59 protein-coding genes and 2 pseudogenes are annotated in these 48659 nt (G+C 41.9%); 56 read left to right on the top strand and 5 right to left on the bottom strand.

The window, feature by feature from the left end; genetic code table 11:
• Positions 1–188 precede the first annotated feature (188 nt).
• A complete protein-coding gene (locus tag P5Y91_RS09305) occupies positions 189–1106 on the bottom strand; it encodes a helix-turn-helix domain-containing protein (RefSeq protein WP_049472646.1) in 918 nt (305 codons plus the stop codon).
• 211 nt (positions 1107–1317) lie between these two features.
• On the opposite strand from P5Y91_RS09305, the gene P5Y91_RS09300 reads away from it, so the two are divergent.
• From P5Y91_RS09300 to P5Y91_RS09270, 7 genes and pseudogenes are all read left to right on the top strand, one after another.
• The gene (locus P5Y91_RS09300) at positions 1318–1920 is read left to right on the top strand and encodes a hypothetical protein (RefSeq protein ID WP_277839329.1); all 603 of its coding nucleotides are present in this window, start codon (positions 1318–1320) and stop codon (positions 1918–1920) included.
• Positions 1921–2485: 565 nt separating this feature from the next.
• The gene (locus P5Y91_RS09295; protein ID WP_003009465.1) at positions 2486–2767 is read left to right on the top strand and encodes an autorepressor SdpR family transcription factor; all 282 of its coding nucleotides are present in this window, start codon (positions 2486–2488) and stop codon (positions 2765–2767) included.
• On the top strand, positions 2754–3389 hold the full coding sequence (locus P5Y91_RS09290) for an SdpI family protein (protein ID WP_155168340.1): 636 nt from the start codon (positions 2754–2756) through the stop codon (positions 3387–3389). Before P5Y91_RS09295 ends, P5Y91_RS09290 begins: the two co-directional genes overlap by 14 nt.
• A gap of 303 nt (positions 3390–3692) precedes the next feature.
• A pseudogene (locus P5Y91_RS09285) lies at positions 3693–4001 on the top strand (type IIL restriction-modification enzyme MmeI); the annotation flags it as partial.
• A 158-nt stretch (positions 4002–4159) separates the two neighbouring features.
• The gene (locus P5Y91_RS09280; RefSeq protein WP_003010129.1) at positions 4160–5146 is read left to right on the top strand and encodes an ABC transporter ATP-binding protein; all 987 of its coding nucleotides are present in this window, start codon (positions 4160–4162) and stop codon (positions 5144–5146) included.
• Positions 5143–5937, top strand: coding sequence for an ABC transporter permease (locus tag P5Y91_RS09275; protein ID WP_003013825.1), 795 nt, complete (start codon positions 5143–5145; stop codon positions 5935–5937). The genes P5Y91_RS09280 and P5Y91_RS09275 overlap by 4 nt, the downstream gene beginning before the upstream one ends.
• Before the next feature lies 1 nt (position 5938).
• On the top strand, positions 5939–6724 hold the full coding sequence (locus P5Y91_RS09270; protein ID WP_003013947.1) for an ABC transporter permease: 786 nt from the start codon (positions 5939–5941) through the stop codon (positions 6722–6724).
• A gap of 479 nt (positions 6725–7203) precedes the next feature.
• Here P5Y91_RS09270 and rpmG read toward each other — a convergent pair whose 3' ends face one another.
• A complete protein-coding gene (rpmG, locus tag P5Y91_RS09265) occupies positions 7204–7353 on the bottom strand; it encodes a 50S ribosomal protein L33 (protein WP_001265622.1) in 150 nt (49 codons plus the stop codon).
• Between the two features lie 15 nt (positions 7354–7368).
• Positions 7369–7551, bottom strand: coding sequence for a 50S ribosomal protein L32 (gene rpmF / locus P5Y91_RS09260; RefSeq protein ID WP_003009516.1), 183 nt, complete (start codon positions 7549–7551; stop codon positions 7369–7371).
• A gap of 214 nt (positions 7552–7765) precedes the next feature.
• On the opposite strand from rpmF, the gene ilvD reads away from it, so the two are divergent.
• A complete protein-coding gene (gene ilvD / locus P5Y91_RS09255; protein ID WP_070506106.1) occupies positions 7766–9469 on the top strand; it encodes a dihydroxy-acid dehydratase in 1704 nt (567 codons plus the stop codon).
• A 589-nt stretch (positions 9470–10058) separates the two neighbouring features.
• Positions 10059–11333, top strand: a complete 1275-nt coding sequence (locus P5Y91_RS09250; protein ID WP_277839328.1) for a uracil-xanthine permease family protein — start codon at positions 10059–10061, stop codon at positions 11331–11333.
• Between the two features lie 164 nt (positions 11334–11497).
• On the opposite strand, the gene P5Y91_RS09245 is transcribed toward P5Y91_RS09250, so the two are convergent.
• Positions 11498–11839, bottom strand: a complete 342-nt coding sequence (locus P5Y91_RS09245) for a metal-sulfur cluster assembly factor (RefSeq protein WP_013904437.1) — start codon at positions 11837–11839, stop codon at positions 11498–11500.
• 170 nt (positions 11840–12009) lie between these two features.
• On the opposite strand from P5Y91_RS09245, the gene hisS reads away from it, so the two are divergent.
• The 16 genes and pseudogenes from hisS to P5Y91_RS09165 all read left to right on the top strand — a co-directional run bounded on the left by hisS (position 12010) and on the right by P5Y91_RS09165 (position 29772).
• A complete protein-coding gene (gene hisS / locus P5Y91_RS09240; protein ID WP_277839327.1) occupies positions 12010–13293 on the top strand; it encodes a histidine--tRNA ligase in 1284 nt (427 codons plus the stop codon).
• A gap of 180 nt (positions 13294–13473) precedes the next feature.
• On the top strand, positions 13474–14958 hold the full coding sequence (thrC, locus tag P5Y91_RS09235; RefSeq protein ID WP_277839326.1) for a threonine synthase: 1485 nt from the start codon (positions 13474–13476) through the stop codon (positions 14956–14958).
• 50 nt (positions 14959–15008) lie between these two features.
• Positions 15009–16289 carry an MATE family efflux transporter gene (locus P5Y91_RS09230; protein WP_118398140.1) on the top strand — a complete coding sequence of 427 codons (1281 nt, stop codon included), beginning with the start codon at positions 15009–15011 and terminating at the stop codon, positions 16287–16289.
• The gene (locus P5Y91_RS09225) at positions 16286–16915 is read left to right on the top strand and encodes an HAD-IA family hydrolase (protein ID WP_118398137.1); all 630 of its coding nucleotides are present in this window, start codon (positions 16286–16288) and stop codon (positions 16913–16915) included. Before P5Y91_RS09230 ends, P5Y91_RS09225 begins: the two co-directional genes overlap by 4 nt.
• Before the next feature lie 268 nt (positions 16916–17183).
• Entirely contained in the window at positions 17184–17612 is a 429-nt protein-coding gene (locus P5Y91_RS09220) for a MarR family winged helix-turn-helix transcriptional regulator (protein WP_118398134.1), read from the top strand.
• Between the two features lie 15 nt (positions 17613–17627).
• Positions 17628–17990, top strand: a complete 363-nt coding sequence (locus tag P5Y91_RS09215; protein WP_049492220.1) for a DUF1304 domain-containing protein — start codon at positions 17628–17630, stop codon at positions 17988–17990.
• A gap of 509 nt (positions 17991–18499) precedes the next feature.
• Entirely contained in the window at positions 18500–19858 is a 1359-nt protein-coding gene (gene trpE, locus P5Y91_RS09210; RefSeq protein WP_118398131.1) for an anthranilate synthase component I, read from the top strand.
• A pseudogene (locus P5Y91_RS09205) lies at positions 19855–20415 on the top strand (aminodeoxychorismate/anthranilate synthase component II); the annotation flags it as partial. The gene trpE and the pseudogene P5Y91_RS09205, both read left to right, overlap by 4 nt.
• 9 nt (positions 20416–20424) lie before the next feature.
• Positions 20425–21429, top strand: coding sequence for an anthranilate phosphoribosyltransferase (gene trpD / locus P5Y91_RS09200; protein WP_229099277.1), 1005 nt, complete (start codon positions 20425–20427; stop codon positions 21427–21429).
• Positions 21426–22193, top strand: coding sequence for an indole-3-glycerol phosphate synthase TrpC (gene trpC / locus P5Y91_RS09195; RefSeq protein ID WP_070666730.1), 768 nt, complete (start codon positions 21426–21428; stop codon positions 22191–22193). The genes trpD and trpC overlap by 4 nt, the downstream gene beginning before the upstream one ends.
• Positions 22180–22767: a phosphoribosylanthranilate isomerase gene (locus P5Y91_RS09190; RefSeq protein WP_049475265.1), complete on the top strand. Its 588-nt coding sequence runs from the start codon at positions 22180–22182 to the stop codon at positions 22765–22767. Before trpC ends, P5Y91_RS09190 begins: the two co-directional genes overlap by 14 nt.
• Positions 22757–23962 carry a tryptophan synthase subunit beta gene (trpB, locus tag P5Y91_RS09185; RefSeq protein WP_049475266.1) on the top strand — a complete coding sequence of 402 codons (1206 nt, stop codon included), beginning with the start codon at positions 22757–22759 and terminating at the stop codon, positions 23960–23962. Before P5Y91_RS09190 ends, trpB begins: the two co-directional genes overlap by 11 nt.
• A 1-nt stretch (position 23963) precedes the next feature.
• Positions 23964–24740, top strand: coding sequence for a tryptophan synthase subunit alpha (gene trpA, locus P5Y91_RS09180; protein WP_118398126.1), 777 nt, complete (start codon positions 23964–23966; stop codon positions 24738–24740).
• 141 nt (positions 24741–24881) lie between these two features.
• Positions 24882–26345 carry an alpha-L-fucosidase gene (locus P5Y91_RS09175; protein ID WP_118398123.1) on the top strand — a complete coding sequence of 488 codons (1464 nt, stop codon included), beginning with the start codon at positions 24882–24884 and terminating at the stop codon, positions 26343–26345.
• Positions 26346–26602: 257 nt separating this feature from the next.
• Positions 26603–29248: a DNA polymerase I gene (polA, locus tag P5Y91_RS09170; RefSeq protein WP_118398120.1), complete on the top strand. Its 2646-nt coding sequence runs from the start codon at positions 26603–26605 to the stop codon at positions 29246–29248.
• 71 nt (positions 29249–29319) lie between these two features.
• The gene (locus P5Y91_RS09165; RefSeq protein ID WP_021154247.1) at positions 29320–29772 is read left to right on the top strand and encodes a CoA-binding protein; all 453 of its coding nucleotides are present in this window, start codon (positions 29320–29322) and stop codon (positions 29770–29772) included.
• Positions 29773–29829: 57 nt separating this feature from the next.
• On the opposite strand, the gene P5Y91_RS09160 is transcribed toward P5Y91_RS09165, so the two are convergent.
• Positions 29830–30699, bottom strand: a complete 870-nt coding sequence (locus tag P5Y91_RS09160) for a DUF975 family protein (RefSeq protein ID WP_003009579.1) — start codon at positions 30697–30699, stop codon at positions 29830–29832.
• A gap of 150 nt (positions 30700–30849) precedes the next feature.
• On the opposite strand from P5Y91_RS09160, the gene tgt reads away from it, so the two are divergent.
• The 31 genes from tgt (at position 30850) to P5Y91_RS09005 (ending at position 48489) form a co-directional block, all read left to right on the top strand.
• Positions 30850–31992, top strand: coding sequence for a tRNA guanosine(34) transglycosylase Tgt (tgt, locus tag P5Y91_RS09155; protein WP_277839325.1), 1143 nt, complete (start codon positions 30850–30852; stop codon positions 31990–31992).
• Positions 31993–32424: 432 nt separating this feature from the next.
• A complete protein-coding gene (gene rpsJ / locus P5Y91_RS09150; RefSeq protein ID WP_003009585.1) occupies positions 32425–32733 on the top strand; it encodes a 30S ribosomal protein S10 in 309 nt (102 codons plus the stop codon).
• A gap of 81 nt (positions 32734–32814) precedes the next feature.
• On the top strand, positions 32815–33441 hold the full coding sequence (gene rplC / locus P5Y91_RS09145) for a 50S ribosomal protein L3 (protein WP_003010846.1): 627 nt from the start codon (positions 32815–32817) through the stop codon (positions 33439–33441).
• A gap of 24 nt (positions 33442–33465) precedes the next feature.
• Positions 33466–34089 (top strand): 50S ribosomal protein L4, encoded by a 624-nt coding sequence (gene rplD / locus P5Y91_RS09140; RefSeq protein WP_003009591.1) that lies wholly within the window; start codon positions 33466–33468, stop codon positions 34087–34089.
• Positions 34089–34385, top strand: a complete 297-nt coding sequence (locus tag P5Y91_RS09135) for a 50S ribosomal protein L23 (RefSeq protein WP_003009593.1) — start codon at positions 34089–34091, stop codon at positions 34383–34385. Before rplD ends, P5Y91_RS09135 begins: the two co-directional genes overlap by 1 nt.
• Positions 34386–34402: 17 nt before the next feature.
• Positions 34403–35236 carry a 50S ribosomal protein L2 gene (gene rplB / locus P5Y91_RS09130; RefSeq protein WP_000512900.1) on the top strand — a complete coding sequence of 278 codons (834 nt, stop codon included), beginning with the start codon at positions 34403–34405 and terminating at the stop codon, positions 35234–35236.
• Between the two features lie 96 nt (positions 35237–35332).
• Positions 35333–35614, top strand: coding sequence for a 30S ribosomal protein S19 (gene rpsS / locus P5Y91_RS09125; protein WP_000533766.1), 282 nt, complete (start codon positions 35333–35335; stop codon positions 35612–35614).
• A gap of 11 nt (positions 35615–35625) precedes the next feature.
• The gene (gene rplV, locus P5Y91_RS09120) at positions 35626–35970 is read left to right on the top strand and encodes a 50S ribosomal protein L22 (RefSeq protein ID WP_000818139.1); all 345 of its coding nucleotides are present in this window, start codon (positions 35626–35628) and stop codon (positions 35968–35970) included.
• A 12-nt stretch (positions 35971–35982) separates the two neighbouring features.
• The gene (gene rpsC / locus P5Y91_RS09115; protein ID WP_003002336.1) at positions 35983–36636 is read left to right on the top strand and encodes a 30S ribosomal protein S3; all 654 of its coding nucleotides are present in this window, start codon (positions 35983–35985) and stop codon (positions 36634–36636) included.
• Positions 36637–36639: 3 nt separating this feature from the next.
• Complete coding sequence (gene rplP, locus P5Y91_RS09110; RefSeq protein ID WP_000960947.1) at positions 36640–37053, top strand: 50S ribosomal protein L16; 414 nt, start codon at positions 36640–36642, stop codon at positions 37051–37053.
• Between the two features lie 9 nt (positions 37054–37062).
• The gene (rpmC, locus tag P5Y91_RS09105; protein WP_003002350.1) at positions 37063–37269 is read left to right on the top strand and encodes a 50S ribosomal protein L29; all 207 of its coding nucleotides are present in this window, start codon (positions 37063–37065) and stop codon (positions 37267–37269) included.
• Positions 37270–37292: 23 nt separating this feature from the next.
• The gene (gene rpsQ, locus P5Y91_RS09100) at positions 37293–37553 is read left to right on the top strand and encodes a 30S ribosomal protein S17 (protein WP_000440801.1); all 261 of its coding nucleotides are present in this window, start codon (positions 37293–37295) and stop codon (positions 37551–37553) included.
• 25 nt (positions 37554–37578) lie between these two features.
• Positions 37579–37947 carry a 50S ribosomal protein L14 gene (rplN, locus tag P5Y91_RS09095; RefSeq protein ID WP_003002384.1) on the top strand — a complete coding sequence of 123 codons (369 nt, stop codon included), beginning with the start codon at positions 37579–37581 and terminating at the stop codon, positions 37945–37947.
• Positions 37948–38022: 75 nt separating this feature from the next.
• Positions 38023–38328, top strand: coding sequence for a 50S ribosomal protein L24 (rplX, locus tag P5Y91_RS09090; RefSeq protein WP_003002315.1), 306 nt, complete (start codon positions 38023–38025; stop codon positions 38326–38328).
• A gap of 23 nt (positions 38329–38351) precedes the next feature.
• A complete protein-coding gene (gene rplE, locus P5Y91_RS09085; RefSeq protein WP_003009606.1) occupies positions 38352–38894 on the top strand; it encodes a 50S ribosomal protein L5 in 543 nt (180 codons plus the stop codon).
• Between the two features lie 17 nt (positions 38895–38911).
• A complete protein-coding gene (locus P5Y91_RS09080; protein WP_001085699.1) occupies positions 38912–39097 on the top strand; it encodes a type Z 30S ribosomal protein S14 in 186 nt (61 codons plus the stop codon).
• Between the two features lie 283 nt (positions 39098–39380).
• Positions 39381–39779 carry a 30S ribosomal protein S8 gene (gene rpsH / locus P5Y91_RS09075; RefSeq protein WP_003010897.1) on the top strand — a complete coding sequence of 133 codons (399 nt, stop codon included), beginning with the start codon at positions 39381–39383 and terminating at the stop codon, positions 39777–39779.
• 189 nt (positions 39780–39968) lie between these two features.
• Positions 39969–40505: a 50S ribosomal protein L6 gene (rplF, locus tag P5Y91_RS09070; RefSeq protein ID WP_003009612.1), complete on the top strand. Its 537-nt coding sequence runs from the start codon at positions 39969–39971 to the stop codon at positions 40503–40505.
• Positions 40506–40588: 83 nt separating this feature from the next.
• Positions 40589–40945 (top strand): 50S ribosomal protein L18, encoded by a 357-nt coding sequence (gene rplR, locus P5Y91_RS09065; RefSeq protein WP_003010871.1) that lies wholly within the window; start codon positions 40589–40591, stop codon positions 40943–40945.
• Positions 40946–40962: 17 nt separating this feature from the next.
• Positions 40963–41457 carry a 30S ribosomal protein S5 gene (gene rpsE, locus P5Y91_RS09060; protein ID WP_118398117.1) on the top strand — a complete coding sequence of 165 codons (495 nt, stop codon included), beginning with the start codon at positions 40963–40965 and terminating at the stop codon, positions 41455–41457.
• A gap of 14 nt (positions 41458–41471) precedes the next feature.
• Positions 41472–41654, top strand: coding sequence for a 50S ribosomal protein L30 (gene rpmD / locus P5Y91_RS09055; protein WP_002894509.1), 183 nt, complete (start codon positions 41472–41474; stop codon positions 41652–41654).
• A 145-nt stretch (positions 41655–41799) separates the two neighbouring features.
• Entirely contained in the window at positions 41800–42240 is a 441-nt protein-coding gene (gene rplO, locus P5Y91_RS09050) for a 50S ribosomal protein L15 (RefSeq protein ID WP_118398114.1), read from the top strand.
• A gap of 12 nt (positions 42241–42252) precedes the next feature.
• Entirely contained in the window at positions 42253–43563 is a 1311-nt protein-coding gene (gene secY / locus P5Y91_RS09045; RefSeq protein WP_023920186.1) for a preprotein translocase subunit SecY, read from the top strand.
• A gap of 96 nt (positions 43564–43659) precedes the next feature.
• Positions 43660–44316, top strand: a complete 657-nt coding sequence (locus P5Y91_RS09040; RefSeq protein ID WP_003017039.1) for an adenylate kinase — start codon at positions 43660–43662, stop codon at positions 44314–44316.
• Positions 44317–44432: 116 nt separating this feature from the next.
• Positions 44433–44651: a translation initiation factor IF-1 gene (infA, locus tag P5Y91_RS09035; RefSeq protein WP_001029883.1), complete on the top strand. Its 219-nt coding sequence runs from the start codon at positions 44433–44435 to the stop codon at positions 44649–44651.
• A gap of 23 nt (positions 44652–44674) precedes the next feature.
• Complete coding sequence (rpmJ, locus tag P5Y91_RS09030) at positions 44675–44791, top strand: 50S ribosomal protein L36 (RefSeq protein WP_001808836.1); 117 nt, start codon at positions 44675–44677, stop codon at positions 44789–44791.
• 17 nt (positions 44792–44808) lie between these two features.
• Entirely contained in the window at positions 44809–45174 is a 366-nt protein-coding gene (gene rpsM, locus P5Y91_RS09025) for a 30S ribosomal protein S13 (protein ID WP_003009631.1), read from the top strand.
• Positions 45175–45197: 23 nt separating this feature from the next.
• Positions 45198–45581 (top strand): 30S ribosomal protein S11, encoded by a 384-nt coding sequence (gene rpsK / locus P5Y91_RS09020; protein ID WP_003002390.1) that lies wholly within the window; start codon positions 45198–45200, stop codon positions 45579–45581.
• Between the two features lie 45 nt (positions 45582–45626).
• On the top strand, positions 45627–46565 hold the full coding sequence (locus P5Y91_RS09015; protein ID WP_277839324.1) for a DNA-directed RNA polymerase subunit alpha: 939 nt from the start codon (positions 45627–45629) through the stop codon (positions 46563–46565).
• Between the two features lie 11 nt (positions 46566–46576).
• Positions 46577–46963 carry a 50S ribosomal protein L17 gene (gene rplQ / locus P5Y91_RS09010; protein WP_003002399.1) on the top strand — a complete coding sequence of 129 codons (387 nt, stop codon included), beginning with the start codon at positions 46577–46579 and terminating at the stop codon, positions 46961–46963.
• Between the two features lie 254 nt (positions 46964–47217).
• Positions 47218–48489: a glutamate-cysteine ligase family protein gene (locus tag P5Y91_RS09005; RefSeq protein ID WP_118398111.1), complete on the top strand. Its 1272-nt coding sequence runs from the start codon at positions 47218–47220 to the stop codon at positions 48487–48489.
• The last annotated feature ends 170 nt before the right edge of the window (positions 48490–48659 follow it).

The raw sequence follows: 48659 nt of genomic DNA, 5'->3' as shown, positions 1-48659 counted from the left end.
AAGGTACGTAGAAAAAGCCACCGGTTTTGGTGGCTCTTATAGGGAGATTATTATGAAAAAGTTTAGGATTTTCTATCAAACAAAGTTAGGAGGTCTTTATTTGATGGTTTTATTATAAGGCGGTTTGCTTAAAGAAAACTTAAGAAAAGGCGCTGATCGAAAGAATCGGTCTGAAGTCTGAGATGCCTTTACTCACTGAAGAAATCAATGCCAGTTTTGTTGAGTTCATTGACCCGCAACATGAATTTTGTCTTGATTTGAATAAGCGGGCTTCCGAAATTTTCGAGTGCAATCAAACCTTCCAGGGCTTTTAGGACCTGCTTGGCACGGTAAACCCCTTCCTTGTCATTTAAGCCAAGGAGGGCATAGACCTGCATAAATTCTAACTGCATGGAAATACTGGTGTTTAAAATCGGTTTGCGCTTGCGAAGCTGGTTAATTGATTGAAGAAAATTCAGAGCTTCTAGGTAGAGTTCTTTTTTAATAAGATAGTTGGCCAGATTTAACAGCAAAGAGGCCAACGCATTGGCAGAGTAGGCAGAATAACTGCTTTCAAAAAGTTCCAAGGATTCCTTTCGAATCTTAGCGACGACTTCATAGGGCAAGACAGATAAAAGGGCAATGGTGAAGTCTTGCTCAATTTCATTTTGATAGGCAAACGGCACTTCTTGAGCGATTCGTTGAATCGAGACAGGTGCGTCCTCCAGGTGGATTTCTTTTCCCATCGCGTTATTGACATTGATTTCAAGCGAGCGCAAATAGAGTTGCCAGAGCTCTTTGTTCTCCTCGGCAACAGGCGATTTTTCGTGCTTTAAGCGCTCAATGATGGAAAGAAAATCCATATTTTCTTGATTGATGTGTTTCATCAAAATGGGGCTGAAATTTTGAATAGTTAAGCCAGGATAATGGGACAAAAAGGTGTCCCAATCCACCCCCATAGACAGCAAGAGGCGAGAGAAGGTTTCGATGGTCACTCCTTTTTGAGAACGCTCAAATTGGCTGAGGAACTGAGGAGAGACAATATCTGCAGCGACTTCTTTTAGAGAAAGACCGCGTGCTTCACGAATTTTACGGAATGTTGGACCAAATGGCGAAGATGAGGACATAGGGGAACTTCCTTTCAATTATCATACCATTAGTATACCTCAAAAAAGGCTGGAATTAAACTCAGAGTTTAATTTTTGACAAAAAAACTAGAAATTCTTCGATTTTTAAGAAAAATGAAACTATAGTTTACATGGCCCTTTTTTAGGGAGGGATTTTTGATAAAATAAGGTCAATTCTAGAAGATAAGCTTATAACAAAAGGAGATTTACAATGACGACACAAGAAATTTTACAACTATTAGATGAAAAGCGCGTGCTAACGGCCCCTGCAGCAGTTGCTTGGGATGAAGTTCAACGGCAACAAAACCGATTAAATAAAGCAGCGAAGAGACTCAATGGGCCAATCACGGTCACACTGGCCCTCAATCTTCTTTTCGCCTTTACGATTTTTCTCTTAGAACAAAGTCACCTGATGCACGGTTTTCTACTGATGCTCGGATTGATGGGTGGGTTGATTGCGATCAAATATTTTGTATTTGTAGCCCCAGCCAAGCAAGCTCTTGCCAATGCCCGGGCTCTTTATAACCAGGAAATCAGCCAACCAGCCTACCAACAAGGGATGCAAGGTTTCCCACAAAAATTTTACAATTACCACGACCTCTTCCGACTATATAACATAATTGCAGAAGGCCGTGCCTCTACCTTGCCAGAAGCCTATAATCTGCTTGAAATGCAACAATTCCAAGAAACGCAAGTTAATCTGCAAGAGGAAGCCAATGCCCTACAAGCCGATATCGCACGTAGCTCAAGGGTCAGCGCCGTTGCTAATGTAGTCACTGCTTACAATACTTATCGTATCCACAAAGATATGTAATGTCAAAAAGATAAAAGATGAAAAAACCTCCCAAGAGTCATGATCGAAAATCAGAGCTCTCGTGGAGGTTATTTTGTTGTCCTGTAAAAAGTAGTTCCGCAAGGCATCCATGTACTTAAGTTCGCTAACGTATTAAGGACCGTAGTTCTCACTGTCGTTCGAACTGCGTCAACGTACCTAAGCTCACTACCGTTCACTAAGGGAATAAGGACCGTAGTTTTCGCTTCACTCAAACTGCATCAACGTACCTAAACTCGCTGATGCTCGTAAAGGTACGTAGAAAAAGCCACCGGTTTTGGTGGCTCTTATAGGGAGATTATTATGAAAAAGTTTAGGATTTTCTATCAAACAAAGTTAGGAGGTCTTTATTTGATGGTTTTATTATAAGGCTGATTTCTTAAAGAAAACTTAAGAAAAGACGCTGCTTATAAGAATCGGTCTTAGGTCTGATATTTTTTTACAACAGAAACTATTTAGATTTTTTTCTAAATAGAGTTGACAAACCCATCCGAAAGTACTAGAATCTATTTAGAAAGATTTCTAAATAGATTAGAGGAGATAGAGAATGAATTTTGCGCAAACATTTAAAGCTTTATCGAATCCGATAAGAAGAAGTATCTTAGAACTGCTAAAGGCAGGGAAATTATCCGCTGGCGATATCGCTGGCCACTTTGATGTAGCAGGAGCGACCATTTCCCATCATTTAAGCCTCCTCAAGCAGGCAGATTTAATTCGAGAGGAAAAAGAGAAGAATTTTATCTACTATGAACTCAATACTTCTGTCTTGGAGGATTTAATGGTCTGGCTCGTTGATTTGAAAGGAGACTCTACTGATGAAAACGAATAAAAAACTATTGCTATTAACCTCTATGGTGATACTTTTCCCCATACTTTGGGGGCTGATGATTTGGTCGCAATTGCCTAACCAAATCCCGATTCACTTCAATTTTGCTGGCCAGGCCAATAACTTCCAATCGAAACCCCTGGTTGTGTTTGGTCTTCCTATTTTCGATCTCATGGTGCATCTGTTTATGATCTTTATGATCGGTCGCGATTCTAAGAATAGCGCTATGAATGAAAAAATGATCAGAGCGATTTACTGGTTGACCCCAATCGTTTCCTTAAGTACCTCCTATCTCATCTATAGCAAGGCGCTAGGATCTACTACCAATCCATCAGTTTTTGTTTCGGTTCTGCTGGGTCTCATCTTTGTAATCATGGGCAATTACATGCCTAAGCTAAAAGTGAATCACACGGTTGGAATCCGTCTGCCTTGGACCTTACAGAGTGAAGATAACTGGCACAAAACCCATCGCTTGGCAGGGAAGTTGTGGGTCCTCGGAGGTTTGATCCTCCTACTTGAAGCAGGCCTTCAATTCGCGCTTTCTTATGTTTTGGTGCTGGTCATCCTCGCCATTGTGGTTATCCCTATGGTGTACTCATATCAATTAAGTCGAAAAAATCGTTAGTATGAAAAATGTAAAAACCAGTGGAAATCCGTGTTAGGATTACTTCCACTGGTTTTTATAATGCTTGATTTCATCGTTTTCTTAGCCAAAATAAGTTGAAAAAAGAGCGCACCAATACGTTATTTTAAAAATCAAATTTTATAAAAAGTGATATTACATACACCTTTCTAGGTTATCTAACTAGGTCTCTGTAATCCAATGTAATAAAAGCTAAGATATGCTACAAATAGAACTTATTAAATATATTAATTAAACATTTTTAATGGTATAATAACATCAAGTAGTAATATTATTGGAGTTTAAATGAATATTCGAGAACAAAAAAAGCAGGCTATAGAATTTATTAAACGCTGGGAAAATAGAGGAAATGAAAGACAAGATAGTCAGTCATTTTGGCTTGACTTACTTCAATCTGTTTATGAAGTGGAAAATCCAAGCGAGTATATCACTTTTGAAGATAAAGTGATGCTTGACCATACTAGTTTTATGGATGGCTTTATTGATAAGACAAAAGTATTGATTGAACAAAAAGGAGCGGATAAAGATTTAAATAAAGCTATAAAACAGTCTGATGGGACTTACCTTACACCGTTTCAACCAGCTAGACAATACAAAATTTAATGATTTCAATAATCGCCTTGAAGGTTTTGAGAAACTTTTTAAAGACAAATATTATTTTACCCATCCCGAAGATTTTAGCTCAATCTTTAGCATTTTGGTAAAGTATGGAAAAAGTACAAGTAAATATATTTTATCGAAAGGAGAGATATATGAGTGAAATAGTTATTAATGCTCAGAATTTATCTAAAAATTTTTATAATTTTGATTCAAGACTCCCATTTATCAAGAGATTTTTGAAACGTAATCAAATAACGATTCGAGCTGTTCAAGATATTAGTTTTACGATTAAGAGAGGGAGTATAGTTGGCTTTATTGGGAGTAATGGAGCTGGTAAATCCACAACGATTAAAATGTTGACTGGGACTCTTTATCCTAGTTCCGGAAAATTAGAAGTGAATGGAGAAATTCCATTTAAAAGAAGTATAAATTTTAGAAAAAAAATTTCAATAGTAGTAGGAAATAAATTACAGTTATTTCAAGATGTTTCGGCTATGGATTATTTTCAATTGATTGGTACTTTATATGAGGTAGAACCGGCGATTTTACAAGAACGAATTCAGGAATTAAGCAATTTGTTGAATGTAAAAGATCAGCTTTACCAGCAGGTCCGGACCCTCTCTCTTGGACAAAAAATGAAAATGGAGTTTATCGCGGCATCTTTAACAAGTCCGGAAATATTATTTTTAGACGAGCCTACTATAGGGTTAGATATACAGTCTAAAAAAGATATCAGAACATTTTTAAAGAAAATGAATGAAGAATGTCATACTACTATTATTTTAACGAGTCATGATATGGATGATATTTCGTCTGTTTGTGACGAATTAATCGTCATTGACAAAGGAAAAATTATTTTGCAGGAGTCAATGGATGTTATTTTATCTAAATTTTCTGATTTTAAATATTTAAAGATAAAAATGACATTAGATTTGGTACCAGAGTTATGCTCTGTTAAAGGAGTAGTAGTCATTTCTCAAACAAAATCGGAATGTATACTAAAAATACCTAGAGATTTTGTCTTTGAGACATTAGAATCAATCAATAAGCTTGTAGATATAGAAGATTTTGAAATATCAAATCTTTCTTTAGAAGAAATTATTTTACAAAACTATTTTACAAAAAAGGAGCACAATTGAAAAAAGAAATGTCTATTATTCTGATATCATTTCGATCTATTTTGAACTATAAATCAAGTGTACTATTGTTAATGTTACAGGCAAGTATACAAATTATGATATCAGTATTTTTATGGACGTATATATATCAGAGTAACCAGATAAATATAGCAGGATATGATTTTACCTCAATGGTTCAATACTATTTGGGGACTATAATTTTTTCATATTTTGTTTTTTATCCAGTTGATTGGGAAATCAATGACGATGTTCATTCAGGAAATTTTTTTAGCATATTAATAAAACCTGTTACTTTTTATAAGTATTATTTTTGTAAAATGCTTGGAGATAGGCTTGCTCATTTATTATTTATCATCATTCCTGTCATTTTATTCTCCAGTGTTTATTACAAGAATGAGTTATTAACCATTGAAATTCTTATTTTAGGAAGTATTGCAATTATTCTATCTATGGTTCTATGGTTTTTAATATCATGTTGTGTAGGTATGCTTTCTTTTTGGTTAGAAAATATATTTTTTGTCCTTACTGTTAAAGAAATAGTAATTCAGTTTTTATCAGGAATATTATTGCCTTTAAGTTTTTTTTCAAATAATTTTCGTCTGTTTTTAGATGTATTACCTTTTAAATACTTAGTATATGAACCGCTTCAGATGTTTAGTAATGATACATATAAATTAATAGACTATTTGAGAATTATTTGTATTCAATTGATTTGGTGCATCATTTTTTATATTATATCAAGATTCATATTGAGAAAAGGAGTGGAGCACTTCTCAAATGTGGGAGGATAAAATGTTTAGAATAAAAGTAATTTTTAGGCTACTTCATTTTGGTTTTAAATCTGATATGAATTTTCATTTTGACTTCTTTTGTGGTCTATTTTCGTCGATACTGTGGATTGGTTTACCTATTGTATTTTTTAGATTGATTTTCTTAAACATAGACTCTTTTAATGGTTGGGACTATTATCAAATTTTATTTTTGGTAGGTTCCTACACTATTGTAGATGGAGTTATGATGGGATTGTTAATTAGAAGTATGGGAATTTTAGAATCAGATATTTTGAGTGGTAACTTGGATCAAATTTTATTGAGGCCGTTTGATACTCAGTTGTTCTATATTTTTAGATCATTTAATTTAGTTCAATTCGTGAATACTTTTTTTGGTCTTGCGATCATTTTTATAAGTTATGGAAATTTAAATGTACATTTAAATTCATTAAAAATATTATTTTATATCCTTTCTTTAATGTGTGGTTGTATTATATATTATTCAATTTGGTTTCTAATAACGATTAGTTCATTTTGGTTCCCAACTAAATTTTCAAAAGTAGATGTATTTTTGAATTATATTGGAATTTCTAAGTATCCATATAATATTTTTACAGGTATTAACAGATTGATCACTATGTTATTTGTTCCCAATTTATTAATTGCCAATCCTGCAGTATTAATATTTTTAGGGAAAGATACATTGAACCTATTTTTCTATCAAATAGTTTTTACAGTTTTTTTGATTATTATCAGTCGTACAATTTTTAGAAAAGGATTGAAAAAATATGAAAGTGCAGGAAGATAAACAATGTTGTTCAGTTATATGTTTGACTAAAGGAAGTGATTCGCTGTACTTTGTTTTGTGGTCATTGAAACATCAGATAATTATAAACTATAATTTAAAGAATAGTATTATTAACTTATAGGTGCTAAGAAAAAATTTAAAGAAATTCCCTCATTCAATCAAACTTATTCATATTTTTTAAAATAAGAAAATAGTTGGATTTTGATGATGGTTGATATAAAGCTAAACTGGAAGTACCTGAAATCCAACTGTGTCAAACCAGGTCATACGATCTGTGAGAAAAAGAACACATAACAAAAAGAGGAGCTTCACAATAAAGTTCCTCTTCTTTTATATATCCGAATCATTATTCTTATTTCAAAAAAGGTAGTGAAAAAGGTAGTGATTCGGTTGATTTATATTGCAATGTAGTGAAATTTAGAATTTCAAGAATCGCTTAAAATCAAGGTTTCTAACATCTATTGACGTGTAGTGAACCCCTATTTCACCTCTGTAAACACGACGTGTTTGCGAAGTTTTGGTGAGTATTTCTTCAATTGAAGACGGTCTGGAGTGTTACGTTTGTTTTTAGAAGTAAGGTACAAGCGTTCACCAGATTCTTTGTGTTCAAGTGTAATATTTACGCGCATGGTATCTCCCTTCTATTATTCAGCTGATGCAGCTTTAGCGATCTTACGTCCTTTGTAGTATCCTTTAAGTGATACACGGTGTGAACGTGAGTAATCTCCAGTTGCTTCGTCAAAGTTTACAGATGGAGCTGTTACTTTGTAGTGCGTACGACGTTTGTTTTTCTTCGCTTTTGATGTGCGACGTGCAGGTACTGCCATTTCGTTTTTCTCCTTTTAAGATATAAATTCAATTAGGTTTGATTTTCATCAACTGTAACAGTATAACAAAACTTTTTTGTAAAGTAAAGTTACTTGACAAAAAAATTGAAATTTTTGAAAGAAACTTTTCTGTCGTCTGCTTCTCCAAAGTTCTTGCCTATCTTTGTGGCCTCTTTTATGCTATAATGGTAAAAAATATAACGAGAGGAATGACATGACAGAATTAGACAAACGCCATCGTAGTAGTGTCTACGATAGCATGGTAAAATCTCCCAACCGTGCCATGCTTCGCGCGACGGGAATGACCGATGAAAGCTTTGAGAAACCGATCGTAGGGGTAATCTCTACTTGGGCTGAAAACACACCTTGTAACATACACTTGCATGATTTTGGAAAATTGGCTAAAGAAGGTGTGAAGGATGCAGGAGCTTGGCCGGTCCAATTCGGAACCATTACGGTTGCGGACGGGATTGCTATGGGGACGCCTGGGATGCGCTTCTCCCTAACATCTCGCGATATCATTGCGGATTCTATCGAAGCAGCTATGGGTGGTCACAACGTTGATGCTTTTGTAGCCATCGGGGGCTGTGATAAGAACATGCCTGGTTCGATGATTGCCATCGCCAATATGGATATCCCAGCGATCTTTGCTTATGGTGGGACTATTGCTCCAGGGAATCTCGATGGAAAAGATATCGACTTGGTTTCTGTTTTCGAAGGAATTGGGAAGTGGAATCACGGCGATATGACCGCTGAAGAAGTGAAGCAACTGGAATGTAACGCCTGCCCTGGCCCTGGTGGCTGTGGTGGGATGTATACGGCCAACACCATGGCGACAGCGATTGAGGTCCTTGGGATGAGTCTTCCTGGTTCCTCTTCTCACCCTGCTGAATCAGCTGACAAAAAGGCCGATATCGAAGAAGCAGGTCGTGCTGTTGTCAAGATGCTGGAAATGGGACTGAAGCCATCTGATATCTTGACCCGTGAAGCTTTTGAAGATGCGATTACAGTGACCATGGCGCTTGGTGGTTCTACCAATGCGACCCTTCACTTGCTTGCGATCGCTCATGCGGCCAATGTAGACTTGACCCTTGAAGACTTCAACGATTTCCAAGAGCGTGTGCCTCACTTGGCGGACTTGAAACCTTCAGGGAAATATGTCTTCCAAGACCTTTATAATGTTGGTGGTGTGCCAGCCGTCATGAAATACCTTCTTAAGAATGGTTTCCTTCATGGGGATCGTATCACTTGTACTGGTAAGACTGTTGCTGAGAACTTGGAAGCCTTCGCTGATTTGACACCAGGTCAAAAAGTTATCATGCCACTTGAAAATCCAAAACGTGCGGATGGTCCATTGATCATCTTGAAAGGGAACTTGGCTCCAGAAGGGGCGGTTGCCAAAGTATCAGGTGTGAAAGTTCGTAACATCACGGGTCCTGCTAAGGTCTTTGACTCAGAAGAAGCTGCCATTGAAGCCGTTCTTTCGGATGAAATTGTGGATGGCGACGTTGTCGTTGTCCGTTTCGTAGGTCCTAAGGGTGGTCCTGGTATGCCGGAAATGCTGTCCTTGTCATCCATGATTGTTGGGAAAGGTCAAGGGGACAAGGTGGCCCTCTTGACAGATGGACGCTTCTCTGGTGGTACTTATGGTCTCGTTGTCGGTCACATTGCGCCTGAAGCTCAGGTTGGTGGCCCAATCGCCTACCTCCACACAGGGGACATGGTAACAGTTGATCAAGATACCAAAGAAATCACCATGCACGTTTCAGACAAAGAGTTAGCGAAACGCAAAGCTGAAACAACCTTGCCACCGCTGTATAGCCGTGGGGTTCTGGGTAAATACGCTCATATCGTGTCTTCAGCATCACGTGGTGCTGTAACCGACTTCTGGAATATGGAACAGTCTGGTAAACAGTAATTACAAGGACGACTTTGGTCCAAAGAGAGAGTGGGACAGAAATCGGTCATTCGTTAGAATTCGATTTCGTCGTCCCACCTACGCACAGTTGAGTAGGGCTGTAAAAACTGATGAAATCAGTGTAGTAGAGCCCACTCAACCACTGCGTCTTGCTCGACAATCCAAAAATAATTGAGAGGCTAGGACTTTTGTCCCAGCCTCTTTTTTGGCTCAAAGTCGCTATTTTTAACCCTGTCGCTGAAGCGTATGAATATTACTTTTTGGGAGATTTGAGTGTATTATCTGTCATTTTTCTTGTAAATCCGTCTATAATTTGCTATAATTGTGACTAATCGAATCAATCCTTTAATACTGTCCAGAGAGGCAGGCAAGGAGCTATGGAAATGAAAGGCCTGGGAAGACCAGCCTATATTTTGTGTATCTCCTTGTTGTGGGGGATTTTTTTGTATAGTTGAAAAGTGGTTTGATGAAAAAGAGAAATCGTCGATGATGGAGCATGAAGTACTCCTTTACGATTTGGTCATCGAAGGTAGACGTTTTTGTTCAGCCATAGCTTGCTGCATCTTAATTTTAGGAGGTTTTTACGATCGTGAATGACGTTAAATATGATGTGAATGATATGCCAAAACCTGGTTTATTGATTGGTTTATCTTTCCAGCATTTGTTTGCCATGTTTGGGGCGACGGTGCTGGTGCCGATTTTGGTTGGGATTGATCCTGCCATTGCTTTGTTCTCATCTGGTTTGGGGACCTTGGCTCACTTGTCAGTGACCAAGTATAAGATTCCTGCTTATATGGGGTCTAGTTTTGCTTATATTGCAGCGATGCAAATGCTGATGAAGTCAGATGGGATCGCGGCAGTTGCCCAGGGTGCTATGGCGGGTGGTTTGGTCTACTTGTTTGTAGCTCTGATTGTTAAGCATGCGGGTAAAGATTGGATTAATAAGGTCCTTCCACCAATCGTGGTTGGTCCCATTATCATGGTAATTGGTTTGAGTCTTGCGGCGAATGCAGTCACTGATGCGACAACCTTAAATAAAAGCTATAGCGGTTATGCTCTATTGATTTCGATGGTGACCCTCTTTGCGGTTATCCTCTTTAACATGTATGGCAAGAAGATTGTCGGTGTCGTCCCAATTTTACTTGGATTAATTGTGGGCTATATTTTCTCATTGGCTCTTGGTTTGATAACAGGACATAGTTTTGTCAATTTCTCAGAGGTAAGTGCGGCGCATTGGATTCAAGTTCCAAACTTTGACATTCCATTTGTGGATTATAGCTTTAAGCTCTATCCAAGTGCGATTTTGACCATGGCTCCGATTGCCTTTGTGACTATGACGGAACATTTTGGCCACCTCATGGTTTTAAATAGTTTGACTGAGCGTGATTACTTCAAGGATCCAGGGCTTGACCATACGCTTACTGGTGATGGCTTGGCACAGATTATTGCTGGATTCTTTGGAGCTCCTCCGGTAACTTCTTATGGGGAAAACATTGGGGTTATGGCCCTTAGTAAGGTCTACTCAGTTTACGTTATTTCAGGCGCAGCAGTGATTGCGGTTGTCATGAGCTTTATTGGGAAGCTATCAGCACTTTTGCACTCTATTCCAACTCCTGTATTGGGAGGTTTGTCTATTGCCCTCTTTGGGGTTATCGCTGCTAGCGGTTTGAAAATTTTAGTTGAACATAAGATTGATTTTGATAATAAAAAGAATCTCTTGATTGCAAGTGTGATCTTGGTATCAGGGATCGGTGGTTTGATGATTGACCTTGGTGGTCTTCAAATTACAGGTGTGGCAACTTCAACGATTCTTGGAATTGTGTTGTATCAAATCCTTCCAGAACCAAAAGCTGACGAGGCTTAGTCCATTCTGGTAGTGAAAAAGTTTGAATGGATTTAAACATTATAAAAAACGAGGAACAGACTCTGATGGCAGAGCTGGTGTTCCTCGTTTTTTTATGATGGATTGGATTCCCAAAGAGGCTTTCCTTCATTAAGTTGACTGCGTTTCTTAAATGGTAATGATTGTTATCGTGGTGGAAGACCAAGGGCGATGCGCCCGTATCGGCTGATTCGTGTAATTTTCCAAGCGGGTGACCAAGTCACTTCAACCTTGACATCTTCGATCCCCTCGATTTCTTTTAGGCGAGCGACGATTTCGATCGGAAGGCTCTCAGCACAGCTGCAAGCCGTATCGGTAAAGGTCATAACCACCTTGCAAGTGCCGGCTTCATCTAGATGGATCTCGTAGATCAGTCCCAGATTATAAACATCTAACTCGACATCGGTATCAAATACAAGCTCCAATTTTTCGATTAACGACTTCTCTAGTGCCAGGGCGCGGTCATTGATTTTGATATCCTCTCTCATCGCAAGATCCTTTCAGTGTAGTATGGCTTCCATTTTCTCATAATTCGGCTGATAAGGCAAGAAGAGAAAGAGGTTTTGAACGTGTCGAACGAATGAAATTCGGTCCAGTCTCCATTTCTCTTCGAATTTGTGGTAAAATAGAGGCAAAAGTAAGACAAAGGATGAAAGCTATGAAATTACAAAAACCAAAAGGGACCCAGGATATCCTTCCTGGCGATTCGGCGAAATGGCAATATGTAGAAGGCTTTGCACGCAAGGTCTTTGCGCGATACAATTATGATGAAATCCGCACACCGATCTTCGAACATTATGAAGTCATCAGCCGTTCAGTAGGGGATACGACGGATATCGTTACCAAAGAAATGTATGATTTCTATGACAAGGGAGACCGTCATATCACGCTTCGTCCAGAAGGAACAGCTCCTGTTGTCCGCTCCTATGTAGAAAATAAACTCTTTGCGCCTGAGGTACAAAAACCAAGTAAGTTCTATTACATAGGTCCAATGTTCCGCTATGAACGTCCTCAAGCAGGTCGTTTGCGTCAATTCCACCAAATTGGGGTAGAATGCTTTGGATCGAGCAATCCTGCAACGGATGTCGAAACCATTGCCATGGCAGCGCAATTCCTGAAAGAACTAGGAATTGACAATGTGACCTTGCACTTGAACACCTTGGGAAGCCCTGCTAGTCGTCAGGCTTATCGTCAAGCCTTGATTGATTACCTCTTGCCAATGAAGGATCAATTGTCTAAGGACAGCCAACGTCGCTTAGAAGAAAATCCGCTTCGTGTCTTGGATTCAAAAGAAAAAGAAGACAAGGCGGCGGTTGAACAGGCTCCTTCCATCTTAGACTATCTAGATGAAGAAAGCCAGGCGCATTTTGATGCGGTTCGTCGGATGTTGGAAGACTTGGGAGTATCCTATGTCATTGATACCAACATGGTGCGTGGCTTGGATTACTACAACCACACGATTTTTGAGTTCATTACAGAAATTGAAGGCAATGAATTGACAGTTTGTGCGGGTGGTCGCTATGATGGTTTGGTTGAATACTTCGGTGGCCCTTCGACAGCTGGTTTTGGATTTGGTATCGGTGTGGAACGGATCCTTCTCGTTCTTGAAAAGAAAGGCATTGAATTACCAATCGAAACCGGCCTAGATGCCTACATCGCTGTCCTAGGAGATGAGGTCAATGAAGCAGCGCTTAGCTTGGTTCAAGCCCTTCGAATCCAAGGCTTCAAGGCAGAACGTGACTATCTTGGACGCAAGCTCAAGGCGCAATTTAAGTCAGCAGATGTCTTTGCGGCCAAAGCCTTGATCACCTTAGGAAGTAGTGAAGTTGAGAGCGGTCAAGTTACTGTGAAAAATAACCAAACTCGTCAAGAAGTAACGGTGGCTCTTGAAAGCTTGAAGAAAGACTTCCCATCTGTTTTAGCAGAGTTGGGATTGGCTTGATCAAGTCTTGCAGGCACCTGTAAAACAGATTCGCATGGGAGTAGGAGCAAAGTCGTTGCGCCTGCTCTCTTTTATCTAGCTTCTGTTTGCTGACCTTTGCCAAGATTTGGCGAAAAGCCGTTAAATTTTCTGACATTTATGATATAATGAGAAGACTACTAGTAAAGGAATGAAACAGTCATGACATTAGTTTATCAATCAACACGAGATGAAAAAAATACTGTAACAGCTAGTCAAGCCATTCTTCAAGGATTGGCGACAGATGGCGGTTTGTTTACTCCAGTCTCTTATCCTCAAGTAGAGCTGGATTTTGATACCCTCAAAGATGCTTCTTACCAAGAAGTGGCCAAGCTTGTTTTGTCAGCCTTTTTGGACGACTTTACAGCAGAAGAGTTAGACTACTGTATTTCTCATGCTTATGACAGCAAGTTTGATACCCCAGCTATTGCTCCGCTTGTCAAACTCGATGGACAATACAACTTGGAGCTCTTCCACGGTTCCACCATTGCCTTTAAAGATATGGCTTTGTCGATCTTGCCTTACTTTATGACAACAGCAGCTAAAAAGCACGGTCTGGAAAATAAAATTGTCATCTTGACGGCGACTTCTGGAGATACAGGAAAAGCTGCGATGGCAGGTTTTGCTGATGTTCCAGGGACAGAGATCATTGTCTTTTATCCAAAAGATGGTGTCAGCAAGGTGCAAGAATTGCAAATGACGACTCAGACTGGGGACAATACCCATGTCATCGCGATCGATGGAAACTTTGACGATGCCCAAACCAATGTCAAACACATGTTCAATGATGTGGCGCTTCGTGAAAAATTAGCAGCCAACAAGATGCAATTTTCATCAGCTAATTCTATGAACATTGGTCGTTTGGTGCCTCAGGTTGTCTATTACGTATACGCCTATGCGCAATTGGTGAAGACAGGCCAAATCACAGCGGGAGAAAAAGTCAATTTCACTGTTCCAACAGGAAACTTTGGAAATATCTTGGCAGCTTTCTATGCCAAACAAATCGGTCTTCCAGTTGGAAAATTGATCTGTGCGTCAAATGAAAACAATGTCTTGACAGACTTCTTCAAAACACATGTCTATGATAAGAAACGTGAGTTCAAGGTGACCACTAGCCCATCAATGGATATTTTGGTCTCTTCAAACTTGGAACGCTTGATTTTCCACTTGGTAGGCAATGATGCCACGAAGACCAAAGAGTTGATGGAAAGCCTTGTTGCAACAGGTCAGTACCAGTTGTCCAACTTTGATGCAGACATCTTAGATTTGTTTGCGGCTGCATACGCAGATGAAGCAGAAACTGCTGCAGAAATCAAGCGGGTCTATGAAGCGTCTGATTACATCGAAGACCCTCATACAGCCGTAGCATCAGCCGTTTATCAAAAATACCGGACCCAAACAGGGGATGCTGCTAAAACAGTCATTGCCTCTACAGCAAGTCCTTACAAATTCCCTGTTGTGGCAGTAGAAGCGGTGACAGGCGAGACAGGTCTAGGCGATTTCGAAGCCTTGGCTAAATTGCACACCCTCTCAGGTGTTCCTGTGCCACCGGCCGTAGATGGACTTGAAACTGCGCCAGTTCGCCATCGTACAAGCGTAGCTGCTAAAGACATGCAAGCAGCCGTAGAAGACTACTTGGGACTGTAATTCTCCCTATTAGAAAGATCAAAAGAGCCGTTTGGCTCTTTTATATACTCATGAATTCATACAAAAAAATCTTAAACATTGCCCTCCCTGCCATGGGTGAAAATTTCTTACAAATGCTGATGGGCATGGTGGACTCTTATTTAGTAGCTCACCTGGGCTTGATTGCCATTTCAGGTGTTTCCGTCGCAGGGAATATCATCACCATCTATCAAGCCATCTTTTTGGCACTGGGTGCGGCAGTTGCCAGTGTCATGTCCAAAAGCTTGGGTGAAAAAAATCAAGAAAACATTGCCTACCATGCGACAGAGTCACTGAAGGTGACCTTACTGTTGAGTGCTCTCTTAGGAGGAGCATCGCTGTTATTTGGACGCCAGATGATTTCGCTGTTGGGGACTGAAGCTGCAGTAGCCGAAAGCGGGGGGATTTACCTTTCCTTGGTCGGCGGGACCATTGTTCTCTTAGGCTTGATGACGACCTTGGGCTCCTTGGTTCGGGTGGCCAACAATCCACGTCTTCCTATGTATGTGAGCCTGTTGACCAATGTTTTGAATGCTTTATTCTCCTCTGTGGCCATTTTCCTTTTTGGCTGGGGGATTGTCGGTGCGGCCTTAGGGACAGTGCTGGCCCGTCTGGTGGGCGTCATCCTCTTGTGGCGAAAGGTCCAGTTACCCTTTGCACCTCTTCGTTGGGGATTGGATCGTAAGCTCTTGAACTTAGCACTTCCAGCTGCCGGAGAGCGGCTGATGATGCGAGCTGGAGATGTGGTGATCATTGCGATCGTGGTTGCTTTTGGGACCGAGGCAGTCGCAGGAAATGCTATCGGAGAGACCTTGACCCAGTTTAACTACATGCCTGTGTTTGGGGTGGCCACAGCGACGGTCATGCTCGTAGCACGGAGCCTGGGTGAAGGTGATCTTGAGCAGATTGCCCGCCTTCGAAAGCAGTCTTACTGCTTGTCCTTCGTGTTAATGTTACCCATTGCCTTGGGAATCTTTTTTGGGGGCACCCTTCTGACCTATCTCTACACACAAGATGTGAAAGCGGTAGAAGCTAGCCTGTCGGTTGTCCTCTTTTCTTTGTTGGGAACGCCGTTTACAGCAGGAACGGTCATCTATACAGCTGTTTGGCAAGGGTTGGGAAATGGGAAACTTCCATTTTATGCAACGACGATTGGCATGTGGGTCATTCGAATTGGAGCCGGTTATCTGCTTGGAGTAACTCTTGGCTTTGGCCTTCCAGGTGTCTGGACTGGGACACTGCTCGACAATGGTTTTCGTTGGCTATTTTTGAGTCAGCTATATAGACGAAAAGTAGGAGAGAAGAAAAAATGACAAAACGAGCCTTTATTTGGGATTTGGACGGAACCTTGCTGGATTCCTATGATGCTATTCTGGCAGGTCTTGAGGAGACTTATGCATCTTATCAGCTTCCGTTTGACCGGGCTAGCATTAAAGATTACATCTTGAAGCATTCGGTTCAAGATCTTTTAGTAGCTGTGGCGGAGGAGTATCATCTGGATGTGACGGACTTGAATCATCGCCGAGCAGAAAGTCTAGCAGAGAAAAATGCCCAGGTCCTTCTGATGGATGGGGCGCGTGATGTCCTATCCTGGGGACAAGAAGCTGGAATTGAGCAGTTTGTCTATACCCATAAGGGAGAGAATGCCTTTGTCATCCTACGGGATTTGGGTTTGGAATCTTTTTTTACAGAGATTTTGACCAGTCAAAGTGGTTTTGCCCGCAAGCCTGACCCAGAAGCTGCCATGTATCTGATGGAGAAGTACGGCTTGGAGCCAGAAAATACCTACTATATTGGGGATCGGAGTCTGGATATTGACTTTGCAAGAAATAGCCAGATTCAGAGTATCAATTTCTTGACGTCTGACTATGAAGGTAATCATCAGATGAACACCTTACTAGATATTCCAGTTATTTTAAACGCTGAAAAGAATCTGTAAAGAATTTGTTTTCATTTTGAAATAAAGTCGTAAGCTTTCTTTAAGAAATGTCCGCTATAATAGAAGCATAAACAAAGACCTCCTAACTTTGTTTAGAAAAATCCTAAAACTTTTCTTTTTCATAATAATCTCCCTAAGAGTCGCCAAATCAGGCGGCTTTTTTTGTGCGAAAAAACAGTGCAAGCTCTTTTCCTTGCCAGAGGATATGAAATATTTTATAATTGATTAGTCAATTATTGATTTATCAAAAATGAATAGAGGAAGGAATGTGGCAGAAATAAATGATTTGCTCTACCAACTACGTTTGGCAGATCAATCGACTACACAGTTATTTGAAAAGCGCCTAGGGATTAGCTTAACACGTTACCAAATTTTGCAGGATTTATTAGAACAAGCACCTTGCAATCAGATCGCGGTTCAGGAACGCTTGCAGATTGATCCAGCGGCTTTAACCCGGCATTTCAAAATATTGGAAAAGGAAGGATTTGTCCATCGGAGTCGAAATCCAAAGAATCAGCGGGAAATCATAATTCATTTGACGGATACGGCCTATAATCGTTTGGTCAAACATCCCCCTCGCCATCATGTGGCGGTAAAAGAACAGATGAGTCGCATTTTGACCACTCAAGAACAAGAGCAATTTTCTTACCTGCTGGACAAATTAGTATCTGGCATTGAACAAATAACAGTTGAATAAAAAGGAGAATCTACGATGTCATTACTGACGATTATTTTAGCAAGTCTTGCTGCACTGGAGCATTTATATATTTTTTATTTGGAGAGCATCAGAACCACATCTGATACCACAAGTCGGGTTTTCAACATGGATAAAGAAGAACTCGCTCGCCCATCTGTGACCTCTTTATTTAAGAATCAAGGGATATACAATGCCTTGATTGGTGCCTTCCTCTTGTATGGATTGTTTGTCTCTAAAAATAGTGAAGTTGTTACGATTTTTGTGCTCTTTATTATTGGGGCTGCTACCTACGGTGCGATGACAGCCAATAAAAAGATTATCTTGACCCAAGGTGGCCCTGCTATTTTGGCCTTGTTAAGTATCCTATTTTTGGGTTAAAAAAGATGCGCCGATAGGGAACTTTGAGTTGATTGTATTAAATAAGTGTAGAAAAAAGTATAAAAAAAGACTAAAAATTTTATTGACTTTCGAAGAAAAAGGGTTATAATGGTAGCAACAGAAAAGTAATGAGTCAGCTATTTTCAGGGAGCTTGTGGGAATTGTGAACAAGCAATAGCGACTGATGAAAATTGGACTGTTATGATCAATGAATTCTAACCCATGTGAATTCGGTTGGCACCCCTTACCGTGCAACTCCTTGATAGAGGAGATAGAGATGTAGGGAAAGACCAGCTATTTTTCCCTATAAAAGAGGTGGCACCGCGGACATTACGCCCTCACACAGTTTTTGTGTGAGGGCTTTTCTATGTGCCTTAGCAAGCGAAGCGAGCTTAGGCACATTGATCCCAAAGCGGAAATAGAGCGTGGGATAACCGTGATCGCCTTAGCAAGCCAAGGTGCGGCTGAATTCCTTAGAATAAAAGAGTTCTAAAAGAGAGGTTTCTGATATGAAAAAAGTTTTATCTGCTGATGTGTTGAGTCCAATTTTGGCTTATATGCGTTTGGATGCGCCCCATAAAATGATCTTGGAGTCGATCCCTCGTGAAAAAGAGAATGCGCGTTTTTCAATTGTAGCTTATCGGCCGGTCAGTGAAGTCAAGTTTGAAAATGGTGTCCTCTATTACAATGATCAAATTATCGAAGAGGATCCTTTGGACTTTTTGAACCGCATCACGGTCAAAACGAAAACTTCAGAAGAGCTTCCTTTTAACGGTGGGGCGATTGGATTTGTCGGCTATGACTTGATTGGTCTCTATGAGAACATTGGTTCCATTCCTGAAGATACGATCGGCACACCAGATCTTCACTTTTTCTTATATGAAAGCTATGTGATTTTTGATCACAAAAAGGAAAAGGTCTATGTGGTGGAAGAGAACCACTATAGTGGGCGAAGTGAAGCAGAGCAAGCGTCGAGCTTGGAGCAAGTATTAGCACAATTGGCAAGACCTGCAAAAGAAGAGTTTCAGGACAAGGACCTGCATGCGCTTCATTTCCACAATCATTTGGAGCAAAAAGAGTTTGAGGAAATGGTGGCCCTAGCGCGGGACTATATTCGAAAAGGAGATATGTTCCAATGCGTGCTCAGTCAACGTTTTTCAGCTGATTTTTCGGGTAAACCATTGGATTATTACCGCAATTTGCGCGTGACCAACCCTTCGAATTATCTCTACTTTTATGATTTTGGGGAGTACCAAATTATCGGTGCTAGTCCAGAAAGTCTGGTGTCGGTCAAGGACCGAGTGGTGACAACTAATCCCATTGCGGGCACGCGTCCAAGAGGGATCGATGAAGAGGCTGATCGGAAATTGGCAGCTGAGTTGACAGGGGATCCAAAAGAAGTCGCAGAGCACCGGATGTTGGTGGATCTAGGGCGAAACGATATTGGTCGTATTGCTCAAAATGGTTCAGTTGAAGTGACCAAATATATGGAAGTGGAATTCTTCCGTTATGTGATGCACTTGACGAGTGTGGTCAAGGGTCAATTACTTCCTGGACTAGCCTCTATTGAGGCTCTGAAGGCAACTCTTCCAGCTGGAACCGTTTCGGGTGCTCCCAAGATTCGAGCCATGAAGCGGATCTATGAGGCAGAAAAAGAGAAACGCGGGGTCTATGCGGGTGCTATTGGCTATCTCTCTGTGACGGGGGATCTCGATTTTGCTATTGCGATTCGAACCATGATCCTCAAAAATAAGAAGGCTTATGTGCAGGCTGGAGCAGGAATTGTTTATGATTCGATCGCTGAAAATGAATACCAAGAAACCGTCAATAAGGCAAAATCAATGACTAGGATTGGAGAAGAAGGATGATTTTATTAGTCGATAATTACGATTCATTTACCTACAATTTAGCACAGTATATCGGAAAATTTGATGAGGTCCAGGTGCTTCGAAATGATGATCCGGATTTGTACCAGGTTGCCCAAGAAGCAGATGCCTTGGTCTTTTCTCCAGGTCCAGGTTGGCCAAAGGATGCGGGCAAGATGGAGGAGATGATCCGAGATTTCGCAGGGGTCAAACCAATCTTGGGGATTTGCCTGGGACATCAAGCGATTGCGGAAGTTTTTGGAGGGCGCTTGGGATTGGCACCACAGGTCATGCATGGCAAACAAAGCCAGATCCAGCTAGAAGCTCCCTCTCCGCTATACGCGGGTGTCGCAAAAGAGGTCCCAGTCATGCGTTACCATTCGTTGACGATTGAAGACATGCCAGAGGATTTTGTCATTACCTCTCGGACGACGGATGATCAAGCCATTATGGGGATTCAACACCGCAGCTTACCAATTTATGGTTTTCAATACCATCCAGAAAGTATCGGGACGCCAGATGGGCTCAAGACCATCGAAAATTTTGTTAAACTAGTCAAGGAGCGGAAGATGAAACAAGTGCTTGCAAAAGTAGCGGAAGGAATGGATCTAACTGGTGCAGAGTTAGAAGCTGCTATGGAGGAAGTCGTTGCTGGTCGTGCTTCAGAAGCACAGGTGACGGCCCTTCTTCTAGGTCTTAAAATGAAGGGAGAAACGGTTGAAGAGCGGACGGCTATTGCAAAAGTGATGCAGGCCTATGCAGTCGCTATTCCTACAGAAGTTCAAGGAGCGATGGACAATTGTGGAACGGGGGGCGATCGTTCGTATAGTTTCAATATTTCAACAACAGCTGCCTTCGTCCTTGCTGGTGGTGGCATCAAGATGGCGAAACACGGAAATCGTTCGATCTCTTCCAAATCCGGTTCTGCGGATGTACTAGAAGCTCTAGGGATTAACCTTGATTTGGGTCCAGAAGACTTGGGACGAGTGTTTGAAAAGGCGGGAATTGTCTTCCTATTTGCCAAAAATCTGCATCCTGGCATGCGCTATATTATGCCCGCTCGCTTGGCACTAGGGGTGCCGACAGTGATGAACTTAACTGGTCCTCTTATCAATCCGATTCCTCTAGAAACCCAGCTATTGGGAACCAGTCGTCCTGACATGCTAGAAAGTACGGCAGAGATTCTAAAGAATTTGGGTCGGAAACGCGCAGTGGTGGTGAGTGGCCCACAAGGTTTGGACGAGGCAGGCCTTGATGGCGCAACCCAGCTCGCTATTCTGGAAGATGGACAGGTTACTTTATCCAGTTTTCAACCAGAAGATATCGGAATGGAGCGCATTGAAATTGATCAAGTACGAGGTGGAGACGCCAAACGCAATGCGGAAATTTTGCTCAGTGTCTTGAAGAATGAAGCGAGTCCCTTCTTAGAGGTGACGGTCTTAAATGCAGGCCTTGGTTTTTATGCCAACGGCAAGGTAGATTCTATCAAAGAGGGGATTGCCTTGGCACGTGAAGTGATTGCCAGTGGGGCCGCCCTTGAGAAATTGAGATTATTACAGGAGTATCAAAAATGAGTCAAGAATTCTTGCCAAAGATTCTAAAGGAAAAGGCGCGTGAAGTGGCTGCGATGAAAGAAGAGGAACTCCAACCTTTGCGCGAGACCTACCGCCTGTATGATTACCTAAAGAGTCATCCAGAAAAGCTTCAGGTCATTGCGGAAGTGAAAAAGGCTAGCCCGAGTCTGGGAGATATTCATGTCGATGTGGATATCGTCGCGCAGGCTAAGACTTACGAAGAAAATGGGGCCGTGATGATTTCTGTCTTGACCGATCAAGTTTTTTTCAAGGGCAGTATCGAGTATCTCCGGGAAATATCTAGTCAAGTGCGTATTCCCACCCTCAATAAAGATTTTATTGTGGATGAAAAGCAAATAATTCGGGCACGAAACGCAGGGGCGACCGTGATCTTGTTGATTGTTGCAGCCTTATCAGAGACTCGTCTGCAAGAGCTCTATGAGTTTGCGACCCATCTTGGCCTGGAGGTCTTGGTGGAGACCCATAATCTGACAGAACTAGAGGTCGCTCACCGGATTGGTGCTCAGATCATCGGGGTGAATAATCGCAACTTGGTGACCTTTGAGACTGATCTTCATACTAGCCTGGAATTGGCGACCAATTTTGAACAAGAACCGGTTTACATCTCTGAGTCTGCTATTTTCGCAGCAGCAGACGCGCGCATGCTGGCTCCTTATTTTAATGGCATTCTCGTTGGGACAGCCCTCATGAAGGCAGACAATGTGGCTGAAAAAGTAAAGGAGTTGCAGATTGACAAAGGTTAAAATTTGCGGATTGTCCACTCCGGAAGCTGTCCAGACAGCTGTTGAGGCCGGTGCGGACTACATTGGTTTTGTCTTTGCACCAAGCAAACGGCAAGTGACGCTGGAGCAAGCTCGGCAGTTGGCTACAGATATTCCAAAGAGGGTTCAAAAAGTCGGTGTTTTTGTATCACCACAAAGAGAAGAAGTGGAGCAAGCTTGCCAAGTTGTAGGGTTGGATCTGATACAAGTGCATGGGCCGATAGATGATACCATCTTGCAAGAGCTTCCCCAACAGACGATTCGTGCTGTTCAAGTGGGGAAAGATGCAGCTCTTCCTGAGACCAGTGCCGATTATCTGCTCTTTGATGCTCCTGTAGCAGGAAGTGGAGAGACTTTTAACTGGCAAGAACTCGAAAGTCAAAACGTTACAAAGCCCTTCTTTATTGCAGGAGGCTTGACGGAAGACAATGTAGCAGATGCCATTCGCTTCTTTCATCCTTATGCGGTGGATGTATCCAGTGGGGTCGAGACAAATGGAATAAAAGATCAAGAAAAGATAAAACGATTTATAGAAAGGGTCAAGCATGGCATATAAACAACCAGATAAAAACGGATTTTACGGGCGGTTCGGGGGACGATTTGTCCCTGAAACCTTGATGACAGCAGTTTTAGAATTAGAAGAAGCCTATAGAGAAAGTCAAGCAGATCCTTCTTTTCAAGCAGAATTGGATCACCTTTTGAAACAATATGTCGGTCGGGAAACACCGCTCTATTACGCTAAGAATCTTACCAAGTATGTCGGCGGAGCCAAGATTTTTCTTAAAAGAGAAGACCTCAACCACACAGGGGCTCATAAAATTAATAATGCCCTAGGACAGGTTTTGTTGGCACACCGGATGGGCAAAAAGAAGATCATCGCAGAAACAGGAGCTGGCCAGCACGGTGTTGCAACAGCAACAGCTGCTGCTTTATTTGATATGGAATGTACCATTTACATGGGGGAAGAAGATGTCAAACGCCAAGCCCTCAATGTCTTTCGGATGGAGTTATTGGGCGCTAAGGTTCAATCAGTAACAGATGGTTCACGTGTTCTCAAGGATGCGGTCAATGCTGCCCTTAGAGCCTGGGTAGCAAATGTGGAGGATACCCACTATATCATGGGTTCTGCTCTAGGACCTCATCCATTCCCAGAGATTGTCCGTGATTTTCAAAGTGTCATCGGTCGAGAAGCCAAACGCCAATTTGCAGAGCAAAATGATGGTGCATTACCAAATGCAGTTTTAGCCTGTGTAGGAGGCGGATCGAACGCCATTGGCCTCTTTTATCCTTTTGTTGAAGATACATCTGTTGCCATGTATGGGGCAGAAGCTGCTGGGCTTGGAGTAGATACAGACCAGCATGCAGCAACCTTGACCAAGGGGCGTCCGGGAGTCCTTCACGGTGCCTTGATGGATGTTTTACAGGATGCCCATGGACAGATTTTAGAAGCCTTCTCGATTTCAGCAGGTCTCGATTATCCTGGGATTGGGCCAGAGCATTCTTATTTCCATGATATCAAGCGGGCAACCTATGTGCCTGTGACAGACCAAGAAGCCCTAGAAGCCTTTCAATTGCTTTCAAAAGTAGAAGGAATCATTCCAGCTCTGGAATCGAGCCATGCTATCGCCTATGCAGTGAAATTGGCCAAGGAGATGGGGCCTGAAAAATCCATGATCGTTTGCTTATCAGGTCGTGGGGATAAAGATGTGGTACAAGTCAAAGACCGCCTAGAACAAGAGAGAGGAGAGTAAGATGGGAAAGACCTTAACAGAGCATTTACAAAAGCTGAAAGACCAGCAGCAAGGAATCTTTGTTCCTTATATTATGGCAGGAGATCATGAAAAAGGCTTAGCAGGTTTGCAGGAAACCATCCAATTTTTGGAGGAGCTTGGTGTCTCAGCTATTGAGGTTGGCATTCCTTTTTCAGATCCGGTGGCAGATGGCCCTGTGATTGAAGAGGCGGGGCTACGAAGTTTAGCCCATGGGACGACAACAGAGGAACTGGTGCAAACGATCCAGCGTCTGGAGACAAGTGTTCCTTTGGTCATCATGACCTATTTCAACCTCTTGTTCCAATATGGGCTCGAAAACTTCTTTAGAGATGTAGAAGGAACAGCGGTCAAGGGAGTGATTATTCCGGATCTTCCTCATGAGCATGCGGATCTGGTAGAGCCTCTATTAGTGGATAAAGACATCGCTTTGGTGCCGCTAGTGAGCTTAACCACAGGAATCGAGCGCCAGAAGAAATTGATCCAAGATGCAGAAGGATTTATCTATGCCGTTGCCGTCAATGGAGTGACGGGGAAAGCTGGTAGCTATCGAGATGATTTGGATCACCACTTGGCCCAATTACATGAAATAGCGTCTATTCCTGTTTTAACAGGTTTTGGAGTTTCCAGCATGGAGGATGTTCACCGTTTCAACAAGGTCTCAGATGGGGTTATTGTGGGGTCCAAAATCGTTAAGGCTCTCCACCAAGGGGAGACAGACGCCATTGCTCGTTTTATTTCTCAAGCAGTGAAGGGTTAGAAGCTTCATTCCATTCATCATCAGCTTGATTCTCCTAGATCAAGCTCTTTGTCTACTATTTTAAACATTCCCCTCGTTGGTCTTTACAAACGAGGCTTTCTCGTTACAATAGAGGTAGTAACAAGAAAAGAGGAGAAGAGAATGATAAGCCTTGAAGAGATTGATCAAGTCATCCAGTCAGGTCCTTTTGAACCCACCTGGGACTCTCTTAGCCATCAAGTCTGTCCGGATTGGTATCGGGATGCCAAATTTGGAATGTTTATCCACTGGGGTGTCTACAGTGTACCTGCCTTTGGTTCAGAATGGTATTCGCGAAATATGTATATACAAGGGAATCCTTGTTATGACTATCATCGAGAGCATTTTGGAGACCAGGCCGGCTTTGGCTACAAGGATCTCATTCCTCTTTTTACAGCCGATCGCTTTGATCCGGCATCTTGGCTAGATCTCTTTCAAAAAGCGGGAGCCCAGTATCTTTTTCCAGTTGCGGAGCACCACGATGGTTTTCAGATGTATGCCTCTACTCTCTCGCCTTATAATAGCTTAGAAATGGGGCCGAGACGAGATGTCTTAGGAGAGCTGAGGGAGGAAGCAGAAAAACGTGGTCTGCACTTTTGTACGTCTTCTCACCGGGCAGAACACCAGTTTTTCTTTTCACATGGCAAGGAATTCACTAGTGACATTCCGCAAGAAGTCCCAAGAGACAGCCTTTATTGGCCAGCGGAGCCAGAGCCCAAGGATCATTTTGATCTGACTTCTAAGCCTTATCCAAGTAAAGAATTCTTGGAAGATTGGCTGTTGCGAACCTGTGAACTGGTGCGGGACTACCAACCAGAGCTCCTATATTTTGACTGGTGGATCCAGCATGAGAGTTTCCGTCCCTACTTGATGCGCTTTTTGGCTTATTATTACAATCTAGCAGCACAAGAGGATCGCAAGGTGGCTGTTTGTTACAAACAGGACGCCCTCCCTTTCGGTTCAGGAATCGTTGAGATGGAGCGGGGAGGATACGGAGAGACGCAAGCCTTTCCGTGGCAAATGGATACCGCGATCGCCCGTAATTCTTGGTGTTATACCCAGGATCTAGCCTACAAGACCAGTAAGGAATTGCTACAAAATTTAGTTGATGTTGTGGCCAAAAATGGCAATCTTCTGCTCAATATTGGACCCAAAGCAGATGGCACGATCCCTGAGCAAGACCAAGACATCCTCACAGAGATCGGGGACTGGCTGGCGGTAAATGGAGAAGCCATTTATCAGAGTCGGCCTTGGCGGGTGTCATCAGACGGACCGACCGAGGCCCAGGAAGGTTCCTTTTCAGACGGGCAAGCGCCACTCTATACCAACCAAGATTTCCGCTATACCATGCGTGATGGCTTTCTTTATGCCATCCAGCTGGAACCAAGTGGAAGGGCAGAAGAGCTGACCTTGCCATCTCTCGCCTATGATCTCAAGCAACCGAGAATTCTTCATGCGCGCATTCAAAAGCTAGAGCTCCTTGGAGAAAGCCAGCCCCTTTCTTGGAGCCAAGATGAGACAGGGCTTCATCTTCAGTTACCAGCTTGCAGCAAAAAACAACCGCGTGTTTTACGCCTCAGCTTTTAGTTTTCTTGAAGCTTTCTATAAGGAATCGTTTAGGTTTCTCTTGTATACTGTACTCATCCAATAAGAAATGAGGTACAGAAAATGAAAATCTCAGTTAATTATCCAAAACGCTTTAAGAAATTGCCACAACAAGGTTCTTGTTACGGCGAATAAACACTTCTCTTCATTTTTCATAAGAAACTCCTAAAGAAGGCTCTACCCGAAAGGGTAGAGTTTTTATGTACCAGAGACCTTGTGATTCGTGGTATAATAGGCCTATGGAAAAAAAGAATAAATTACTACTCATCGACGGGTCTTCCGTCGCTTTTCGTGCCTTTTTCGCACTCTATAATCAAATTGATCGCTTCAAAAATGCCAATGGTTTGCATACCAATGCGGTTTATGGCTTTAACCTCATGTTGAGCCATCTCTTGGAGCGCATCCAACCGACCCATGTCCTCGTTGCTTTTGATGCAGGAAAGACGACCTTTCGGACGGAGATGTATGCCGACTACAAAGGGGGCCGTGCAAAAACTCCAGATGAGTTCCGTGAGCAGTTTCCTTTCATTCGTGAGCAATTAGATCATTTGGGAATCCGCCATTATGAGCTGGCCCAGTATGAAGCGGATGATATTATTGGAACGCTAGATAAGATGGCAGAAACTACCTCGGTGCCATTTGATGTGACCATTGTCTCTGGGGACAAGGATTTGATCCAGCTGACAGATGACAATACGGTAGTTGAAATCTCTAAAAAAGGGGTAGCGGAGTTTGAGGAATTCACTCCAGCCTATCTGAAAGAAAAGATGGGGCTGACACCAGAGCAATTTATCGACCTCAAGGCCTTGATGGGAGATAAGTCGGATAATATCCCAGGTGTCACCAAAATCGGAGAAAAGACCGGGATCAAACTACTCCTAGAGTACGGGTCTCTCGATGGTATTTACGAGCATATCGACGAGATGAAGGCTTCTAAGATGAAGGAAAACCTCATCAACGACAAGGAGCAGGCCTACCTATCCAAGACTCTTGCGACCATCGAGACCGATGCACCTATTGAAATTGGCCTGGACGATATCACCTATACGGGCCCTCATCTAGAAAATCTCGCCAAGTTTTATGAGGAGATGGGCTTCAAGCAACTCCGTCAGGCCTTGGATCTCAGTGGAGAAGAAGCGGCTCCTGTAGCTATTGACTATACAGAAGTCGAGCAAGTCACTTCAGATATGCTCACGGAAGATAGTTTCTTCCATTTTGAGATTTTTGGGGACAATTACCATACGGAACCCATCATCGGTTTTGCATGGGGGACCGAAGGTCAGCTCTACGCGAGTACAGATACTGGTCTTTTACAAACACCGATTTTCAAAGAATTTCTCGAAAAAACGCCCCTCAAGGTCTATGACTTCAAGCGGGCTAAGGTCTTGCTCAGCCACTTGGGCATTACCCTTCAAAATCCCGCGTTTGACAGTCGATTGGCCAAGTATCTCTTGTCGACCGTAGAGGACAATGAAATTTCAACCATTTCGAGTCTCTATAGTCAGATTGCGCTACCGCTGGACGAAGTCGTTTATGGCAAGGGAGCCAAAAAAGCTATCCCAGAAAAGGCAGTCCTATTAGAGCATTTGGCACGGAAAGTCGCTGTTCTACTGGATACCGAAGAGCCTATGATGGAGCAGTTGCAAGCCCATGACCAGCTAGGTTTGCTCTATGATATGGAGCAACCACTAGCAGCTGTTTTGGCCAAGATGGAAATCGCGGGGATCAAGGTAGAGCGCCAGACCCTAGAAGATATGCAGGTGGAAAACGAAGTAGTCTTGGAACGTTTGACCCAAGAAATCTACGAGCTTGCAGGAGAAGAGTTCAACATCAATTCTCCAAAACAATTGGGCGCCATCCTCTTTGAAAAATTGGAACTCCCTCTTGAATATACTAAGAAGACCAAAACCGGCTATTCAACAGCTGTTGATGTCTTGGAACGCCTGGCTCCAATTGCACCGATCGTGTCTAAGATTCTTGAATACCGCCAAATTGCTAAGATCCAGTCGACCTATGTCATCGGTCTTCAAGATTGGATTTTGGAAGATGGGAAGATCCATACCCGCTATGTACAGGATTTGACGCAGACAGGCCGTTTGTCCAGTGTGGATCCCAACCTGCAAAACATTCCTGTCCGTTTGGAGCAAGGCCGTCTCATCCGCAAGGCCTTTGTCCCAGAAGAGAAAAACAGTGTCTTGTTGAGTTCGGACTATTCACAAATAGAATTGCGTGTCTTGGCCCATATTTCGGGAGATGAGCATTTGATTGACGCCTTTAAACATGGGGCAGATATCCATACATCGACTGCTATGCGAGTTTTCAATATTGAAAAACCAGAAGATGTGACGCCGAACGACCGTCGCAATGCAAAAGCAGTAAACTTCGGTGTGGTTTATGGAATTTCCGACTTTGGACTGTCTAATAACCTAGGGATCAGTCGAAAAGAAGCCAAGGCCTACATTGAGACCTACTTCGAACGCTACCCTGGCATCAAGGACTATATGGAGAGAGTGGTACGGGAAGCGCGTGATAAAGGCTATGTGGAGACCCTCTTCAAGCGTCGTCGGGAGATTCCAGATATCAATTCTCGCAACTTCAATGTTCGAGGCTTTGCGGAGCGGACGGCTATCAACTCACCAATCCAAGGATCTGCAGCAGATATCTTGAAAATTGCCATGATCCACTTGGACCAAGCGCTAGAAGCAGGAGCATACAAGACCAAGATGCTTCTTCAGGTGCACGATGAAATCGTTCTGCAAGTACCAAGTGATGAACTGGCAGCGATCAAAGAACTCGTCAAAGAGACCATGGAATCCGCTATTGAACTTGCAGTACCACTGGAAGCTGATGAGAACGAAGGCAAAACATGGTATGAAGCCAAATAAAATGGAAGTCGTACAAGTACGTCCAGTACCATATAAATTCTTAAGACAAGAAACACAAAAAGGAGATTCTTATGGCTTATTCATTTCGCAATCCCAGTGATGGCATTATCAAACATTACCTAGAAACCAGCAAGATCATCGCTGTAGTTGGATTATCTGACCGTGAAGATACGACCAGTCATCGTGTCAGCAAGGAGATGCAAGAGCGGGGCTATCGGATTATTCCTGTCAACCCTCGTGCAGCTGGTGGCCAGATTCTTGGAGAAACGGTGTACGCTAGCTTGCAGGAGATTCCTTTCCCAGTAGATATCGTCGATGTATACCGTCGCAGTGAGTTTTTACCAGATGTGGCACGTGATTTTATTGAGACGGATGCGAAAATTTTCTGGGCACAATTGGAACTGGAAAATCAAGAAGCAGAAGAAATCCTTCGTGGAGCTGGACGAGAAGATATCGTCATGAACCGCTGTATCAAACGAGAACACACCCGACTGATCTTAGGAGACTCCCTATACGGTTTATAAATGATAAACAATTGACATAGAAGAAAACCCCAGCTTGCTGGGGTTTTCTTCTTACTCTTATTCAGTTTCATGGCTTGGATGGCCTGTAAAATGGCGCGGCCCTTGTTTGATCTGCTTGATTTGATCATAAAATGCAATTTGGCAGTTAATAAAGTAAGGCATGGTATAAAAGCCGATGACATCGCGCGTGAAGTAATTCAAGAAGTACCAACCAATCAAGGTTAGATCGAGCACCAAGCGATTGCTGCGGAACCCTTTCATAGTTTCACGACTTTGGCGAAGGACTCCAAAGGCTCCCTTGTAGTCGCCGTCTCGTAATTGCTCGTAGAGGATCAATTCGACCAAGCTGAGACTGTAGTATTGTGGCAGGTAAAAGAGGAGGCCGATCAGGCCAAGTACGACGCCAGCAGTCATCAGAGGCATTTGTTGCATGAGAGATTGAAATTCAGGACTGGAAGCACTCAGAGTGCTAGGGTTGCTCACCTTATCGTAGATCGCCAAAAATCGAATGCTGGCGTAGGTGCTGATGAGGCTCCCCGCATAGAGGATGAGTCCCCATAAAAAGAGAACGGCTTGCTTCAAGATCAAGGTAGCAAATACAGAGGTAAAGCGATCTTGTTTAAAAATATCTAACACGCGTGTTCGGTGTTCAATCTTGGGATTAATCGTATCTAAATAGCTAAAAGTCGCACCGACCACTAAAATGGAGATGACAAAGGAGACGACGGAAGGAAAGAGCTGCCGCTGGATCATGTAGATACTTGCTTGCTGCAAGGTCATGTCCGGTAGTAGATCGACCAGATCTTGCCCACTTAAGAGAAAGTTAGCAAGAATGGTCAACAGGACCGGAAGAGCAAAAAGGATAGCTAAGCCCGGTTGCTGGACTTGCATGGTACGTGCCCGAAGGCGAATCAATTTAAGGTTCATAGATGACACTCTCTTCATAGTAGTACTTTTTATTATAACATAAGTCCGTGACAGAGCCGGTAAAATTTGGTACAATCGTACAGGTGCTCACAGGAAAACTGTGACAGGAATAAGAAGGCTGGGACTGTTTTTCCCAGTACGGAGGTAACCATGACAGATTCACCGATTCAATATCGATTAATCAAAAAAGAAAAGCATACAGGTGCTCGTCTGGGAGAAATTATCACCCCTCACGGGACCTTCCCGACCCCAATGTTTATGCCTGTAGGGACTCAGGCAACCGTTAAGACCCAATCGCCAGAAGAACTCAAGGAAATGGGTTCCGGAATTATTTTGGCCAACACCTACCATCTCTGGTTTCGTCCCGGGGATGATCTAGTCGCAAAAGCAGGAGGACTGCACCAGTTCATGAACTGGGACCAGCCCATTTTGACAGATAGTGGAGGCTTCCAGGTCTATTCATTAGCGGATACCCGCAATATCACTGAAGAAGGGGTAACCTTTAAAAACCACCTCAACGGCTCGAAGATGTTCCTCTCTCCAGAAAAGGCCATCTCCATCCAAAACAATCTAGGAAGCGACATCATGATGTCCTTTGATGAATGCCCTCAGTTCTATCAGCCCTATGATTATGTGAAAAAATCAATTGAACGGACCAGTCGTTGGGCAGAACGTGGCCTGAAGGCTCACCGTCGTCCTCATGATCAAGGTCTTTTCGGGATTGTTCAAGGGGCTGGATTTGAAGACTTGCGCCGTCAGTCTGCCCAAGATCTGGTCAGTATGGACTTCCCAGGCTATTCCATCGGTGGCTTAGCTGTTGGGGAAAGCCATGAAGAGATGAATGCCGTACTTGATTTCACAACGCCGCTCTTACCAGAGAACAAGCCACGCTATCTCATGGGAGTGGGGGCTCCAGACAGTCTGATCGATGGGGTTATTCGTGGAGTGGACATGTTTGACTGTGTCTTGCCGACGCGGATTGCGCGAAATGGGACCTGTATGACCAGTCAAGGACGCCTGGTAGTGAAAAATGCGCAATTTGCAGAAGACTTTACACCGCTGGATCCTGAATGTGATTGCTACACTTGTAAGAATTACACTCGTGCTTATCTTCGCCACCTCCTCAAGGCAGATGAGACCTTCGGCATTCGCTTGACTAGCTACCACAACCTCTATTTCTTGATCAACCTCATGAAACAGGTCCGTCAAGCCATCGTGGATGACAATCTCTTAGAATTCCGTGAGCATTTCGTCGAAAAATATGGCTATAACAAGTCAGGGCGGAATTTCTAGAAATAGATAAATAGGAAGAAAAAAGACTACAGCCATCTGAGAATAATAGGAATAACTGCTAGACGCAGTGGTTGATTGGTATCTTTGTTCGCTTGTTAAGCTCCAAAGATAACCTAATCAACTGTGCGGGGGCGAGACGACGAACAAATTGGATATAAATTTGTTCTGTCTCGCTCCCTTTTTTCTATATAATAGCAACTTTTTTTGCGCTCTTTTCTTAACGAAAACACTTTCATTAAAAAAACGAAAAAAAACTTCTCAAATCCCTTGCATTGGGCCTTTGTTTGTGTTAAACTACTATGGTGCTGTGAAAAACAGCTATTAGCTTTGATGCAAGAGGTTGCGACACGCTCGGTTGCATTGCCACGCAACGCGCGTCGGTTTTCTTGTGGAGCTAGCCTATTATCTTAAATAGACGAAAAGGAGAAAAAGATGGCAAACAAAAAAATCCGTATCCGTTTGAAAGCGTACGAACACCGTACACTCGACACAGCGGCTGCAAAAATCGTAGAATCAGCTACTCGTACAGGTGCACAAGTTGCGGGTCCAATCCCACTTCCAACTGAGCGTAGCCTCTACACAATCATTCGTGCGACTCACAAATACAAAGATTCTCGCGAACAATTCGAAATGCGTACACACAAACGTTTGATCGACATCATCAACCCAACTCAAAAAACAGTTGACGCTTTGATGAAATTGGATCTTCCAAGTGGTGTAAACGTAGAAATCAAACTTTAATCTAAAGCTTGATCCAGAGCATAAAAAACGCTCGTTAAAAACTTTTTGAATAAAAAACTATAGAAAAGGAACTATTTTCTCATGACAAAAGGAATCTTAGGGAAAAAAGTGGGAATGACTCAAATCTTCACTGAAGCTGGCGAATTGATCCCTGTAACAGTTATCGAAGCAACTCCAAACGTTGTTCTTCAAGTTAAAACTGTTGAAACAGATGGTTACAACGCTATCCAAGTTGGTTTCGATGACAAACGCGAAGTATTGAGCAACAAACCTGCTAAAGGACATGTAGCAAAAGCTAACACGGCTCCTAAGCGCTTCATTCGTGAATTCAAAAACGTTGAAGGCTTGGAAGTTGGTGCTGAAATCACAGTTGACACTTTCGAAGCTGGAGACATTGTTGATGTAACTGGTACTTCTAAAGGTAAAGGTTTCCAAGGTGTTATCAAACGCCACGGACAATCACGTGGACCAATGGCTCACGGTTCTCGTTACCACCGTCGTCCAGGTTCTATGGGACCTGTTGCACCTAACCGCGTATTCAAAGGTAAAAACCTTGCAGGACGTATGGGTGGCGATCGTGTAACAATTCAAAACCTTGAAGTTGTACAAGTTGTTCCAGAAAAGAACGTTATCCTTATCAAAGGTAACGTACCAGGTGCTAAGAAATCTCTTATCACTATCAAGTCAGCAGTTAAAGCTGGTAAATAATAAGGAAAGGGGAATACAGTCAAAATGGCAAATGTAACATTATTCGACCAAACTGGTAAACAAGCGGGCGAAGTTGTTCTTAACGATGCGATCTTTGGTATCGAACCAAACCAAGCAGTTGTATTTGATGTGATCATCAGCCAACGTGCTAGCCTTCGTCAAGGAACTCACGCAGTTAAAAACCGTTCAGCCGTTTCAGGTGGCGGACGCAAACCATGGCGTCAAAAAGGAACTGGACGTGCTCGTCAAGGTTCTATCCGCTCTCCACAATGGCGTGGTGGTGGAATCGTCTTCGGACCAACTCCACGTAGCTATGCGTACAAACTTCCTCAAAAAGTTCGTCGCCTTGCACTTAAATCTGTTTACTCAGAAAAAGTTGCTGAAAACAAATTTGTAGCCGTTGATTCTCTTGAATTTACAGCTCCAAAAACTGCTGAATTTGCAAAAGTTCTTGCAGCTTTGAGCATCGATTCTAAAGTCCTTGTTATTCTTGAAGAAGGAAATGAATTCGCAGCTCTTTCAGCTCGTAACCTTCCAAACGTGAAAGTTGCGACTGCTACAACTGCAAGTGTTCTTGACATCGCAAATAGTGACAAACTTCTTGTTACTCAAGCAGCTATCTCTAAAATCGAGGAGGTTCTTGCATAATGAATTTGTATGATGTTATCAAAAAACCTGTTATCACTGAAAAGTCAATGGCTCAACTTGAAGCAGGCAAATATGTATTCGAAGTTGACACTCGCGCTCACAAACTTTTGATCAAACAAGCTGTTGAAGCTGCGTTTGAAGGTGTAAAAGTTGCGAATGTGAACACTGTAAACGTAAAACCTAAAGCAAAACGCGTTGGACGTTACACTGGTTTTACTTCAAAAACTAAAAAAGCTATCATCACGCTTGCAGCTGATTCTAAAGCAATCGAGTTGTTTGCTACTGAAGCTGAATAATCTAAGGAGGAAATATCGTGGGAATTCGTGTTTATAAACCAACAACAAACGGTCGCCGTAATATGACTTCTTTGGATTTCGCTGAAATCACAACAAACACACCTGAGAAAACTTTGCTTGTTTCTCTTAAAAACAAAGCAGGTCGTAACAACAACGGTCGTATCACTGTTCGTCACCAAGGTGGTGGACACAAACGTCATTACCGTTTGATCGATTTCAAACGTAACAAAGATGGAGTTGAAGCAGTCGTTAAAACGATCGAATACGATCCAAACCGCTCAGCTAACATCGCGCTTGTACACTACACTGACGGTGTGAAAGCTTACATCATTGCCCCTAAAGGTCTTGAAGTAGGTCAACGCATCGTATCAGGACCAGAAGCAGATATCAAAGTCGGAAATGCTCTTCCACTTGCTAACATCCCGGTTGGTACTTTGATCCACAACATCGAATTGAAACCTGGTAAAGGTGGAGAATTGGTACGTGCTGCTGGAGCTTCTGCTCAAGTATTGGGTTCTGAAGGTAAATATGTACTTGTTCGTCTTCAATCAGGCGAAGTTCGTATGATTCTTGGAACTTGCCGTGCTACAGTTGGTGTTGTCGGAAATGAACAACATGGACTTGTTAACCTTGGTAAAGCGGGACGTAACCGCTGGAAAGGTGTTCGCCCTACAGTTCGCGGTTCTGTAATGAACCCGAATGATCACCCACACGGTGGTGGTGAAGGTAAAGCACCAGTTGGACGTAAAGCGCCATCTACTCCTTGGGGTAAACCTGCGCTTGGTCTTAAAACTCGTAACAAGAAAGCGAAATCTGACAAACTTATCGTTCGTCGTCGCAACCAAAAATAATCATAAGCAACTAGCTTACACTTTCCGCCAGCTCGGTAGCGCTGCATAGCAGCGCAAGCCGCTGTGGTACTAAATTTTAAAGGAGAAAATTACAAAATGGGACGTAGTCTTAAAAAAGGACCTTTCGTCGATGAGCATTTGATGAAAAAAGTTGAAGCTCAAGCAAACGACGAAAAGAAAAAAGTAATTAAAACTTGGTCACGTCGTTCAACGATCTTCCCAAGTTTCATCGGATACACTATCGCAGTTTATGATGGACGTAAACATGTACCTGTTTACATCCAAGAAGACATGGTAGGTCACAAGCTTGGTGAATTTGCACCAACTCGTACTTACAAAGGTCACGCGGCAGACGACAAGAAGACACGTAGAAAATAAGGAGAACATAAATGGCAGAAATTACTTCAGCTAAAGCAATGGCTCGTACAGTGCGTGTTTCACCTCGTAAATCACGTCTTGTTCTTGACAACATCCGTGGTAAAAGCGTAGCCGATGCCATCGCTATTTTGACATTCACACCAAACAAAGCTGCAGGGATCATCCTTAAAGTGTTGAACTCAGCAGTAGCAAACGCTGAAAACAACTTTGGTTTGGAAAAAGCTAACTTGGTAGTATCTGAAGCATTCGCAAACGAAGGACCAACAATGAAACGTTTCCGTCCACGTGCGAAAGGTTCAGCTTCACCAATCAACAAACGTACAGCTCACATCACAGTAGCTGTTGCAGAAAAATAAGGAGGTAAACTCGTGGGTCAAAAAGTACATCCAATTGGTATGCGTGTTGGTATCATCCGTGATTGGGATGCCAAATGGTATGCTGAAAAAGAATACGCGGATTACCTTCATGAAGATCTTGCAATCCGTAAATTCATTCAAAAAGAATTGGCTGACGCAGCCGTTTCAACTATTGAAATCGAACGCGCAGTAAACAAAGTTAACGTTTCTCTTCACACTGCTAAACCAGGTATGGTTATTGGTAAAGGTGGAGCAAACGTTGATGCACTTCGTGCAGCTCTTAACAAATTGACTGGTAAACAAGTACACATCAACATCATTGAGATCAAACGTCCTGACTTGGATGCTCACCTTGTTGGTGAAGGAATCGCTCGTCAATTGGAACAACGTGTTGCTTTCCGTCGTGCACAAAAACAAGCGATCCAACGTGCTATGCGTGCTGGAGCTAAAGGAATCAAAACTCAAGTATCAGGTCGTTTGAACGGTGCAGATATTGCCCGTGCAGAAGGATACTCTGAAGGAACTGTTCCACTCCACACACTTCGCGCTGATATCGATTACGCTTGGGAAGAAGCAGACACTACTTACGGTAAACTTGGTGTTAAAGTATGGATCTACCGTGGTGAAGTTCTTCCAGCTCGTAAAGACGCTAAAGGAGGTAAATAACCAATGTTAGTACCTAAACGTGTAAAACACCGTCGCGAATTCCGTGGTAAAATGCGCGGTGAAGCAAAAGGTGGAAAAGAAGTAGCATTCGGTGAATACGGTCTTCAAGCTACAACTAGCCACTGGATCACAAACCGTCAAATCGAAGCTGCTCGTATCGCCATGACTCGTTACATGAAACGTGGTGGTAAAGTTTGGATTAAGATTTTCCCACACAAATCATACACCGCTAAAGCTATCGGGGTACGTATGGGATCTGGTAAAGGGGCTCCTGAAGGTTGGGTAGCACCAGTTAAACGTGGTAAAGTGATGTTCGAAATTGCTGGTGTATCTGAAGAGATCGCACGCGAAGCGCTTCGTCTTGCTAGCCACAAATTGCCAGTTAAAACTAAATTTGTGAAACGTGAAGCAGAATAAGGAGAGGTCATGAAACTTACAGAAGTAAAAGAATTTGTTAAAGAACTTCGTGGTCTTTCTCAAGAAGAACTCGCGAAGCGTGAAAATGAATTGAAGAAAGAATTGTTTGAACTTCGTTTCCAAGCGGCTGCTGGTCAATTGGAACAAACTGGACGTTTGAAAGAAGTGAAAAAACAAATCGCTCGTATCAAAACTGTTCAATCAGAAGCTAAATAATAGACTAGGGAAGGAGAATTTCAATGGAACGCAATAATCGTAAAGTTCTTGTTGGACGCGTTGTGTCTGACAAAATGGACAAAACAATCACAGTTGTAGTTGAAACTAAACGTAACCACCCAGTCTATGGTAAACGTATCAACTATTCTAAAAAATACAAAGCTCATGATGAAAACAATGTTGCTAAAGAAGGCGATATCGTTCGTATCATGGAAACTCGTCCGCTTTCAGCTACAAAACGCTTCCGTCTTGTAGAAGTCGTTGAAGAAGCGGTCATCATCTAATCATACCTGAAAGGAGAAAACGTAAATGATTCAAACAGAAACTCGTTTGAAAGTCGCTGACAACAGTGGCGCACGCGAAATCTTGACAATCAAAGTTCTTGGTGGTTCAAAACGTAAATTCGCGAGCATCGGTGATGTAATCGTTGCATCAGTAAAACAAGCTACTCCTGGTGGTGCGGTTAAGAAAGGTGACGTTGTAAAAGCTGTTATCGTTCGTACTAAATCAGGTGCTCGTCGTAAAGATGGTTCATACATCAAATTCGACGAAAATGCAGCAGTAATCATCCGTGACGACAAAACTCCTCGCGGAACTCGTATCTTTGGCCCAGTTGCACGTGAATTGCGTGACGGTGGTTTCATGAAGATCGTGTCACTTGCTCCAGAAGTACTTTAATCAATAAAAAAACAAACACAGTCCCCTGGCATAAGCCAGGGTGCCCATCGGGCGTAAGAATAAAAGGAGAATAAAATGTTTGTAAAAAAAGGCGACAAAGTTCGCGTAATCGCTGGTAAAGACAAAGGCGTAGAAGCTGTTGTTCTTACTGCTCTTCCAAAAGTAAATAAAGTTGTTGTAGAAGGTGTAAACATCATCAAGAAACACCAACGTCCAAATAACGAAAACCCTCAAGGTGCAATCGTTGAAAAAGAAGCTCCAATCCATGCTTCTAACGTTCAAGTTTTGGACAAAAACGGTGTTGCTGGACGTGTTGGCTACAAATTTGTAGACGGCAAAAAAGTTCGCTACAACAAAAAATCAGGCGAAGTGCTTGACTAATCACGAAGGAAAGGAGAAGTATAATGGCTAATCGTTTAAAAGAAAAATACCTTAATGAAGTAGTACCATCATTGACTGAACAGTTCAACTATTCATCAGTTATGGCTGTGCCAAAAGTTGATAAAATCGTTTTGAACATGGGTGTTGGTGATGCAGTATCAAATGCTAAAAACCTTGAAAAAGCTGCTGAAGAGCTTGCTTTGATCTCAGGTCAAAAACCATTGATCACTAAGGCTAAAAAATCAATCGCCGGCTTCCGTCTTCGTGAAGGTGTTGCGATCGGTGCAAAAGTTACCCTTCGTGGTGAACGTATGTACGAATTCTTGGATAAATTGGTAACAGTTTCACTTCCACGTGTACGTGACTTCCATGGTGTTCCAACTAAATCATTTGATGGACGCGGAAACTACACACTTGGTGTGAAAGAACAATTGATCTTCCCAGAAATCAACTTTGATGATGTTGATAAAACTCGTGGTTTGGATATCGTAATCGTAACTACAGCGAACACAGACGAAGAATCACGTGCATTGCTTACTGGCCTCGGAATGCCGTTTGCAAAATAATATAGGAGGTAAAACTAATGGCTAAAAAATCTATGATTGCTAAGAACAAACGCCCAGCGAAGTTCTCTACTCAAGCATACACTCGCTGTGAACGTTGTGGACGTCCACACTCAGTTTACCGCAAGTTTAAACTTTGCCGTGTTTGCTTCCGTGAATTGGCATACAAAGGTCAAATCCCAGGTGTTACAAAAGCATCTTGGTAATTTAAGATATCAAGGGCGTTAAAACTCCAAGTGAAAATAGGAAACTTGACGAAGAAACTTTAGTTTCTAGGAAAGTTTATCTTTTTCACACAGAGTTTAGCCCGGGTTCAGTTGGGCTTGCCAATTTGAACACGAGCTACAGCTTTGGCAAAAAAGACCAATTTTCTTTGGAGCATCGCTCCTGCATCAAATTGCCTATTTTTGCTCTCGCTGTTACGCTCTCTGTATCATGTATTAACTAGCAAGTGCAACTTGCAAACTACTAGTAAGAGGAGAAATTATAATGGTTATGACTGACCCAATCGCAGACTTCCTTACACGTATTCGTAACGCTAACCAAGCTAAACACGAAGTACTTGAAGTGCCTGCATCAAACATCAAAAAAGGGATTGCTGAAATCCTTAAACGCGAAGGTTTTGTAAAAAACGTTGAATTCATCGAAGATGACAAACAAGGCATCATCCGTGTATTCTTGAAATACGGACAAAACGGTGAAAAAGTTATCACAAACTTGAAACGTGTATCTAAACCAGGTTTGCGTGTTTACAAAAAACGTGAAGATCTTCCAAAAGTTCTTAACGGACTTGGAATTGCTATCCTTTCAACTTCTGAAGGTTTGCTTACTGATAAAGAAGCACGCCAAAAGAACGTTGGTGGGGAAGTTATCGCTTACGTTTGGTAATATTTAGCTCCCAATTTCGTTGTGACTCTTCGTTATTGTCTCTTGCCTAACCCAAAGTTATGTCTGCGAGACAATGCCTCGATTCACTTAGAAATTGAGACCTAAACATTAACTTTTAAATCAGAAAGATTTAAACCCCGTGAAAACTGGCCCGCAAAGGCCTGACAATTTAACAGGAGAATAAAAAACATGTCACGTATTGGTAATAAAGTTATCGTGTTGCCTGCTGGTGTTGAAATCACTAACAATGACAACGTTGTAACTGTAAAAGGACCTAAAGGAGAACTTACTCGTGAGTTCTCAAAAGATATTGAAATCCGTGTGGAAGGTACTGAAGTAACACTTCACCGTCCAAACGATTCAAAAGAAATGAAAACAATCCACGGAACAACTCGTGCCCTTTTGAATAACATGGTTACTGGTGTATCAGAAGGATTCAAGAAAGAACTTGAAATGCGCGGGGTTGGATACCGTGCACAACTTCAAGGATCAAAACTTGTTTTGGCTGTTGGTAAATCACACCCAGACGAAGTTGAAGCTCCAGAAGGAATTACTTTTGAACTTCCAAACCCAACAACAATCGTTGTTAGCGGAATTTCAAAAGAAGTAGTTGGTCAAACAGCTGCTTATGTACGTAGCCTTCGTTCACCTGAACCATACAAAGGTAAAGGGATCCGTTATGTTGGTGAATACGTTCGCCGCAAAGAAGGTAAAACAGGTAAATAATGTAGTTTGGTTGTTTTTCAACCAACCTTCATCTTACCAACTCAGTGCTTAGCACATGATTTTAAAATTAAGAGGTGAAAATTGTGATTTCGAAACCAGATAAAAACAAAATCCGTCAAAAACGCCACCGTCGCGTTCGCGGAAAACTCTCTGGAACTGCTGATCGCCCACGTTTGAACGTATTCCGTTCTAATACAGGCATCTACGCTCAAGTAATTGATGACGTAGCGGGTGTAACGCTCGCAAGCGCTTCAACTCTTGACAAAGAAGTTTCAAAAGGAACTAAAACTGAACAAGCCGTTGTTGTCGGCAAACTTGTTGCTGAACGTGCAGTTGCTAAAGGTATTTCTGAAGTGGTGTTCGACCGCGGTGGATATCTATATCACGGACGTGTTAAAGCTTTGGCTGATGCAGCTCGTGAAAACGGATTGAAATTCTAATAGGAGGACACTAGAAAATGGCATTTAAAGATAATGCAGTTGAACTTGAAGAACGCGTAGTTGCCATCAACCGTGTAACAAAAGTTGTTAAAGGTGGACGTCGTCTTCGTTTTGCAGCTCTTGTAGTTGTTGGTGACCGTAATGGCCGTGTTGGATTTGGTACTGGTAAAGCTCAAGAAGTTCCAGAAGCAATCCGTAAGGCTGTTGAAGATGCTAAGAAAAACTTGATCGAAGTTCCTATGGTTGGAACAACAATTCCACACGAAGTAAAATCAGTATTTGGTGGAGCTCGTGTATTGTTGAAACCAGCTATTGAAGGGGCTGGGGTTGCTGCAGGTGGAGCAGTTCGTGCCGTTGTCGAATTGGCAGGTATTGCAGATGTTACATCTAAATCACTTGGATCAAACACTCCAATCAACATCGTTCGTGCAACTGTTAACGGTTTAGCACAATTGAAACGCGCTGATGAAGTTGCTGCCCTTCGTGGTATTTCAGTTTCTGACTTGGCTTAAGAAAGGAGATTCAAATGGCTCAAATTAAAATTACTTTGACTAAGTCTCCAATCGGACGCATCCCGTCACAACGTAAAACTGTTGTAGCACTTGGACTTGGCAAATTGAACAGCTCTGTTATTAAAGAAGATAACCCAGCAGTACGTGGTATGATCACTGCTGTATCTCACTTGGTAACAGTTGAAGAAGTAAAATAATCTATTTAAGATAGAAACAAAGTTTTCAGGGGTATGAGAGGTTCTCATCCCCTAAAACTAAATATAAGTATAGGCGAGTTTGTAGTTAGGACACCTTTTCCTGATTACATGCGTTAGCAATTTACAAAAGAGGAGAAAATAAATAATGAAACTTCATGAATTACAACCTGCTACAGGTTCACGTAAAGTCCGCAACCGTGTTGGTCGTGGTACTTCATCTGGTAATGGTAAAACTTCTGGCCGTGGTCAAAAAGGTCAAAAAGCTCGTAGCGGTGGCGGTGTACGTCTTGGTTTTGAAGGTGGACAAACTCCATTGTTCCGTCGTCTTCCAAAACGTGGATTTACAAACATCAACGCTAAAGAATATGCGATTGTAAACCTTGATCAGTTGAACGTCTTCGAAGATGGTGCGGAAGTAACACCAGTTGTACTTGTTGAAGCAGGTATTGTAAAAGCTGAAAAATCAGGTATCAAAATTCTTGGTAACGGAGAATTGACTAAGAAGTTGACTGTTAAAGCAGCTAAATTCTCTAAATCAGCTGAAGAAGCTATCACTGCTAAAGGTGGTTCAGTTGAAGTCATCTAAGTGAGGTGACCTATGTTTTTTAAATTATTAAAAGATGCATTTAAGGTGAAACAAGTACGGTCGAAGATTTTATTTACGATCTTCATCATTCTTGTTTTCCGCATTGGGACCACGATTACAGTGCCTGGTGTAAATGCGAAAATTCTGAACAACCTTCAAGATGTGTCCTTCTTGAACATGCTCAGTTTGGTTTCTGGGAATGCCATGAGGAACTTCTCAGTTTTCGCATTAGGGGTTAGCCCATACATTACAGCTTCGATCGTCGTGCAACTTTTGCAAATGGATCTGTTGCCTAAGTTTGTTGAATGGGGCAAACAAGGGGAAGTTGGTCGAAGAAAGCTCAACCAAGCAACACGCTATATTTCTTTGGTTCTAGCCTTTGTTCAATCCATCGGGATTACAGCAACCTTCCACACCTTGTCTCAGGCGAAATTAGTCGCAACTCCAAACACCAAGACCTATCTATTAATCGGTGCGATTCTGACGACCGGTTCCATGATTGTGACTTGGCTTGGAGAACAAATCACAGATAAAGGCTACGGTAATGGTGTTTCAATGATTATCTTTGCAGGGATTGTGTCATCAATTCCTGAGATGATCAAAGAAATCTATGAAAATGCATTTGTGAACGTTCGTTCTGGTCAAATGACCAATTCCCTCATTTTTGTTGGGGTATTAATCCTTGCAGTCTTGGTTATTGTTTACTTTACAACCTTTGTAGAGCAAGCACAATACAAGATTCCAATCCAATATACAAAGATTGCACAAGGAGCTCCATCAAGTTCTTACCTTCCTTTGAAAGTAAACCCAGCAGGAGTTATTCCTGTCATCTTCGCTAGTTCGATTACAGCAGCGCCTGCTGCAATTTTCCAGGTGATTAGCGCTATGGGTTACAATGCAGGATGGGTGAAAACAGCTCAAGCCATGTTGGCTACAAACACACCAACTGGTGTGGCAATGTATGCCTTACTGATCATTCTCTTCACCTTCTTCTACACGTTTGTTCAGATCAATCCTGAAAAAACGGCAGAAAACCTTCAAAAGAGTGGTGCCTATATCCCAGGCGTCCGCCCTGGTAAGGGGACAGAAGAGTTTATGTCTCGTTTGCTACGTCGTTTAGCAAGTGTCGGATCAGTATTCCTTGGCTTTATTACCATCATTCCAATCCTAGCTCGAGATTTATTTGGTTTGACAGATGCAGTTGCTCTTGGAGGAACTAGTTTGTTAATCATTATTTCAACAGGTATTGAGGGAATGAAACAATTAGAAGGCTACTTATTAAAACGTAAGTATGTCGGATTTATGGACACAACAACAGAATAGAATAAGGTTGACTTTGTCAGCCTTCTATTTTGTTTTTAAATGGAAATAGGAATTCGCTCCTGCTTCCATTTAAAAACAAAATAAGGAGAATTCATCATGAATCTTTTAATTATGGGGTTGCCTGGAGCAGGTAAAGGAACTCAAGCAGCTAAAATCGTTGAAGAGTTTCACGTAGCGCACATCTCCACTGGAGATATGTTCCGCGCAGCGATGGCTAATCAAACTGAAATGGGTGTACTTGCAAAATCATACATTGATAAAGGTGAGTTGGTACCAGATGAAGTAACCAATGGAATTGTGAAAGAACGCCTTGCTCAAGATGATATTAAAGAAACAGGTTTCCTTTTGGATGGCTACCCACGTACAATTGAACAAGCTCATGCCTTGGATCAAACTTTGTCAGATCTTGGTATCACATTAGAAGGTGTTATCAATATTGAAGTTAACCCAGAAAGTTTGTTAGAACGTTTGAGTGGTCGTTTCATCTGCCGTACTTGTGGCGCAACTTACCACAAAGTATTTAATCCTACAAAAGTTGAAGGAACTTGTGATAACTGTCAAGGTCATGATTTCTACCAACGTGAAGATGACAAACCAGAAACGGTTAAACGTCGTTTGGACGTCAATATTGCACAAGGAGAACCAATCATTGAATTTTATCGTTCAAAAGGACTCGTACATGACATCCAAGGGAACCAAGATATCAATGATGTATTTTCAGACATTGAAAAAGTCTTGTCAAATTTGAAATAAAAGCGTTTTTCATGCTTGCAATATTGGACAACTAGTGTTACAATTAGTTAGTCTGACTTATAATTGTTACCTCTGTGCTCAGAGGAATGAATCGAAATTTATGGAGGTACTTTTGCGTGGCAAAAGACGATGTGATTGAAGTAGAAGGCAAAGTAGTCGATACAATGCCGAATGCTATGTTTACGGTTGAACTTGAAAATGGACATCAGATTTTAGCAACAGTTTCTGGTAAAATTCGTAAAAACTATATTCGTATTTTAGCGGGAGATCGTGTTACAGTGGAGATGAGTCCGTACGATTTGACACGTGGACGTATCACATACCGCTTTAAATAATCGAAAAACTTGGAGGGATAAAAATGAAAGTAAGACCATCGGTCAAACCAATTTGCGAATACTGTAAAGTAATTCGTCGTAATGGTCGTGTTATGGTAATTTGCCCAGCAAATCCAAAACACAAACAACGTCAAGGATAAGATAGAAAGGAGAAAACATGGCTCGTATTGCTGGAGTTGACATTCCAAATGACAAACGTGTAGTAATTTCATTGACTTATGTGTACGGTATCGGACTTCCAACATCTAAGAAAATCCTTGCTGCTGCAGGCGTTTCTGAAGATATTCGTGTTCGCGATCTTACACCAGATCAAGAAGATGCTATCCGTCGTGAAGTTGACGCAATCAAAGTTGAAGGTGACCTTCGTCGTGAAGTAAACTTGAACATCAAACGCTTGATGGAAATCGGTTCATACCGTGGTATCCGTCACCGTCGTGGACTTCCAGTTCGTGGACAAAACACTAAAAACAATGCTCGCACTCGTAAAGGTAAAGCTGTTGCGATTGCAGGTAAGAAAAAATAAAATAAAATAAGGAGGTAAAAATCTTGGCTAAACCAACACGTAAACGTCGTGTGAAAAAGAATATCGAATCTGGTATTGCTCATATTCACGCTACATTTAACAACACAATTGTTATGATTACTGATGTGCATGGTAACGCAATCGCTTGGTCATCTGCAGGTGCACTTGGATTTAAAGGTTCTCGTAAATCTACACCATTTGCTGCTCAAATGGCATCAGAAGCTGCTGCAAAAGCTGCTCAAGAACACGGACTTAAATCTGTTGAAGTAACTGTTAAAGGTCCTGGTTCAGGTCGTGAGTCTGCTATTCGTGCACTTGCTGCTGCTGGTCTTGAAGTAACTGCAATCCGCGATGTAACTCCTGTACCACACAATGGTGCTCGTCCTCCAAAACGTCGCCGTGTATAATCATCAACAATTACACAGCTTTTCGTTTAAGAGGGAGTATAGCAAATGATTGAGTTTGAAAAACCAAATATAACAAAAATTGATGAAAACAAAGATTATGGCGTGTTTGTCGTAGAACCACTTGAACGTGGCTATGGTACAACACTTGGAAACTCACTTCGTCGTGTACTTCTGGCTTCACTTCCAGGTGCAGCTGTCACTTCAATCAACATTGAAGGTGTACTCCACGAATTTGATACCGTTCCAGGAGTCCGTGAAGACGTTATGCAAATTATTCTTAACGTTAAAGGAATCGCCGTTAAATCTTACGTCCAAGACGAAAAGATTATTGAACTTGATGTAGAAGGACCTGCAGAAGTAACTGCTGGAGATATTCTTACTGATAGTGACATCGAAATTGTAAACCCTGATCATTATCTATTTACAATCGGAGAAGGAGCATCTTTGAAAGCAACGCTTACTGTAAACAGTGGACGTGGCTATGTTCCAGCTGATCAAAACAAAAAAGATGATGCACCAGTGGGAACACTTGCTGTAGATTCAATCTATACGCCAGTGACTAAAGTCAATTACCAAGTTGAACCAGCACGCGTTGGTAGCAACGATGGCTTTGACAAGCTAACCCTTGAAATTTTGACAAATGGGACAATCATTCCAGAAGATGCCTTAGGTTTGTCTGCTCGTATTTTGACAGAACACCTAAATCTATTCACAAACTTAACTGAAATTGCTATTGGAACAGATGTTATGAAGGAAGTGGATACAACTTCTGATGATCGCATTTTAGAACGTACGATCGAAGAATTAGATCTTTCAGTTCGTTCATATAACTGTTTGAAACGTGCTGGCATTAATACTGTTTACGATTTGACTGAAAAATCAGAAGCAGAAATGATGAAAGTTCGTAACTTGGGACGTAAGAGTCTTGAAGAAGTTAAAATCAAACTTGCCGACTTAGGCCTTGGGTTAAAAAACGATAAATAGAGGAGGAATACATGGCTTACCGTAAACTAGGACGCACTAGCTCACAACGTAAAGCGATGCTTCGCGATTTGACTACAGATCTTATCATCAATGAAGCAATTGTAACAACTGAAGCACGTGCGAAAGAAATCCGTAAATCAGTTGAAAAAATGATTACTTTGGGTAAACGTGGTGATTTGCATGCACGTCGTCAAGCTGCTGCATTCGTACGTAACGAAGTTGCATCACAAAACTTTGATGAAGAAACAGGTAAATACTCAGAAACAACTGCACTTCAAAAATTGTTCTCTGAATTAGCACCTCGTTATGCTGAGCGCAATGGTGGATATACTCGTATCCTTAAAACTGAACCACGTCGTGGTGATGCTGCGCCAATGGCTATCATCGAATTGGTATAATATCATCAATTTTGTTGAGTGTTATGATGATGGAATACACTGTTATTCTTAGTCTAGCTCTGGTCTACCGCTGGGGATTTTCCCCAGCGGGAACACTCATCATATTGAATGAATGGTAGACGCTTGTTTACGAAATTGCTTTAATTTAAAACAATTTCGTAAGCAGGCGTTTTGTCTTGCTTTTCATGAGTAGTCGAGAATAGCAAAAAATGATATAATGGAACCCAAATCTCCAATAGAAGAAAAAGGATTCAATGACAAAACAACAAGCAATTAAATTACTAAAAGAGAAGTACCTTAGTAATATGAAAGAGGATTCGGAACTCTTTGTCGGAGTTGAATTAGAGTTTCCGATTGTAGAAACAAATGGAAATAAAACAAATATAGAGGTGACGAAAAATCTTTTTCGAACCTTAGCTAACTTATCAGATTTTGAAGTCGAAAAAAAAGATGACGATCAAAATCCCATTCAATTAGTTCACTGCTATTCTAAAGATCGTATTCTATTCGAGTTGAGTTACAATACAATTGAATTTGCATTTGAGAGAGCTCGTTCTATAAATGAGGTAGCCAAACGTTTTGAGGACTATTTGAAGATTATTCAACCTATTTTGCAAGAAAATAATCACGAAATTCAAGGGCACGGAATTCATCCTCTGTGGCAAGAAAATGATAATAGCCCAGTGAAAATCGAACGATACAAGATGTTAATGGCTTTCCTTGCAATGAATGGTACAGGGATGAAGACACACTCCTATCCTTTGTACGGAGCATTTATATGCGGAAACCAGGTTCAATTGGATGTAAGGCGCGATAACTATCTTCGCATCATTAATGCATTTAATAAAATTGAAGCAGCAAAAGCATATTTGTTTTCTAACTCAGAATTTTCAGCAGAGGTTTGGGATACAAGAATTTCCAGAGATATTTTCTGGGAAGAATCCTTACATGGTTATTATAAGGAAAATGTAGGGGTTTATCCTAAGGACTACCAAAGCGAAGAAGAGTTTTTTAATAATCTCGCTAGAACGGCTATTTTTACGGCAACTAGAGAGGGCAAATCATATTATTTTAAACCAATTCGAGTGGAGGACTATCTAGATCAAAAAGAAATTACAGCCTATACGGCTGATGGAAATGAGAAAATCATTAACCCTGTGAAAGAAGATCTAAAACAACATCGAAGTTACCAATTTCAGGATTTAACTGCTCGTGGGACTGTGGAATTTAGAAGTGTTTGTACACAACCATTAGAAACCACCTTTGCCCCGATAGCCTTTGAGTTGGGCTTATTTGTACAGTTAGAAAAACTAGAAAGCTATTTAGAGTATTCTTTATTCTTTAAAAATGAAGAACAGGACTACAGAAAACTTAGAAAGAAATATTCAAAGAAAAATCTAAGTGAAAAGGAAAAAGAAGCGATACAATCCTTTTCAAAAGATCTTCTAGACATAGCTAAAGCAGGATTAACGAAAAGAGGTTACAGGGAAGAAAAATTTCTCATCATTAACAAAGAACTAGACTAATAGAAAAGCCTTATTACAGGCTTTTCTTTGTTGCTTTCAAAAAAACTTTCAAAAAAATAAAAAATTTTGTAAAAAAGTATTGACAGTAAGGGTAGGTCATGATATACTAATATAGTTGTCGCGCGAGAGCGACAAAGACCTTTGAAAACTGAACAAGACGAACCAATGTG

It is taken from the genome of Streptococcus taoyuanensis, assembly GCF_029589235.1.
Classification (GTDB): domain Bacteria; phylum Bacillota; class Bacilli; order Lactobacillales; family Streptococcaceae; genus Streptococcus; species Streptococcus taoyuanensis.
This window is presented reverse-complemented; position numbering and strand designations above follow the sequence as displayed.

Bases quoted from the DNA above. Each gene is read 5' to 3' on its own strand.
- P5Y91_RS09215 (WP_049492220.1), top strand. From the start codon at position 17,628: ATGTCATTACTGACGATTATTTTAGCAAGTCTTGCTGCACTGGAGCAT.
- rpmC (WP_003002350.1), top strand. From the start codon at position 37,063: ATGAAACTTACAGAAGTAAAAGAATTTGTTAAAGAACTTCGTGGTCTT.
- P5Y91_RS09005 (WP_118398111.1), top strand. From the start codon at position 47,218: ATGACAAAACAACAAGCAATTAAATTACTAAAAGAGAAGTACCTTAGT.
- P5Y91_RS09165 (WP_021154247.1), top strand. From the start codon at position 29,320: ATGGCTTATTCATTTCGCAATCCCAGTGATGGCATTATCAAACATTAC.
- P5Y91_RS09135 (WP_003009593.1), top strand. From the start codon at position 34,089: ATGAATTTGTATGATGTTATCAAAAAACCTGTTATCACTGAAAAGTCA.
- ilvD (WP_070506106.1), top strand. From the start codon at position 7,766: ATGACAGAATTAGACAAACGCCATCGTAGTAGTGTCTACGATAGCATG.
- P5Y91_RS09230 (WP_118398140.1), top strand. From the start codon at position 15,009: ATGAATTCATACAAAAAAATCTTAAACATTGCCCTCCCTGCCATGGGT.
- trpC (WP_070666730.1), top strand. From the start codon at position 21,426: ATGAGTCAAGAATTCTTGCCAAAGATTCTAAAGGAAAAGGCGCGTGAA.
- P5Y91_RS09040 (WP_003017039.1), top strand. From the start codon at position 43,660: ATGAATCTTTTAATTATGGGGTTGCCTGGAGCAGGTAAAGGAACTCAA.
- P5Y91_RS09305 (WP_049472646.1), bottom strand. From the start codon at position 1,106: ATGTCCTCATCTTCGCCATTTGGTCCAACATTCCGTAAAATTCGTGAA.
- P5Y91_RS09080 (WP_001085699.1), top strand. From the start codon at position 38,912: ATGGCTAAAAAATCTATGATTGCTAAGAACAAACGCCCAGCGAAGTTC.
- rpmG (WP_001265622.1), bottom strand. From the start codon at position 7,353: ATGCGCGTAAATATTACACTTGAACACAAAGAATCTGGTGAACGCTTG.
- trpA (WP_118398126.1), top strand. From the start codon at position 23,964: ATGGGAAAGACCTTAACAGAGCATTTACAAAAGCTGAAAGACCAGCAG.
- trpB (WP_049475266.1), top strand. From the start codon at position 22,757: ATGGCATATAAACAACCAGATAAAAACGGATTTTACGGGCGGTTCGGG.
- rpsE (WP_118398117.1), top strand. From the start codon at position 40,963: ATGGCATTTAAAGATAATGCAGTTGAACTTGAAGAACGCGTAGTTGCC.
- P5Y91_RS09225 (WP_118398137.1), top strand. From the start codon at position 16,286: ATGACAAAACGAGCCTTTATTTGGGATTTGGACGGAACCTTGCTGGAT.
- rplP (WP_000960947.1), top strand. From the start codon at position 36,640: ATGTTAGTACCTAAACGTGTAAAACACCGTCGCGAATTCCGTGGTAAA.
- rpsJ (WP_003009585.1), top strand. From the start codon at position 32,425: ATGGCAAACAAAAAAATCCGTATCCGTTTGAAAGCGTACGAACACCGT.
- rpsM (WP_003009631.1), top strand. From the start codon at position 44,809: ATGGCTCGTATTGCTGGAGTTGACATTCCAAATGACAAACGTGTAGTA.
- rplV (WP_000818139.1), top strand. From the start codon at position 35,626: ATGGCAGAAATTACTTCAGCTAAAGCAATGGCTCGTACAGTGCGTGTT.
- P5Y91_RS09295 (WP_003009465.1), top strand. From the start codon at position 2,486: ATGAATTTTGCGCAAACATTTAAAGCTTTATCGAATCCGATAAGAAGA.
- P5Y91_RS09280 (WP_003010129.1), top strand. From the start codon at position 4,160: ATGAGTGAAATAGTTATTAATGCTCAGAATTTATCTAAAAATTTTTAT.
- rpmD (WP_002894509.1), top strand. From the start codon at position 41,472: ATGGCTCAAATTAAAATTACTTTGACTAAGTCTCCAATCGGACGCATC.
- polA (WP_118398120.1), top strand. From the start codon at position 26,603: ATGGAAAAAAAGAATAAATTACTACTCATCGACGGGTCTTCCGTCGCT.
- rplF (WP_003009612.1), top strand. From the start codon at position 39,969: ATGTCACGTATTGGTAATAAAGTTATCGTGTTGCCTGCTGGTGTTGAA.
- rplO (WP_118398114.1), top strand. From the start codon at position 41,800: ATGAAACTTCATGAATTACAACCTGCTACAGGTTCACGTAAAGTCCGC.
- secY (WP_023920186.1), top strand. From the start codon at position 42,253: ATGTTTTTTAAATTATTAAAAGATGCATTTAAGGTGAAACAAGTACGG.
- rplQ (WP_003002399.1), top strand. From the start codon at position 46,577: ATGGCTTACCGTAAACTAGGACGCACTAGCTCACAACGTAAAGCGATG.
- rplX (WP_003002315.1), top strand. From the start codon at position 38,023: ATGTTTGTAAAAAAAGGCGACAAAGTTCGCGTAATCGCTGGTAAAGAC.
- rplD (WP_003009591.1), top strand. From the start codon at position 33,466: ATGGCAAATGTAACATTATTCGACCAAACTGGTAAACAAGCGGGCGAA.
- P5Y91_RS09290 (WP_155168340.1), top strand. From the start codon at position 2,754: ATGAAAACGAATAAAAAACTATTGCTATTAACCTCTATGGTGATACTT.
- rpmF (WP_003009516.1), bottom strand. From the start codon at position 7,551: ATGGCAGTACCTGCACGTCGCACATCAAAAGCGAAGAAAAACAAACGT.
- rpsS (WP_000533766.1), top strand. From the start codon at position 35,333: ATGGGACGTAGTCTTAAAAAAGGACCTTTCGTCGATGAGCATTTGATG.
- thrC (WP_277839326.1), top strand. From the start codon at position 13,474: ATGACATTAGTTTATCAATCAACACGAGATGAAAAAAATACTGTAACA.
- P5Y91_RS09245 (WP_013904437.1), bottom strand. From the start codon at position 11,839: ATGAGAGAGGATATCAAAATCAATGACCGCGCCCTGGCACTAGAGAAG.
- rplE (WP_003009606.1), top strand. From the start codon at position 38,352: ATGGCTAATCGTTTAAAAGAAAAATACCTTAATGAAGTAGTACCATCA.
- P5Y91_RS09175 (WP_118398123.1), top strand. From the start codon at position 24,882: ATGATAAGCCTTGAAGAGATTGATCAAGTCATCCAGTCAGGTCCTTTT.
- rplN (WP_003002384.1), top strand. From the start codon at position 37,579: ATGATTCAAACAGAAACTCGTTTGAAAGTCGCTGACAACAGTGGCGCA.
- rplC (WP_003010846.1), top strand. From the start codon at position 32,815: ATGACAAAAGGAATCTTAGGGAAAAAAGTGGGAATGACTCAAATCTTC.
- P5Y91_RS09270 (WP_003013947.1), top strand. From the start codon at position 5,939: ATGTTTAGAATAAAAGTAATTTTTAGGCTACTTCATTTTGGTTTTAAA.
- hisS (WP_277839327.1), top strand. From the start codon at position 12,010: ATGAAATTACAAAAACCAAAAGGGACCCAGGATATCCTTCCTGGCGAT.
- P5Y91_RS09015 (WP_277839324.1), top strand. From the start codon at position 45,627: ATGATTGAGTTTGAAAAACCAAATATAACAAAAATTGATGAAAACAAA.
- rpsH (WP_003010897.1), top strand. From the start codon at position 39,381: ATGGTTATGACTGACCCAATCGCAGACTTCCTTACACGTATTCGTAAC.
- rpmJ (WP_001808836.1), top strand. From the start codon at position 44,675: ATGAAAGTAAGACCATCGGTCAAACCAATTTGCGAATACTGTAAAGTA.
- P5Y91_RS09300 (WP_277839329.1), top strand. From the start codon at position 1,318: ATGACGACACAAGAAATTTTACAACTATTAGATGAAAAGCGCGTGCTA.
- tgt (WP_277839325.1), top strand. From the start codon at position 30,850: ATGACAGATTCACCGATTCAATATCGATTAATCAAAAAAGAAAAGCAT.
- trpD (WP_229099277.1), top strand. From the start codon at position 20,425: ATGAAACAAGTGCTTGCAAAAGTAGCGGAAGGAATGGATCTAACTGGT.
- rpsQ (WP_000440801.1), top strand. From the start codon at position 37,293: ATGGAACGCAATAATCGTAAAGTTCTTGTTGGACGCGTTGTGTCTGAC.
- trpE (WP_118398131.1), top strand. From the start codon at position 18,500: ATGAAAAAAGTTTTATCTGCTGATGTGTTGAGTCCAATTTTGGCTTAT.
- P5Y91_RS09160 (WP_003009579.1), bottom strand. From the start codon at position 30,699: ATGAACCTTAAATTGATTCGCCTTCGGGCACGTACCATGCAAGTCCAG.